Below are 55,981 nucleotides of genomic sequence, written 5' to 3' on the forward strand. Positions count from 1 at the left end.
CCGCGGCTGCACAATCAGCGCGCGGCTCCGCGGAGGCAAGCCCGCTCGAACCTTTCGCGGACGCGTTCGAAGTCGCGAAGATCCGCCCATACCCACCGGAACACCTCGAACCCCGCGTCCCGGATCGCGTCCTCCCGCAGTTTCTCGCGCTCTACCGCCCTACCCGGATTGTCGCCGCGGTACTTGACCATCCCGTCGAACTCGCCCACCACACCGTGCTCTTTCCAGAAGAAGTCGACCCTAGCGATGAACCGTCCGCTGTGACGGATCTCGTGCTGCAGGGTCGGCATCGGCCAACCGTCGTCGCGCATGCGTACCCGGCTGATGGACTCCCCCGGACTCTCGGCACCTGGTTCGATGAACGTCGCCGCCACTCGAGCGCGACTCATTCCCAGCCGTCCGCGCGCATGATCGAGCGAAGCGTCGACGTTCTCACGCCTCATCCCACGTCGCAGGGCGCAATCACCGATCACCACGGCGGTCTCGAACGGCGTCGTCCGTGCGAGGTCGACGAACGTTCGCGCAAGCGACGTGGTTGCGACGCCGTCGATCAGCACGACCTCCTCGGCCGGGACCACTGCCGGATGAAGATGCAAGGTTTGACTCTTCCGCCCACCCGAGCACCGGTTACGCGTCATGTGCACGGTGCCCAATCGCAATCCGCCGCAATCCAATCCGTGCATGACCGCTGCCGAAGCGTGGCTCACGATTGCGCCTGGTCCACAGCTTTCGGTGGCTACCATGACAGCGCAGCGGTGGCGTGCTCTCGCATCGAGTTCGCGGAAGTGATCGGCGCGCATGTAGATCCCCGCTGCGATTCGGTGCAGCTCGCCGCGCCTGACCGCTCGCTGCAACTGCGCGTCGCTGGTGCCGTCGCGGTGAGCCTGTGCCCGCGTGAGAATCTCCATGCAGCGAGCGTGATGCCGCCGCGCCCGCACACCGACAAGCAAGATCCGTCTGGGGATTGTTTGCCGGTTGTGGAGCACCGACCTCGCGCGCTGTGCAAGTAACCGCAAGTTCCACGCAAGGTCCATGCAAGATCGATCTGCCAAGCTTCATCCCATGAACCACACAGCTTCGCCTCTTGCCATCGAGGCCGACGGACTCGTCAAGAAGTTCGGCGAGCACCGCGCGGTCGACGGCGTCAGCCTCACCGTCCCCACCGGCTCGGTGTTCGGCGTCCTCGGGCCGAACGGCGCCGGCAAGACCACCACTGTCCGCATGCTCGCCACCCTCCTTCGCCCCGACGGCGGTGAGGCGCGCATCTTCGGTCACGACGTCAGCCGTGAACCCACCGCGGTCCGCTCCCTGATCGGCGTCACCGGGCAGTACGCCTCCGTCGACGAGGACCTGACCGCGACCGAGAACCTCGTGATCTTCTCCCGGTTGCTCGGCCTGAGCCGCCGCGATGCGCGCACCAAGTCCCTCGAACTCCTCGAGGAGTTCGACCTGGTCGAGGCCGCAACCAAGCCGCTGAAGAACTTCTCCGGCGGTATGCGTCGGCGCCTGGATCTGGCGGCCAGTCTGATCGCTCGCCCGCCGCTCCTGTTCCTCGACGAGCCCACCACCGGCCTCGATCCGCGCACCCGCGCCCAGATGTGGGTGACCATCCGGCGACTCGTCGCCGAGGGCTCGACGGTGTTGCTCACCACGCAGTACCTCGACGAGGCCGATCAGTTGGCCGATCGCATCGCAGTGATCGACCGAGGTCGCGTGATCGCGAACGGCACCGCCGACGAACTCAAGGCTTCGGTCGGGATCTCCTCCCTCCAGCTCAAGTTGGTCGACCGTGACCGAACCGAGGAAGCTCGCTCGCTCATCGCGGCTGCGCTGAGCGTCGAGGTGGGTGTCACCCCCGAAGTCGGGCGGATCACCGCACCACTGAGCGACCCGTCGATCACCGCAGACCTGTTGATCCGCCTGCGTGAGCAAGGAATTGCCGTCGACGAGATCAACGTACAGAAACCCAGCCTGGACGAAGTGTTCCTGACCATTACCGGGCACCAGCCCGAAGACGGTGGACGCAACGACGCCCAGTCCGACAACGACTCCGATCGGAGCGTCGCATGACAACCACCCTCACCAAACCCCGGTCGCCGATAGCCCAGCCGGATGCCGCACCCCGCCGCATCAGCCTGCAGCAGAGCTTCGCGAACACGTTCACGATGGCGTACCGCGGAATTCTCAAGATCAAGCACAACCCCGAGCAACTGTTCGACGTCGTCATCCAGCCGATCATCTTCACGTTGATGTTCACGTACATCTTCGGCGGCGCGATCGCCGGTGACGTGACGGCATATCTGCCGACGATCATCCCCGGCATCCTCGTCCAGACCGTCATCACCGGTTCCATCGTCACGGGCACTCAGCTTCGTGAGGACATGGACAAGGGCGTGTTCGACCGCTTCAAATCCCTTCCCATCGCTCGTATCGCCCCGCTGTCCGGCGCATTGCTCGCCGATGTCGTGCGCTACGGCATCGCAACGACCATCACGTTCATCGTCGGTTTCGCGATGGGATACCGCCCCGCAGGCGGCGTGGTCGGCATTCTGTCTGCCGCGATCCTGGTCATGGTGTGCGCGTTCTCCATCAGCTGGATCTTCGCCCTCATGGGCGTGCTGATGAACAAAGCGTCCACGGTGCAGGGTGTTTCGATGCTCGTGCTGTTCCCGCTGACGTTCCTGTCGAATGCGTTCGTCGATCCTGCCACCATGCCGAGTTGGCTTCAGAAGTTCGTGAACGTCAATCCGGTCTCACACTTGGTGACCGCGGTTCGCGAGCTGGCCAACGACGGTCACTTCGGTATCCACGTCGTGTGGTCGTTGGTCGGCGCCGCGGTGATCGTTGCCGTCATGGCGCCCCTGACCGTCCGGATGTACATGCGCAAGACATAAGTCCCGCAACATCGTCCAGCTCTAATCCAGCACCGGTCCGCGAAGCGCAGCCAACACTGCTTCGCGGACCGCTCTGCGTGAGTAGCCCGACACCTTCTCGGTTTCCACAGACCACCTGTCGACTCCCACCACACCGACAGCGAAGTCGGAGAGACGCGCATGGTGGAGCGAGACGAAGTCCTGTCTCCCCGGCATTTTCAACGACAGAGCCATCAGTTCGACCCCTCGATCGATGTTGCCCGTGACAAGATCGAACGACCCGATCGCCGACGCCAAGGAACCCGCGAGCGGCAGGTCCGCATAACCCTTGGGATCGAACTTGAGAGCACTCGAATCCTTCATCTGCAGAACACGACTTGCCACGAGTTCATGTCGGCCGTGAACGACGTGAGCACACACGGCCGCAGCACCGAGCAGAACGACGAAGGGATCACCGAAGATGTTCTCGATCGCAGAGCCCAACAACTCCAGTGCTTCTCGATACCTGGCCAACCCTTCGTCGATTCGGCCGTCGGCGAGATCCGCCTCGGCGATGCTCGCCATCAGCGCCGCGCGCCGTTGATCGGTTTCGATGGCACCGGTCCCACCCGAGTGCGCCAAGGCCGGGCGTGCCCGATCGAGAAGTGTTCGCCCGCCGGCGGTGTCACCGGATGCGATCATTGCTCCGGCTTGAAAGCAGATGAGCTGCATCGCCTCGTCACGTGCACCGAGGCGTTCCATCGACGCCGCCGCAATCGCGTAGAACTCGATGGCCTCGCCATATCGCGCGGATTGGCTGTGGACCGACCCGACATGCTGGGCCGCCATCGCAAGGCCCCACTCGTCACCGGCATTGGTCGCGTAGTCGAACAACGCTTCCCCGTCCAGCAATGCGCCCCGCAGATCCCCGATGTTCTCGCGCATATTCGAACGCGCGGACAGCGCAGCCATTCGGGTCTCGGGGTCGGAACTGCGAACGCCTTCCGCAACCAAACGCGCAAGTCTGTGGTTGGCGATCCCACTCGTGGTCAGCTTGATCAGAAATGCGAACAACGGACCGAGATCATCGCGATCACGCAACAGCTTTCGAAGACGAACCCGCGCGCGGGCATGGTTTCGATCGGTCTCCGCGAAAAACAGATGCATCGCCACCAGAATGAACGTCGCGCCCACCAATTCTGCATTTACATCGCGTAGATCGTTGTCCGCGGTCGCCCCGACGATCTTCGACGCCCAGTTCGAGACTTCCGAATTCGATCCTCGTACGGCCCACAGAATCGCGAGGACAGGAAAGACGTTGGCTACGGTCACCGCGTCGCCGCGCTCGACAGCCCAGCGAAGAACCGCGAGAAGGTTGTCGTGCTCGGCGTCGAGGTCGGCAATCAGGCGCAACTGATCCGTGCGTGCACGCACGACGGCGTCCTCTGCGATCGCGATTGCCCAGACATCCAGGCGCCGGATCACTTCCGGCCCCTCTCCGGACGCGGCGAGCTGCTCCTCGCCGTATTCGCGGACCGTCTCGAGCATGTAGTACCGAAGCTCACCCTGCCCGTCGCTGACGGAAAGAAGTGACTGATTGACCAGCGCTTCGACAGCGCCGGCCACATCGTTCAACTCTCCCCACCCGGCAACGGCCTGCGCCGAGGAAAGCGTGAAACCTGCCGGGAATCGGCACAATCGACGCAGCGCAATCTGATCCCCGCTGCCCAACAGATTCCAGCTCCAATCGATCACCGCGTGCAGCGTGCGATGCCGATCCGGAGACGTCGGATCATCGGAGCGCAACAACGCGAACCGATCTCGCAGTCTCGAACCGATTTCGTCGACGCTCATCGTGCGGACCCGGGCAGCCGCGAGCTCGATCGCCAACGGGAGTCCGTCGAGCGTCGTACACAGCTTGACGACCGCATCGACGTCCAGATGAACGGACGGCCGCACCGCACGTGCTCTCGCCGAGAAGAGTTCGACTGCCGAGCCGGTTCCGTCGTCGATCGCCAACGGCGGCAACGGGTACACCGCCTCGGCACTGATCATGAGCGGCGAACGACTGGTGGTCAGTACCGTCAGCTGACGACCGGCCGCGATCATCTCGGCCACGATCTCCGAACACGCGCCGATCACGTGCTCGCAATTGTCGAGGATGAGCAACATCGGACCGGCGGACAACGCCTCTTTGAGTCGCTCTCGCGCCGAATGCGTCCGGCCGACGGTCAATTTGCCTGGCGCCAGATCGGATTCGCTGATTCCGAGGGTGCCGCCGATGGCCGCGATGACATCTTCGCTGCTGCGCAACGACGCAAACTCCACGAGTACCACCGCGACGCCAGGCTGGTTCACGGATCCGCGTAGGCCCAATTCGTGTGCGAGACGGGTTTTTCCGGCGCCACCAGGTCCGAGAATGGTGACCACACGTGAGCGAGCCAGCAAGGATTCGATCTGGTCGATGTCGCTGTCGCGACCGAGCAAGGTGTTGGGGGCAGCGCGTAGACCGATCGCCCGCGCAGCTCGCGGTGTTGCCGCAGGTGCCCCGAGAAGTTCCGCGTTCAGAGCCACCAGTGCGGGTGACGGATCAGCGCCCAGGCGATTGGCGAGGTGATTGCGGAACTCCGCGAACACTTCGAGTGCCTCGTTGACTCGGCCGGCTCCGGCGAGCGCACGCATCAATGTTTCGGCCGCTGTGTCGTCGAACGGGCTCGACAGATGGCGTCCGCGCACCAGTGGAATGGCGGCCGCGTACTCCCCCAACGTGAGCAACGCGTCGATCTGCACGGACTCCAGTTCGTCGTACACGCGGCCCGCGTCGAGCGCCAGGCGATCTGCGACGTCGCCGACCACGTCGCTCCCGGGGGTACCGCGCCACAGGCGCAGCGCCGCGGTCGTGACGGCGAGTGCTTCGGACGCGTCGGCGCCGCCAGCGCGCAGACGACGGGCGGCGTCCGCTGCCCGGGCCAGGTCGACACGCTCCCGAGCGAGAGTGAGCCGGTATCCGGCCGCCGTGACTTCGAGCGCCCCGTCCGGAAGTGCAGATCGCAGGCGCGAGACCTGAGTGTGGAGGGCGTTCATCGGTGAGCGCGGCGGCTCCAGCCCCCAGACGTCGTCGATCAGGATCTGCGCGGTACGGGGCTCACCCGGATTGCGAGCCAGCGCAACCAGCAGAGTTCGAGCTCGCGGACCTGGCAACGGAACCAGACGTTCGCCCACTTTGGTCGAAATGGGTCCGAGCAAGGCAATGTCTGCCGGGTCTTCGCCCGACTGCGCGTACCTGGCGCGCTCACTCACGTCTCGAGTCATGTGCTGATCCACCGCGTTCGATCGTATTGCACAGTGCAAAGATCGTTGTATGGCAACAGCTGCTCAATGGATCGAAGGCGCGAGGCCGCGCACACTCCCGAACGCGATTGCGCCCGTGCTGGTCGGCACCGGAGCCGCGGCGTCCCTGGACCTCGCAGTGTGGTGGAAGGCGCTCCTGGCACTGATCGTCTCCTTGGCCTTGATCGTCGGGGTGAATTTCGCGAACGACTACTCCGACGGAATCCGCGGAACGGACGACGACCGCGTCGGGCCACTGCGCTTGGTCGGATCGAAGTTGGTCAGTCCCGGAGCTGTGAAGGCCGCAGCGATCAGCTGCTTCACCGTTGCCGCGGTAGCCGGGTTCGTTCTGGCGGCGACCACAGCCTGGTGGCTGGTTGCGGTCGGCGTGTTCTGCATCATCGGTGCCTGGTTCTACACCGGCGGCAAGAAGCCGTACGGATACAGCGGGTTCGGCGAGATCGCCGTGTTCATCTTCTTCGGGCTGATCGCAGTGCTGGGAACTCAATTCGTACAGGCCGAACGGGTGGATCTGGCCGGGCTGGCCGGCGCGATCGCCATCGGTTCATTCTCGAGCGCGGTGCTCGTTGCCAACAATCTTCGAGACATCCCGACCGACACCGAGTCCGGAAAGATCACTCTCGCAGTCCGGCTCGGCGACGCGAAGACCCGCACGCTGCACGTGATCCTGCTGGCCGTCCCGTTCGTCGCGACCTTGCTGCTGATCCTGCGTACTCCGTGGGCCCTGCTCGGATTGCTGGCGTTGCCACTGGCAATCCGAGCCAACGCCCCGCTGCGTTCAGGGGGCCAGGGAATGGCTCTGATCCCCGCGTTGCGCGACACCGGACTCGCCATGCTCGTCTGGGGTGCCGCGACCGCAGTTGCGCTCAGTCTCGCCTGAACGTCGACGTCCTCAACGGTTGTCGGGGACGAACGCGCTGAGCAGAAAGTTCACGATCGAGATGATCAGCGCGCCCCAGACTGCCGTCCAGAAGCCGTCGACCGTCAAGCCGTAGGACGTACCGGACGAGATCCACGCCGTCAGCATCAGCATCAGGGCGTTGATCACCAGCGTGAACAGTCCGAGGGTCAGGATGAGCAGCGGTAGTGAGAGAAGCTGCACTACCGGCTTGATGAAGGCGTTGACCACCGTGAAGATCAAAGCGATCACCGCGATCACGAGAACCGTGCCCCAGGTGCCGTTGTCGTGGTTGGCGATCGTGATGCCGGTGACCCACGCCGACGCCAGCCAGATGGCTATGCCGTTGATGATGAGACGTGCCAGAAATGTCATGTCTGAATGCTGGCACATCCCGCCCCGTGCATGCGGAGCCGTGCCGAATCTAGGCGGCGCGATTCATCTTCGCTTCCAAGCGCTCACGGATCACCGACATCGTGACCTGCGTTTCGAGGGCCTGACGGGTAGGCCCGTCGGCGACACGCAGGATGCCGAGCAGGATGTGTTCGGCACCGATTCGATTGTCCTTGTGCGCGAGCGCTTCACGAAGCGAGAGTTCCAACACCTTCTTGGAGTCCTTCTCGAATCGTGAACGAGGAAACCCGAATCGGCCTTTCCGCGAAGTATCGACACCGTCCGGCACGGGCGTCTCGTCCAGCACACCTTCGCCGAAGGACTGCTCGAGACTCTCCCGAACCGCATCGAGATCGATGCCGATCGACTTGAGTATCTCGGCGTCGTCGTCGAAATTGTTCGAGCTACCTTCGTTCGATCCGGCGCCGGCGTGGTGGATCACGTCGAGGGAGACACCGGACTCGGTGAGCACCTCGGTGGCGATGCCCCGATCAGAGGTGAGCAGCGCGGTCAGAAGTTCCATCGGCGTGACCGGACCGGATCCGGCGACAGCATCGACAACGACGCCACGAGCCTGTGCGGAGAACCTTTCGAACATGGCAATTACCTGCCCTTCTCGCGCAGTGAACGCAGCATCGATTCCGACTGCGCGGACGCGTATTTCTTGTGGACGGCTTGACGGCTGACCTCGAGAGCTTCCGCGATCGCCTGCCAGGACCATCCGTGGCGGCGCGCATTGGCGACCTGAATGGCCTCGAGTTTTTCGAGTAGACGACGCAGCGCTCGAACAGCACGCAATCCCTCGGTGGGATCCGGGCTACCGGCGGCAGCAGCGAGAGAGGTTGCTTCGGTCATGTTGTCAATTTAGGTTGACAACCGGAATTTGTCAACCAAAATTGACAGGCGCGCCTAGTACCCGGCGACGGCCCCGTCCACTGCCACCTGCAAGTCGGCCTGCACAGTTCGGGCGATATCCATCGGCTTGTCCGGAAGTTCGGTCACCGGCATTCCGACAAAGACACTCGCAGCCTTGACGTCGCCGGCCACCGGACCGTAATTGATGCCGATCGACACCAGGGCCGGTGAGCATCCCAACTTCTCGGCGCGCGCGACGATGTGGCCGATTCCGCTGTTGACGTGCTGCAGCCGCGTCGGATCTTCGGTGTTGCACGTCCCTTCCGGGAAAATCGCCAGACAATCCCCGTTGCCCAGCCGCTCGGCCGCGACGTCCATCATCACTCGGCCGGCATCCGAAACTGCACGGAGGCCGTAGTTCTTGCTGCGAAAAACCGGGATGCTGCCCATCATGTCGACCTTCTTGCGCTGTGAAGGATCAACGAAGAGTTCGTCTTTGGCGAGGACCCGGGTCCGTCCGATCACTCGACGCAACGGAGTACGCCACGCGGTCGCCGCGAGCGTGAACTGGTCGCTCTCGGTCAGATGATTGACTGCCACGACCAACTGCGTCTTTCGTTCCAGCAGAGTCTTCAGCGCCGCTTCCGCACCCGGCGCGTACCTCACTCGCGGGCGGTACTTCAGCGCCAATGCGGCATAAGCGAGCTTCGCCACAAATCGGTTCTGCTGATGACTGCGGTAGTACTCGTACACAGCCTCGTAATTGTCGAGTGAAACTTCAGGATTGCCCATGATCCGCCCTCGCTGGAGAAGTGCCCCTTGACCAAACGATACACAACCTACGGTTGCGTAGGTTTGCGTTACAGAAGGCGTAGCGCTGGGAGAAACTCCGCTCTCGAGGTAAAACGGTTTCTGTGATCCGCTCGGCCATATCCACCGACCTACCCGCACTGCAACAGATCGAGATCGCCGCGGGCGAACCGTTCCGAGACATCGGGATGGACGCCATCGCAGACGATCCACCGCCGACGCTCGACGAGTTGAACGATTTTCTCGCAGCCGAGCACATCTGGGTTCAGACCGACGCAAACGACGTACCCGTTGCGTATGCGCTCGTCGAGATCGTGGACGGCGGTGCACATATCGAACAGGTCTCCGTTCACCCCGATCATGCCCGCAAAGGCCTCGGAGCTCAGCTGATCGACGCCGTCACCGAATGGGCGGCGGACCATCACCACGATCTCGTGACTCTGACGACGTTCGTCGACGTTCCGTGGAACGCGCCGTACTACGAGCGACTCGGGTTCGTGCGCCTGGCCGAGAACACGCTCTCTCCCGGCCTGATACGCATCAGAACGGACGAGCAGTCGTCCGGGCTGGACGCCTGGCCGCGGGTGACGATGAGCCGCCCGTCACACGGTCCGTCGCCGGCGATTCAGGAACTGGCGGTCCACGCACCGGAACGGACGAACTCGTCCAACACTGCCGTCGGACCGAGCAGGTCGATCCCTTCGGACGCCACCCATTCGTCGTTGTAGTACGTGCCCGAGTAACGCTCTCCGCCGTCGCACAGCAGCGTGACGACGCTGCCGCTGCGCCCGGCTGCCATCATCTCGGCAATCAACGCAAAAGCTCCCCACAGGTTCGTCCCCGTCGAGCCACCTACTTTGCGCCCCAGGGCTGCGCTGGCGTGCCGGGCGGCCGCGATCGAGCCTGCGTCCGGCACCTTGATCATTCGGTCGACCACCTGACCGACAAACGACGGTTCGACGCGCGGACGGCCGATGCCCTCGATCCGGGAACCCCGTGTACCGACGATCGACGGATCGCTCGCTCGCCACGCGTCGAAGAACACGGAGTGCTCCGGATCTACCACGCACAGCCCCGTGTCGAATTTCCGATAGCGAAGAAAGCGGCCGATCGTGGCGCCGGTTCCGCCCGTCCCGGCTCCGACGACCACCCAGTCGGGAATCGGATGTTCCTCGTGCTCGAGCTGAGTGAAGATCGATTCGGCGATGTTGTTGTTTCCACGCCAGTCCGTCGCGCGCTCGGCGTGGGTGAACTGGTCCATGTAGTGACCGTTCAACTCACTCGCGAGCCGATGCGATTCCGAGTAGATCGAGGACGGATCGCTCACGAAATGACAACGTCCGCCCTGCGCCTCGATCAGTGCGATCTTGGCGGGACTCGTGCTCGCGGGCATCACCGCGACAAAATCCAGGCCGAGCAACTTCGCGAAATACGCCTCGCTGACAGCCGTCGAACCGGACGACGCTTCGATGACGGTGGTCTCTTCGGTAACCCAGCCGTTGCAGATCGCGTAGAGGAAAAGCGACCGTGCGAGTCGATGCTTGAGACTCCCCGTGATGTGGGTCGACTCGTCCTTCAGATAGAGCTGGACGGTCCAGTTACTCGGCAGCGGATAGCGCAGTAGGTGAGTGTCCGCGCTGCGTTGCGCGTCGGCTTCGATCAGCCGCACCGCGTTGTCGACCCACTGGCGCGAGGTCCGACGGTCGACGTCGAGCGACTCCGTGGTCACCGCCCGTCTCCGCGCAGCTTGGAGCGAAGATCGTCACGATCGGACCGACGCTGGGCGTCGACCGCCGCGATGCCCGCATTGACACGCTTGCGCAGTTTCGCGAAGAGCAGCAGCGACAGCGGCAGCGCGATCAGAACTGCGAACAGTGCCGCGACGATCAGGGGAACGTCGGTGCCGGCGAGCTTTCCGCCACCGATGATGACGGCACCGATCACGACGACAAGCAGCAGCCGAGCGACCGAGTACAGCACCACGTCGCGGGCTAGTTGACCCTTGGTCACCGGCCCGGCAGCCGACTTTGCTTGCCCAGAGTTTGCGGAGGGTTTACTGGCCTTGACCGGCTCAGAAGGAACATTTTCGGGGTTTTCAGACAACTGACTCACCCTCTCAGGTTACCCATTCCGAATACGGGTGGGACTGAGCCCGCTATATCCATTTTGTCCTTTACTTAAACATTACTTTATCTTGAAAGATCGACTACCCGGCTATATCTGTGCAAACATTGCGCTACCACTCAGAAAACGGTCGAATGTGAGCGAAGGACTTCGAAACAAACTCGACGCAGGTTTTTGGCAACTGGTCGACACAACGGTTCGGAACCAAAGTTCGGAATCACTGCTCGGTTCGGAATCACTGTTCGTCAAACGTTCGACATCAACATGGAGGACCTCACAATGAGCGCACCAACCTTCAATACCGCCGCAGACGCACTCATGACGCCCGGACAGGTAGCGGCATTGTTTCATGTCGATCCCAAGACCGTGACCCGCTGGGCACACGCAGGACGACTGGGCTCGCTTCGCACACCAGGAGGACATCGTCGATTCCGTGAGACCGAGGTCATGCAGCTTCTGCGCTCGCTGACCACCGAAGCGGACAACAACTGAGCAACTTTCGCTCACGTCGAAGTACTTGTAGTACCCGACAGATCTTGCAGTACCCGACAGATACAGCACTAGCGCACTGAGCCGAAACGCTTGTCCGCACCACTTCTGGTGAAGCGGGCCGGAGACTGAGTAGGCTCGACTTCAGTTCCCTGAGGAGGTGCGCCGTGTTGTATCTGTTGGCGTTGGTGGGTTTGGTGACATTGATCGTTCTGATGTGGAAGGCGTTCGGGCCCGATCCGTCGACGCGTACCCCGGTGAGCGGCGTACGCGGGCCGGACGACGATCCCGAATTCCTGTGGAATGTGAACCAGCAAACACGACGCAAGCGCACGGAAGGGCCGGACGTACCGCCGACTGACACGTCGACGTAGCGTCCGGGCTCACCCGGCTATCCGATTACCGCCCCGGCAACGCGAACGGGGAGGCCGGAAAGTCCTGCGCAACCACCGCAGCCAATTCCAGCACCGCTTCCCGAGTACCTGGACGCAGCCGGTCCAGATCGATTTCGGCGCCCTCTTCCAAATGCGGATCGAACGGAATCAGTCTCACCGCTCGGCAGCGCTGCTCGAAATGCTCGACGACCCGGGGCAGATCAACCTTGCCCGAGCGAGGCCGTACCGCGTTGATGACCGCTACGGACGTGGCGACCAGCCTGCTGTAACCGTGAGCGTCGAGCCAATCAAGTGTCGCGGAGGCGCTACGTGCACCGTCGACAGATCCGGAACTGACGACGATCAACGAATCTGCACCTTCGAGAATGGCCTGCATCGCCGAGTGCATCAATCCGGTGCCGCAGTCGGTCAGAACTATGCTGTAGAACTTCTCGAGCATGTCGACCGTGCGCGTGTAGTCCCCGCCGCTGAAGGCCTCTGAAACTGCTGGATCGCTGTCGGAGGCAAGCACTTCGAGCCGGTGGCGATTCTGCGATGTGTAGCCACGGACGTCGCTGTACTTCTCGATGCTGTTCTCGTCGCGCAGCAGGTTTCGCACTGTTGCCGGAGTTTCGAGCGGGATCTTCTGGCTCAGCGTTCCCCGGTCGGGGTTTGCATCGACAGCGACGACGCGATCGCCACGGATCGAGCCGAACATCGACCCCAGTGTCGCAGTGGTCGTGGTTTTTCCGACGCCACCTTTGAGACTGAGCACCGCAACCTTGTAGCAGCCCTGCAGCGGCTGGTTGATCTGGCGCGTCAACTCGACGAGGTGCTGCTCCTTTGCACCGTTTCCGAGGTTCACCGATCGGCCGGACAACGTGTACAGCGCCTTGCGCCAGCCACCCACCGGGGCAGGCCGGACAGGCCGCTTGACGAGGAGCGCAGCCGAGAGATCTTGCGCAGTCATCGGGAGAGCTGACTCGAAGCGACTGTCCGGAGCCGCGTTGAATCCGGTCTGCGGCATCGGAGCGCGAGTAGGTGGCGCTGTCGGCGGGGCCATCGGCATGGCCTGACCATTCTGGAGGGCGTGGCCGTTCTGCACCGGCGCAGCGCCGGGGTGCCCGAACTGCCGAATCACGGGATTGGGCGGATGCACGCCGGGCGCAAAAGGCGCCTGCGGGTGCTGGAGCGGTCTCGCGGATCCATGCGCGGTCGGACTGGGCTGCGAATTCTGGACAGGCTGCGGATTCTGGACAGGCAGCGAATTCTGGACAGGCAGCGAATTCTGGACAGGCTGCGGAGCGCCAGTTCGCGAATCCGGAACCGACCCTGCACGATTCGTAGGTTCGTAGGTCTGCATCGGCATCGCGGGCGAGGTCGAGAACTGGCCGTTGATCGGGCCGGGCTGTGCTGCCGGATACTGGATGACCGGAGTCTTGGGACCTGGTACCGGCGCCGCCGGAGCCGCTGAGGTCGTCACCGGCGGCGGAGCGGCGGGTGCACTGGGCGCCTGGCCGGCGACTTGCTGGAGCGGGCCGGAGTCGACCGGGGCCACGAAGAGACTGCGAACATCACTGGGAACCGAGTCGGATGACGGCTCGGGCGCGGATGTGCGTAGCTCGCGCCGCGTCGGCTCGGCAGGACGCACCGGCTCCCACAATCCTGCTCCGGCGTCTTCGATCTTGTCGGCCATCTCGCAGTTCCCCCTCGTCGATCCCGCAGCTACCAGACAGCTAGTAATTCACCAAGCTGCATCGTAGCTGGCGCCGCCCCTGACTTACCCACCGGTAATACCTACAGACCGGTCGGCAGCCACCCACGGTACCTCGAGAGGATCAGTTGAGTCCCGCGTAGGAGTGCAAGCCGGACACGACCATGTTGATGATGAAGAGATTGAACAGCATCGCAACGAATCCGGCGATGTTGATCCAGGCAGCCTTCGTCTCCCGCCACCCGGACGTTGCCCTTGCGTGCAGGTAGGCCGCGTAGATCACCCAGGCGATGAAGGACATCGTCTCTTTGGGGTCCCAACCCCAGAAGCGTCCCCATGCAGCTTCCGCCCAGATCGCACCGAGGATCACACCTGCGCCGAACAGCGGAAATGCAATGATCGTGCTCTTGTATGCCAAGCGGTCGAGCGTCTGGGCGTCCGGCAGTCGCTCCGCGATCCGGCCGCCGATGCTCGTGCCTTCGTCACCGGGCGGGAACTTCAGTCGCAACAGGAACAGGAGGCTGGCGATACCGCCGATCATGAAGATGCCGGAGCCGACACTGACGATCGTCACGTGAATCGGCAGCCAGTACGAGCGCAGCGCCGGAACCACGGGAGCCGCGTCGGCGTAGAGAACCGTGCCGGCGAGGAACATCAAGATCAGAACCGGTACCAGCAGGAAGACCCACATCGGACGGTACGCCGGCTTGATCAGCAGGACGTGCCCGACCAGCAACGACGCCGCACACGCCATCGCCACGAATTCGTACATGTTGCCGAGTGGGAATCGTTCCGTCGCAAATCCGCGGAGCACGATCGACGCGATGATCAGTACCGTTCCGACAACCAAGACAGCTCGGCCCATTCCGCCGAATCGCTCCGAGAGCGACTTGGTCGGAGTCTCCGCGACCCGGCCAGGCACGGACGCGTCGACTCCGCCGGCGGTGACCAGTTCCTTGTCCTGAACCGCCTTTGCTCTGGCCGACGCGTACTGCACGATGAGCAGCACAAACGCCAGCACGAGCACGGTGAAGGCGGACTTGAAGGCCCAGTCGCTGTACTGCGCGAGTGTCTCGTTGGTTGTCATCGGGCGTTCTCCTGCGCGTGCGGTTCGGTCACCGCGGTGGTCGGATTGCTTTTCAGCAAGCGGTCGGCGAGGCGGTCGAACTCGTCGCCCCAGCCTGCGTGGTCGGTGCGGGCAAGCCCACCAAGTTCTACTACAGTACGTCGTTCATCATCTGGATAGATACGTGCCCAGACGCGGCGACGCTTGATCACGAGCGAGACGAGTAGCCCCGCCATCATCGTCAACGCTGAAACCAGTACCCACACCTGAGCGGGATCGTGGGAGACCTGCAGGTTGACGAAGTCGACGGCACCATCGAATCGCACCTGAGTTCCGTCGGCAAGCGTCGCGCTCTCACCCGGGAACAGATTGACTCGGTCCTGCTTGACCAGCCGGCCCTGATTGATCAGTTCGGTGTTGAGCTCGAACAGCGATTGCGGGTTACCGGTATCGAGTCCGGTATCACCCTTGTAGATGTCGATGGCGACTGCCGGATCGTTCATCGCCGGGTAACTCGACGACAGCAGGTTGCCGTGGAACAGCGCTGTGGGCGCGAACAATCCTTCGATGGCAATCTGGTTCTTCCGGCGCTCGTCCGTATCGGGATACATGCCGCCCGGCGGGTCGAAACGCATCGCGCCACTACTCAGGAACGTCGTGGCGTCGTCCGGACGCCACTGGAGCGTCTCGGTGCGGGTCTCACCGTTCGGGAACGTGACGGTGAATGTCGGCGCGTATCCGTGTCCCTGCAGGTACACACGATCGCCGGCGATCCGCAGCGGGTGATTCACCTGGATGGTCGTGTCCCGCCAGGTATCGGACTCGAGGTCGTCGCCTGCCTGGTACGAGATGTCCGAGGTGAACATCTCGGCCTGACCGGTCTCGAGGTAGTCGGCCTGGAAATTCTTCACACGGACACACAGCGGGGTCATGCCGGTGCCGTCGAGGCTCAGGCCCGCGACGAAGGAATCGAACACTGCCGGCGAGGTCGTGCAGAATCCGGGGCCGTCGTTAGCGATGACGATGCGGTTGCCCTCGTAGCCGAACAACTTGCCCGCGGCGATCGCGATCAGCAATCCGACCAGCGACAGGTGGAACACGAGGTTGCCGAATTCGCGGAGGTATCCCTTCTCCGCCGAGATGGTGATCTCGCCTTCGCGTCGTGATTTCGTATCGCCGCGACGCGTTTCGACGCGCCACCCACGCAGTTCTTTCGACACCCGGGCAGCAAGTTCGTCGGGAGTCTCGCCGTCGACGACGCTCTTGGTGTGGTGCGGCAGGCGAGCAAGATTGCGCGGCGCATTCACCGGACGGGTGCGCAGCGCCTTCGCGTGCTCCACGCAACGCGGCAGGATGCAGCCGACCAGCGAGATGAAGAGCAAAGCGTAGATCGCGGTGAACCAGAAGCTGCTGAACACGTCGAACAGTTCGAGGCGGTCCATCCACGGACCGAGCGTCGGACGCGCGGCGATGTAGTCGGCGACCTTGCCCTCGTTGAGGGTTCGCTGTGGCAGCAGGGCGCCGGGGATCGCAGCGAGTGCGAGGAGGAACAGCAGAACCAGCGCGGTCCGCATCGAGGTGAGCCCGCGCCAGGTGTTGCGCCCGAGTGCAACGACTCGACCGATCACCGACTGCTTCGGCAGCACGGGTGTCGGGTTGTCGTTATTGTCGTCAGCTGTCATATCGGCAGCGTCACCTCCGAGATAAATGCGTCGCGAACCCAGCCGACGAACTGGTCCCACGCGCCTGTGACGAGGGCGATTCCCACTGCCACCAACATGATTCCGCCGAAAATTTGAATGGTGCGTGCATTACGACGCAACCAGCCGACGCCGGTCAGCGCACGCGCCGACCCCAGCGCCAAGATGATGAACGGCAGGCCGAGTCCGATGCAGTACGCGACGATCAAGGTGACACCGCGCGCGGCGGTCATCCCGTCGGTTCCCGCGGCTACGGACATCACGCCTGCCAACGTCGGCCCGAGGCATGGCGTCCACCCCAGCGCGAACACTCCCCCGAGCAGCGGCGCCCCCACCAGCGACGACACACGACGCGGTTCGAAACGGACGTCTTTCTGCAGCGCCGGGATGAGTCCGATGAACACCAGACCCATCGCGATCGTGACCACACCGCCCACGCGCATCAGGACCTCGCGGTTGACGAGCAGAGTCGAGATCACGCCGAACACCGACGCGGTCGCGAGAACGAAGACGACGGTGAAGCCGGCGACGAACAATCCGGCCGCACCGGCGACCCTCAGGCGACTGCTCCGGGTGATCGTCCGGGTCCTCGCCTCGTCGGCGGTGATCGCGGGGGCGTCGGCGCCGACGACGCCGGCCAGGTAGGACAGGTAGCCGGGGACGAGCGGCACGACGCACGGTGAAGCGAACGACACCAGACCGGCGAGCACACAGGCGCCGAGGGCCAGCAGAAGCGGACCGGACGACGCCGCGTTCTGAAACGCTTCGCCCACACCGGCACTCAGTGTGTCGCTGCCTGCCAGCAGCGTGGTGGTCGTGGTTGTCATCTTTACTGCGCGTCTTCCTGAGCTACTCGCTGGACGACGGTTAGCAAATCCTCGGCGAGAAGTTCTTGGAGGAACACCGCGGCAACGCGATGCTGGCGGTCCAGGACGATCGTCGTCGGAATGACCGACGTGGGGTAGCCGTCACCGAGGGCGATCAGCGAACGCATCGACGGGTCGTAGATCGACGGGTACGAGACCTTGTTGTCGACCACGAAGTCTTGCGCTTTGTTCTTGGTGTCGTCGCGGACGTTGATGCCGAGGAACTGCACGCCCGAATCCTTGGTCTGCTCGTAGACCTGTTCCAGGTCGTCGGCTTCGGCGCGGCACGGCCCGCACCACTGACCCCAGACGTTGAGGACGACGACCTTGCCCTCGAAGTCGTCGACGCCGACCTTCTTACCTTCGTTCATAAGATCGGGCCCGGAGAGCTTGCCGATGGTGCCTCGGTCGGACGGTGGATCGTAGAAGATCTTGGTCTGCCCGCCCGGTGAGACGAAGTCGAAAGTTCCGCCCTGTGCGACGGCGTCGTCGCCGGTCGCGCAGGACGAGAGAAGAAGCATCGCCGACGCAGCGGCTGCGAATGCTGCGGCGATGCGGCGCGAAATCATGCTCCTGTCACTCTCGGGTCGGAGGCACCGGCAGGTTCGGAGTAGACGATGTCGACCAGGGTGTCGCCTTCGTAGACCAGTGAGGTCAACGAGGCCAGTCCACACTGACGGTGACGGGGATCGTGCCAGAGACGCTCGCCCTGCAGGAATCGACGCAGTGTCCAGACCGGAAGCTGATGGCTGACGACGACGGCTTCGTGTCCGACTGCCGCGACGCGTGCGGCGTTGACGGCTGCGAGCATGCGATGAGCGATCTGCAGGTAGGGCTCGCCCCAGGACGGGGTGAACGGGTCACGCAATTTCCACCAGTGACGCGGACGTGAGAGCGCACCGTCCCCGACGGCAACCTTGAGACCCTCGAACTCGTTGCCTGCCTCGATGAGGTTTTCGTCGGTGACGATGTCGAGCTTGTGTGCCTCGGCGATCGGCGTCGCGGTCTCTTGTGCGCGCTGCAGCGGCGACGCGACCACGTGGGTGATGTCGTGATCGGCGAGCACCGACGCGACCGCACGAGCCTGGGCTTCGCCCGCCACCGACAACCGGAAGCCCGGGAGCCGTCCGTAGAGGATCCCGCGCGGGTTGTGAACTTCGCCGTGGCGAAGGACGTGGACGATGGTGCGGGTGGACGTGTGGTCGGGGTGATCGGCGTCGGTCACAGTCGAGGGTCCTCGCTGAAGAAGATGGATGTCGGAAGCGTGCGGTTGTTGCTCGAGCTTGAACGTGTCAGGGCTTGACGGCAGCAGCTGCGGCCTTGGCGGCGTGCGGCATGGCGTCGGCGATGATCGAGAATGCTCGATCGTCGAGTGCAGCGGAGACGAACCACGCTTCGAACGCGCTCGGCGGCGGGTACACGCCGCGGGAGAGCAACGCGTGGAAGAAGGCGGGGAATCGCCAGGTCTGCGCGGCTTTGGCTTCGTCGTAGTTGGTCACCGTGTTCTCGGTGAAGAACACGCTCACCAAGGTTCCGGCGTACTGCACACGGTGTTCGACGCCTTCGGCGGTGAGGGCTTGGGTCATGAGGTCGCCGAGGGCGGTCGCGTTCCGGCCGAGCTTGGCGTACACCTCGGCGTCGGCGGCGCGCAGACTCGCGAGTCCGGCGGCGACGGCCACGGGGTTACCCGAGAGGGTGCCGGCCTGGTAGACGGGACCGTCCGGCGCGAGGTGACCCATGATGTCGGCGCGGCCGCCGAAGGCTGCGGCAGGAAGGCCGCCGCTCATGACCTTGCCGAAGGTGTAGAGGTCGCCTGCGACGTTGTCGATGCCGTACCAACCCGAGGCGCTGACGCGGAATCCCGTCATCACCTCGTCCATGATCAGGAGTGCGCCGTGCTCACGGGTGAGACGACGCAGACCCTCGTTGAAACCGGGAAGCGGTGCGACGGCGCCCATGTTTCCGGCGGCAGCTTCGGTGATGACGCACGCGATGGCGCCGGGGTTGGCGGCGAACGCCGCGGCGACTGCATCGAGATCGTTGTAGCGGACGACGATGGTGTCTTCGGCTTGAGCGCCGGTCACGCCGGGCGAGGTCGGCAGCCCGAACGTCGCGAGGCCCGATCCGGCGTCAGCGAGAAGGGCGTCGACGTGGCCGTGGTAGCAACCGGAGAACTTGATGATCTTGGTGCGGCCGGTGAATCCGCGGGCGAGGCGGACTGCGCTCATCGTGGCTTCGGTTCCGGAGTTGACCAGGCGAACCTTTTCCACGGGCGCGACGCGGGCGACGATTTCCTCGGCGAGGGCAACTTCGCCTTCGGTCGGCGCACCGAAGGAGAGACCGCCGAGCGCTGCTTCGCGAACGGCTTCGACGACTGCCGGGTGAGCGTGCCCGAGAATCATCGGACCCCAGGACGACACCAGGTCGACGTAATTGTTCCCGTCGACGTCGGTGAGGGTGTAGCCGGATGCTTCGCGAATGAATCGCGGTGTTCCACCGACCGAACCGAACGCGCGGACGGGCGAGTTGACGCCACCCGGAATCACGTTGCCGGCACGTTCGAAGAGCCGAGCGGAGTTCGTTGCATGCACGTCGGGATCACCGGAAGACACAGTCACGGCTTCCAGTGTCCCAGTTCTGTCGAATCTGACAACGACAGGGTGTAGGACTTCGGTGCTCGAGGCGAGTTTTCCGGTCGAACCGGGCCCCACGTGAGACGATTCCGGTCATGAAGCGACTGTTGACGACGCTGATGGTCTCGGCTGCGATTCTTCTCACATCGTGTGGTTCGGACGCTTCGAACGACGACAAGGCGACAGTTTCGTCGCCGCCGAGCGCCACAGACTCGGCTCGAACCACCGCGGCAACGAGCACCGACCCGGCGTTTCTCGGCGGGTGTTCGGCAATGTCCGTCTACGTTCAGCAGCGTGTTCAGAGCGGCGACACGTCGACACAGACAGCGGGCGCCGACTTCCTGAAGATCGTCGAGAACGACCCTTCGTACCAGGCTATGTCCGAGAGCGAGAAGGAACTCTTCCGCCAAGGAATCGAAGCGGGTGCCGCGGGCTCCTGCTGAATGTGAGGTTGGGATCGAACCGGGTTGCCCGCGGTGCGCTACGCGCTATCGTCGGTTCCATGGCCACCACAGCGGACCACCTCAGGACAACACTCGACGGACGCTGGCGGGAGGTGCGTGAGCGCGTTCGCGGCGAATTGAACGACGAACGTTTTGCTCCGCACTACACACCCAACACCGCCATTGCGCGCTCCAAGGCTCTCGAACAGATGCGGGTCCTCGCCGATCTCGGCTACGCCGCAAACGGTTTCGCGGTCTCTCACGGCGGAACGGGCGACGCGGGTGGCGCCGTCACCAGCATCGAGATGCTCGCGATGTCCGACCTCTCACTGATGGTCAAGGCCGGCGTGCAGTGGGGACTGTTCGGCGGCGCCATCGAAAACCTCGGCACCGAGCGTCACCACCAGGCGTACGTCAAGCCGCTGATCGACCTGGACCTGCTCGGTTGCTTTGCGATGACCGAGACCGGTCACGGCAGCGACGTCCAGGAACTCGAAACCACGGCAACCTACGACGTCGAGACGGGCGAGTTCGTCGTCAACTCCCCCACCCCGTCTTCTCGCAAGGACTACATCGGCGGCGCTGCCCAGCACGCCACTGTCGCGGCAGTGTTCGCACAGCTGATCACCGGAGGCGAAAGCCAGGGCGTCCACTGCTTTGTCGTGCCGATTCGTGACGACGCCGGCAACGACCTCCCCGGAGTGACGACGTCCGACTGCGGGCTCAAGGGTGGACTGCCCGGAGTCGACAACGGCCGCATCGTCTTCGACCAGGTCCGCATCCCGCGTGAGAACCTGCTCAACCGTTACGCCGACGTCGCCGAGGACGGCACGTACACTTCGGCGATCGAGAACCCGAACCGTCGGTTCTTCACGATGGTCGGCACATTGGTTCGTGGACGTGTCACCGTCGGCGGTTCGGCGGCAGCGGCCGCCCGCGTGGGATTGGCCATTGCCGGTCGATATGCCCTGCAGCGCAGGCAGTTCAGTGCTCCGAAGAGTGACGACGAGGTCCTGATCATGGACTACCTCGTCCATCAGAAGCGTCTGCTGCCGTTGATCGCCCGCTCGTACGCTCTGCAGTTCGCACAGAACGAACTGGTCGCCGCGATGCACGACATTCAGAGCAGCGACGACCCGGACCCGCAGGAGCAGCGTGAACTCGAGGGTCGTGCCGCCGGACTCAAGGCCGCCAACACGTGGCATGCCACTCGGGCAATCCAGGAAGCACGCGAAGCCTGTGGTGGCGCAGGCTATCTCGCCGAGAACCGCCTCACCGCGCTCAAGGCTGACACTGACGTCTTCACCACGTTCGAGGGTGACAACCACGTTCTGACGCAGTTGGTCGCAAAAGAACTCCTCACCTCGTACGCCGACGAAGTCCGCGGCATGAGCCCGGTCGACTGGATGCGCTTCGCGGCTACGACGGTCTCCGACGTGGTCAAGAAGCGCACGGCAGCGCAGCAGATCCTGCAGACGATCGTCGACACTCGCCAGGACAACGAAGAGGACGGCAGCCTCTTCAACCGCGGCACCCAGATGAAGATGTTCGAAGACCGCGAGGAGTACCTACTCGCCACTGCGGCAAGGCGATTGCAGGCAGCGCAGAAACGCGAGGAGAACCCGTTCGACGCGTTCAACTTCGTGCAGGACCACGTGCTCAAAGCCGCTCAGGCGCACATCGAGCGCGTCATCCTGGAAGCATTCGTCGCCGGCATCGACTCGTGTGAGGACGAGACCGCAAAGGAACTCTTCGGCGAGGTGTGCGACCTCTACGCACTGTCCGTGATCGAAGAGGACAAGGCCTGGTTCATGGAGCACCGGCATCTGTCGGTGGAGCGTTCGAAGGCCGTGACGCGCGGGATCAACGAGCGGTGCCGCACCCTGCGTCCCCACGTCGAGACACTGATCGACGGGTTCGGCATTCCGGACATCCTGCTAGGGTCCGCGATGCTCGACGGACCGGGCACGGACGCCGTACGGCTGAAGTAGACAGTTCGGGTGGGGTCGGCAATCGCCGGCCCCACCACATTTATTGCGCTGCCGTCTTTTTCGACTGCCGAGAGGCAAGCAGTCCGGTCAGGCCGAGTGCCGCGACCAGCCAGATCCCCAGAACGAGCAGGTGCGGTCCGGCGCCGTTCCCCTCGAAGTAGATGACGGAGCGGATGGGCTCCATGGCCGCTGATCCGAGCCAGAACGAATGGATGTGCTGCCAGAATCCGGGCAGGAACGACACCGGGATCGCACCGCCCGAACTCGGGAAGTTGATGAAGACGAGCACCGTCAGCACCGCGAAGATCGCGGCTTGGCCGAGCAGTCGATTGAGCAAGATGCTCACCGCACCGACGGTGAACGTGTAGACCATCGAGATTCCCAGCAATTGCAGGATCTGACCGACCGACGCCCCGAAGGCGTGCATGAAGATGCTGGTGATTCCGAAGGCTATGAGCGGGGTGAGTATCGCCGCACCGGCCAGGATCGAATACTGCTCTCGCAGCCGCATTCTCGGCGCAACCTGACTGAGCACCGTGATGGTCAGGTAGCCACCGAGGGTGCAGACGATCAGGAAGTAGAAGAGCCCGACGGTCGAGGAGTCGCGCGCCGTGACGGGCGCCGAGTCGATCACCGTGACCTGCTGCCCCGTCTGCTCCGCGACGGAATGCGCCAAGCTGCTCACCACGGAAACCGTCGAGGCGCCCGCACCGGTGGCGATATGTGCGGTCACGGTGTCACCGATCTCGACGGCGCCGATAGCGTCACGGTTGTCGATGCGCGAGATCGCGTCAGCCGAGTTCTCTGTGGCGACGAGGTCGAATTTGTCGCCAGACGTGGCTTCGATTCCCTCGATCAACGACGCCGTCACAGATGCTGGACCAACCACCACGATCGGTGCCTGGTTCGGCATCGGCGAGTGGAACGCGCTGACGTAACACAGGCAGAACATGATGACGAAGAACAGCGGAAACGCGAGTCCACTGCCCACCATCTTCCAGTTGGTCGGCGGATCGACGACCTCTTCACTGGGAACGCGGACATCGGTATCTGTCATATTTCACACTCTCTTCACTAACCGCATCTAGCTGTCAACACCGTTGACAGACTCAACAGTCAACACTGTTGACACGTTAGAGTCAACGCCGTTGACAACGAGGTCGGCGAGCGAGCACAGAGGTCGATGTCGTGACATCCACGAAGCACACACCAGAGCAGGAACAGCCCTCGACGTCCGAGGCGATTCGCGCCGCAGCGTTCCAACTATTCGGTGAGCACGGGTTCGGCGGCACGTCAGTTCGCGCCATCGCTAAAGTTGCCGGAATCGATCCGGCCCTGGTCATCCGGCATTTCGGGTCGAAGGAAGCGCTGTTCCTGGAAACCACTCCGGTTGCGGACTACTTCGAAGGTCAGTTCGACGGCCCACTCGACACCCTCGGTGAGCGGATCGCAGTCTTCGTCCTGGGCAAGGCCGACGCCCGGATGCTGTCGGTGTACACAGCGCTCATGCGAGCGTCGGACAGTCCACGCATCCGGGAGCGACTGCGCGAGATGACAGGCACGTTTGCCACCAATCTCGCCGCTCGCCTCGACGGTGAAGACGCGTACACCCGCGCACTCCTGGTCTCCGCCCAGGTGTCCGGCCTGTTGAGCGTCCTCAGCGACGAGAGCATCCCCCAGTCCGCAGATCGCGACGAGTTGGCAAAACTCTACGGCCGGGCGATGCAGACGCTGATCGATCAGTACTGAGTGATGACCTCCTCGGCAAACCGCCGAATGGAGTCGAGTCGCCCCTGACGATCACCGGCGTCAACTCCGTAGCGATACCAGGGCAACACTCTGATTTCCGTGACTCCGAGAGTCTCGAGTTCGCGATATCCGTCCAGATCACGAACATCCGTCGGCGAGACGTTGACGCCGAAAGGAACATCGGCACGACCGTACTCGACCCGCAATTCCGTGAGGCGATCGATAGCGCAGGCTAATTCGGCTTTGGTCGTGTTCACCGACATCCAACCGTCAGCCAGCCTGGCTGCACGACGCAACCCCGGTTCGCTGTGCCCACCGATGTAGATCGGAACCGGAATCTCCGGAGCCGGACTGATCATCAGAGCGTCGAAATCGTAGTGCTTGCCGTGGTACTCGACCCATTCCGGTCCACGCCCCGCACACACCGCCTTGATGATCTCGATGGCTTCGTCGGTACGCGCACCGCGGGTGCGCATCTCGGTCCCGGTGAAGGTGAATTCCTCGGGAATCCAGGACAAACCGACGCCGAGAGCGACGCGGTTTCGCGACATCACGGCCATGGTCGATACCTGCTTGGCCGTCAACAGCGGATCGCGCAGTGGAAGTTTGAACACATTGGTGTAGAACCGAATTCGCGACGTGACGACTGCCATTGCCGTCATCGCAATGAACGGATCGGGCATCGGCGTCTCGGGTGCCCACATCCGCTTGCCGTCAGCGGTGTACGGATACGGAGCCGACACCTGCTCGGGATAGAACACGGAATCCGGCATCGCGATTCCGTCGAACCCCACCTCTTCGGCGACCTGCGCCAACTCGCACAGTTCCAGGGCGTCGATCATCGCACCCGCCAAGGACCACTTCATCGTTCCACCGTTTCGCCGTTAGGCGAGATCCAAGCGCCGCCCAAGAACATGATGTCGGTGATGTTGCGTACGACGCCGTGAACATTGCCGGCCCATGCGGTCAACACCGACGCCGGCCCCCAGATCACGTAAGGCACAGTCGCGTTGGCGTACTCCTGCACCTTGCTGATCGCCTCACGGACAGCATCGTCCGTCGATGCCGTCTGCACAGCTGTGATCATCGCGTCCATCTCCGGGTCCGCGAAGCCGGACGGGTTGTTCTTCGAATCACTGGCCATACTGTTGTACAAATTGAGGTACGGCGCTTCTTCTCCGACCGGAGCGCCACCTCTGGTCATGTCGAAATCGTGGTCCTTGTATACCCGTCGAACCAGATCGGTCACATCGGTCGCGTAGTCGATGGTGACGTCGAAACCGATCGCGTTCAGCGACGCCTGAACCGTCAGTGCCGTCGCCTGTTGGCTCGGCTCCGAGGTGGTGAGGTAGCGGAGTTTCCCGTCGTACCCGTCGGACTTCGCTTGATCCAGCAGCGCCTTTGCCTTCACCTGATCGAACGGAATGCCTGCTGTGTTGTTGTACCAACGTGACGTCTGCGGGACCAGTTCGGAACTGGCGGTGCCCAATCCGTTGTTCGCCCGGGTATTGACCGCCGCCGGATCCACCCCGTAGGCGATCGCCTGACGGACGCGAACATCGGCCCCGGGCTTGCCCTCACGGTTGTTGATCGTGCCGATCCCGTTCTGTCCGGTCGGACTGAGGTAACCCGAGTATCCGTCGTCGAGAGCTTGTTCGATCACGGCCTCGTCGCGGAGGATGTACGTCATGTCGATCTGGCCGCTCTTCAACGATTCGTACTGAGACTGCGCACCCGACGTGGGAACAAACCGCACTGTGTCCAGTGGCGGTTTACCGCCCTGATAATCCGTGCGTGCGGCGAGTACCAGTTCTTCGTGCGGGGCGAACTTGGCCAAGGTGAACGGACCCGCCCCGATCGGTGTGAACGCTCCCTCCCCGGTTCCTGAAACCGAACCTGCCTTTCCCCCTGAACTTCGCGCAACGATCATTCCGGGGCCGAGCGACAACAGCGCCGGGAATTGACGCCAGGGCCGCTCGAGCACGAATTCGACTGTGGTGGCGTCGGGCGTCTCTATCCGGTCCACGATGTTGAGCCAGGTCTGCGATACATCACCCTTGCCTGCCACGAATCGATCGATACTCCACTTGACTGCTTCCGCGTCGAGCGGACTTCCGTCGCTGAAGGTGAGGCCATCAGCCAAAGTGACGGTGTACGAAGTGAAGTCGCTGTTGTTCGACAGTGTCTTCGCGAGTTGTGGCACGAAGCTCCCGTTTGTGGAGTCGCTGCGTACCAACGTGTCGTAAATCGCGGCCATTTCGGTTCCGCCGGTCGAACCGGAGGCTTGCGTTCTCGTGGGGTCCAACGAGGAAGGGAACGAATAGGACCCGAAGGTGAGAACACCGCCGTCGATCCGCTCCCCCACATCTGGGGCGCCCACAAAACCAGCTGCGCCACTACTGCTCGGTGAAGCCGATCCCGAGTTGTCCCCACTGCTCGACGCGCAGCCGGCCAACATCAATGCACCGGCGAGCCCGAGCGCGACAAAGCGAGGGCCGAACCTAATCTTCTTGGTGTACATACGTTCCCAATCTCCGTCAGCGTGTCAGATCTTGACTACCTTGGACGTCGGGATCGGGTGCGAGTCCGCCTTGATCCAGCGCAGCGCCCATGTCCCCTCGGCATGCGAATCGGTGTCGATCCAGTTGCCATAACCCGGATCCTTCGCCGCCACGACGATTGTCATGGTGCCGTCGTCGTTGAGCTTCGCGGTGTGATTGTTGATGTAGATGTTCGTGCGGTTGTAGTCGAGGGACTCGACCCAGAAGTTCTGCAGCACGAAGTTGAAGTACTCGCAGTTCGGAACCTCGGTCTCGATGACCCACGCCTCGTCCTCGGCGAGCTTCCAGTAACCGTGGAAGTAGAAGATCGTCGGATCGCCGCCGGCATCCTGGAAGTAGTCCTGTCCCCAGTCGAAGATCTCGTTGGTGTGCGGCTGGAATTTGCGCGACCATTCCAGGAAGGTCTCCGCCATCCCCTTCACGATCCCGACGGACTTGGTGAGACGCTCGCCGATCTCTTCCGGAGTCAGCGGGACGAACTCGCCGTCCGGGTTCAGGCATTCGATGGTCAGATCACCGACAACCTCGTTGCGTCGATCCTGGTGAGTTTGCCGAACGGAGATGAGGTTGCTGTCGGGCGCCAAAGGCAGCCAAGCGCCCTCATCGGGCTTGTCGACGCTCGCGATGAACTCGAAACGGCCGTTCTCGTCGACCTCGAGGTCGTGGATATGCAGATCGCCGGTCTGCAGCATGGTGCCGTCGATGTGGTACCGATTTACGCGCGAGCCGAAGGTGATCAGCGGGACGGTGCCTCGGGTGCCGATGATCCGGTAGTTGTACTTACCGGAAATGTTGGCGCGCATGTAGACGTTGTCCGGGTTGTCGGCACCGATCTTCGTCATCATGTTCGGGTTCGGAGCCGACGAGAACTGCGGCCACCGCGGATCGGTGTACTCGACACAGTTGATCGTGCCGTACCGAAGCAACCGACTCAGGTAGCGGACGCCCTCGGCTTGAGTCAGCGGATCCTGAGGGACGATCTCGTCTTCCAGGACCTTTCCGACCTCGAGCAGATCTGCGCAGAACTTTTCCCAAACAGCATTCATGTGAATCTCCTTGTTTCGGTTGGGGCTTCGCCCTGTGCGCCTTTTTGGTAGTCGGCACTACCAAAAAGGCGCACAGGGCCGGAGGGCTTCAGGGTGTGGTGGCGAACTTCGCTTCGACGTCGGCAGCGCTCACGCCGAAATCCTCGAGCGAATAGTGATGCGACGGACGACGGTGCTCGGCAAGGCTGGCCTGATGCGACGCCTCCACCGCGGCGCGGGCGTCGTCTGTGAAGGGCAGGCCGAACTGCGCGTAGATCTTCTCGACGGTGCCGACCGCATCGGCGATGAAGTCCTTGTAGTCGACGTCGATGAACTGATCGGGGTTGTAACGGCTACGGGCATTGTTGAAGTTCGCATTCCCTCGCGCCCACAACTCCAGTTGCGTGCGCCCGATGGCCGGACGATCGAAGGCCCTCGACATGTCGTGTCCGCCCTGCTCGACGAGGCTGAAGGTGGACGCCATCGATGTCAACGGGTCCCGGAAGGTCCGAACGAACAGTGCATCCGGATAGACCGACATGATCTCGTCGATCGCGAAGACATGGCTCGGGCTTTTGAGCACCCACCGTCTGTCCTGGTCGTGCAGCCCGATCAACTGCAGGTTCTTCTTGTGCCGCGCATATGTTTCGGTCCAGTCCTGCTCCGCCAGCCACCGGGTGTAACTCGGCACGTACGCCACCGTCTCGAACGCGGTCGAGAGCATCGTCTGCTGCAGCAGCCGCCAGCATTCCTCGACCTCCTCCGCCCCCATGAAATGAACCTTCATCAGGTCTGCCTCGTTACGCTGGCGAGCACGGTAGAAGGCGTCGGAGCGAACGTAATCTTCGTTCTCCGACCACTTGTCGCGCTCGGGGCGCGGCTGCGGCGTCTCGGCGAGCCACATCTCGGCGCCCTGATGCGCTGGGTCGGCACCGAGCAAGCGGTGCAGCGCGGTGCTGCCGGTGCGGGTCAACCCGACCACGAAGATCGGGCGTTCGATCGGAACGTCGATGTGCTCGGGGTATTTCGCGAATCCGGCCTCACTGGTCAGGCGTCCCGCGAGCGCTCCGACGATCATCTTGCGAGCGATCACCTTGCCGTGCGGAGTGAGGTCGGCTTCCTGCTGGAACGACTCGAGCAGAACTCGAAGCCCTTCGAGATAGCTGTCGCTGCCGAAGTTTTTGTACCCGGTCTCCTCACGCGCGACCTGGTGCAAGTCGTCGATGGAACCGATGCCGTCGTAATCCTGTGTCATCTGTAATTCCTTGTGGGGTTGTTCAGTGGTGGGTGTGACCGCAGTTGACGTCGAGACATTGCCCGGCGATGGCTCTGGCCGAATCGGACAAGAGGAAGACGACGGCATTGGCGATGTCGTCAGGTTCGGGTAGCCGGCGCAGATCGGCGCCCGCTGCAACCTCGTCGTAAATGACCTTGGGGTCGACCCCAGCTGCCGCCGCCTTTTTCTCGAACATGTTCTTGACCGAGTCCGCCCAGATATAGCCGGGAGCAACCGAATTGACTCGAACGCCCTTGGGACCGAGATCGATCGACAAACTGCGTGCCATTGCCAGGAGCCCGGATTTCATGATGCGGTAGGCCCCGAACCCGGGAAGCTGATTACGCAGCACCATGGACGTCACCATCACGACGGAGCCCTCCGCCTCGGTCAATGCCGGCACAAACGCGCGTGTCACGTTCAACGCCGCAAGCAGGTTGATGTCGATACCCGACTGGATGGACGCCATGTCGGCGTCCAGGAGCGAGACCTGCGCCGGTTGGACAAAGGCGTTGTTCACGAGGCAGTCCACGCCGCCGAACTCTGCGAGCGCAGTCTCAGCCAACGAGGAGATCGAATCGACGTCGGTGAGATCGGTCGGAATGGCCAGTGCAATTCCGCCGCGATCACGGATCTCGGTTGCCACCGATTCCAAACGCTCGGACGTGCGGGCGGCCAGAACAACCTTCGCACCGGCCGCCGCACTCTGCACTGCGATCGAACGACCAAGCGCCGGGCCGACTCCCGAGACCACGACTACTTTGCCGGCCAGCAGGCCCTGAGCGCTCAACACAGTGCCTGCGGATCGAGAACCACACTCAACGAGACGATCTTGCAGTTGTCGTCGAACTCGAACAGGTCGGAGGCAGCGAAGTCGGCCATCCCGACGCGCTGCACCCGAAGCTGCATTGCTGCGTACTTTCCCGTCACCGAAATCGGACCGAGCAGGCTGACTGTGAAGTCGACCTGCGCGTTTGCCGTGTCGAATGCGCGAATCTCGTCGACCCCGCGATAGGTCTTGACACCCAACGGTTCGTGTTGAACGGCGTCGGCGGCAAACAGCGCAACCAGATTGTCAACATCGTGACTTCCGAGATACTTGACGTAATCTTCTACGACAGAAATGATTTCAGCCCTGTCAGGCATGAAGGCTCCTCATGTTCAGGCGGGTCAAGAAATGGTTCCGCGGGCGCGGAGATAGTCGACAATGACGCTCGCAGCATCCTCGGTCGTCGTGACACTGGTGTCGATGTGAATATCGGGACTCTGCGGCGCTTCGTACGGTGAGTCGATGCCGGTGAAGTTCACCAACTCCCCACGTCGAGCCTTCTTGTACAGCCCCTTGGGATCTCGCTCCTCTGCGACGGCAAGAGCGGTATCGATGAAGATCTCGACGAACTGGCTGTCCCCGATCAATTCACGGGCCGCATGACGCTCGGCCTCGAACGGCGAAATGAACGACGCGAGAACGATCAGGCCGGCGTCCGCCATCAGGCGGGTCACTTCGGTGACGCGGCGGATGTTCTCGACGCGGTCGGCTTCGGTGAACCCGAGGTCTCGATTCAAACCGTGACGGACATTGTCTCCGTCGAGGAGATAGGTGTGTGCGCCGAGAGCGTGCAGTTGGCGCTCGACGTCGTTCGCGATGGTCGACTTCCCCGAACCGGAGAGCCCGGTGAACCACAGAACGGCGGGTTTATGTCCCTTGAGCCTGGTGTGCGCGGCCTCGTCCACGTCGACGGATTGCCAGTGAATGTTGTCGGATCGGCGCAGCGAGTGCGTGATCATGCCGGCACCGACCGTGCCGTTGGTGAGGCGATCGATGAGGATGAAACTGCCGGTGTCACGGTTTCCCGTGTACGGGTCGAACGGGACCGCGCGATCGAAACTGATGTTGCACACACCGATTTCGTTGAGCTCGAGGGTTGTCGTTGCGGTCTTTTCGAGTGTGTTGACGTTGATCTTGTGTTTCGGTTTCGTGATGCGCGCAGTGACCGTGACGGTACCGATCTGGCACAGGAACGGCCGTTCGGGCAGCATGGGCGCCTCGCCCATCCACACGATGTGGGCCTCGAACTGGTCTGCGACGGCCGGCGGATTGTCGCCGATGGACAGCACGTCGCCGCGACTGATGTCGATCTCGTCGGTGAGTGTGATGGTGACCGAGCGGCCCGCACCGGCCACATCGAGATCGCCGCCCATAGTCACGATGCGCTCGACAGTTGACGTCTTTCCACTGGGGAGCACGCGGATCGGATCACCGGGAGAGACTGTCCCGGAGACGATCTGGCCCGAGAATCCCCGGAAGTCGAGGTCCGGCCGGTTGACCCACTGCACCGGCATCCGGAACGGAGCCGAGGCGGCGGCATCGTCGATGTCCACGGATTCGAGATGTTCGATCAGGCTGGGCCCGGAATACCACGGGGTATTCGCGCTGCGCTCGGTGAGATTGTCGCCCTTGTATGCCGACATCGGAATGGCGACAAACCCGTCGAGACCGATCTCGTGAGCGAAGCTCGTGTAGTCCGCAATGATGGCGTCGAAGACCTCCTGCGAGTAGTCGACGAGGTCGAGTTTGTTGACCGCGAGCACCACGTGCTTGATCCCGAGTAACGACACAAGATACGAGTGCCGACGCGTCTGCGTCAGGATGCCTTTGCGTGAGTCGACAAGGATCACCGCGAGATCGGCTGTCGATGCGCCGGTCACCATGTTTCGGGTGTACTGCTCGTGCCCGGGGGTATCGGCAACAACGAACTTGCGACGTTCTGTCGTGAAGTAGCGATAGGCGACGTCGATCGTGATGCCCTGCTCACGTTCGGCTGCGAGACCGTCGACGAGGAGCGCAAAATCGAGCCCTTCACCCTGGGTGCCGCTCTTGCGCGAATCCGCTTCGAGTGCCGTCAGCTGATCGTCGAAGACGAGTTTCGATTCGTAGAGCAGACGGCCGATCAAGGTGCTCTTGCCGTCGTCGACGCTGCCGCACGTGATGAATCGCAGCATGCTCTTGTTCGCGTGGCGCTCGAGGTATGCCTCGATGTCGTCGGCGATCAGATCCGAGGAAACAGTCATCAGAAGTACCCTTCTTGCTTCTTCTTTTCCATCGACGCACTCGAGTCGTGGTCGATGACCCGCCCCTGGCGTTCGGAGGTGGTGGTGAGCAACATTTCCGAGATGATCTCGGTCAAGCTGGTGGCGGTCGATTCGACGGCACCGGTCAGCGGGTAGCAGCCGAGGGTGCGGAACCGAACACTCTTGAGTTCCGGAGTTTCTCCCGGCAACAAGGGCATCCGGTCGTCGTCGACCATGATCAGTGCGCCGTCACGTTCGACGACGGGACGCTTGTCGGCAAAATACAGCGGAACGATCGGAATCTCTTCCTGGCGTATGTATTCCCACACATCGAGCTCGGTCCAGTTCGAGAGCGGGAAGACGCGCAGGCTTTCACCCGGCGCCTTGCGGACGTTGTACATCCGCCACAGCTCCGGTCGCTGCTGCTTCGGATCCCAGCGGTGCGCTGCCGATCGGATCGAGAAGATCCGTTCCTTGGCCCGAGATTTTTCTTCGTCACGGCGGGCGCCGCCGAATGCCGCGTCGAACTTGTAGTGATCGAGGGCTTGTTTGAGGCCTTCGGTTTTCCACATGTCGGTATGTACGGCCGAGCCGTGAGTGAACGGGTTGATCCCCTGCTTCACGCAGTCCGGATTGGTGTAGACGATCAGATCGAGATCGCCTGCAGCAGCGGTACTGTCACGAAGTTTGTACATTTCGCGGAACTTCCACGTGGTGTCGACGTGCAGCAGCGGAAACGGCAGCTTCGACGGGTAGAAGGCCTTGCGTGCCAGATGCAGCATCACGGCGGAGTCCTTGCCCACCGAGTACAGCATCACCGGGTTCTCGCTCTGCGAGGCGGCTTCACGCATGATGTGGATGCTCTCGGCTTCGAGCCGTTCGAGGTGCGTCAGTGTCGTGGTCATCGGCCCAGTTCCTCCAGTGCTTTCGGGGCGAGTTCAGGTCGGCAGATCAGCAGATCCGGCAGCCACGGGTTTTCCTGGTTGTAGCGAAGTTCGCTGCCGTCGATACGCGAAACATGCAGTCCCGCAGCGCGTGCGACGGCAACAGGGGCCGCCGAATCCCACTCGTACTGCCCACCCGCATGTGCATAGATATCTGCTTCTCCGGATACAACCGCCATCGCTTTGGCGCCGGCAGAGCCCATCTCGATCAGCTCCGCGCCCATCGAGTCAGCCATTCGCATGACCGGTTCCGGACGCCGCGTCCGCGACACGACGACGCGTACCGGCGTCGTAGCGCCGCGATCGGTTCGATCATCACTACTTGCATAGGTGACGCCGAGGGCAGGCATCGCGACCGCACCTGTTGTGAGGACACCGTTTTCGGTCAGTGCGACATGCACGGCCCAATCCGATCGGCCGGCTTCTCCGTATTCACGGGTGCCGTCGAGCGGGTCGACGATCCACACCCGATCCGCATTCAACCTCGCGAGGTCGTCAGCGCCTTCCTCCGACAGCACCGCATCCGCAGGGAAGCGTCGGGCAAGTTCGGCGACGATGAAGTCGTGACTGAGCCGATCGGCAGCGTCCTTGAAAGTCGCGGCATCGACGTCGTTCGCACCGAGGGATTTCCGGTGTTCGAGCAGAAGTTCTCCCGCCGCAGCGGCGATGTCGATCGCCGCGCGTTCATCGTTAGTGCGTGTCATAGGTACTCCACAACTGTGTAGACCTCCCGATCGATACGGGAAGAAAGGTCAGGCCGACCGCAGAGTGTCCAGCGCTTTGCACTGGCCTCGATGTGGTCTGCGCCATACCGTAACACCAGAATGAACAATGTTCATTCTATTTCGAACAATGTTCATTCTATGATCTACATCACTTTGGATTTTAGGTGGCGTTCAACAACGAACAGCGTTCGATGTAAATTGAGGATGCCGAGCCGCCCGACTACGGTGGTCAAATGAGCAGTGCCAGCAGCAAGTCGATCTACGGTGACGCCGAAGTGCGTCGGCGCCGAACACTCGACGCGGCGATCTCGCTTCTGGACGAGGGAGGCTACTCCGCGCTCACCATCCGCGCGGTCGCTAAACGAGCCGGCACCAGCACCGGACTGATCTACCAGTACTTCGTCGACAAGCAGGACATCTTCGCCGCACTCCTCAGCGAAAGTCAGCTGGAAATGGCGGACTTCGTGAACTCGCTCCCCCGCGAGCAGGGACTGAGCGCCTTACTCGAGTCCATGATTTCCGAGTTTGCTCGGCACTGGGCACGGGTGGGTCGACTCACCACCACTTGGCGCGACATCGAAGGCATGGCCGGGTCCGACCGAGAAAGCATGCGGGAACTTCACGCATCCGTAGCGGTCTACAACTCGGCATTGATTCGAGCGCTCACCGAATCTGCTGCAGCCGAAGGGAGCCGGTTGATCGACGACCCCGCGTTGATCCATCTCGTGCTCTCCGGACTCAAAGGCCTGTCGGACACCATCGTCATCAACATCGCCAAAGAAGTCACACCCGAGTACTTCGTGAGCTTCTCCGCCCGGGCGCTCGCGCGGTCCATCACGGAGTGACGGACCGACACCTTACGAACGAACGAGGCGAGCGATGGCCGCCTGAGCTTCCTTGATCTTGACGTCTGCTTCCGGACCACCCTGCTTGGCAGCTTCGACGACGCAGCCCGCAAGGTGGGCGTCGAGAAGCTTCAGGGATACGGACTGCAACGCGCTCGTCGCGGCGGACACCTGGGTGAGCACGTCGATGCAGTACCGGTCGTCTGCGACCATGCGCGAGATTCCGGCTACCTGACCTTCGATACGACGAAGGCGTTTGAGCAGATCGTCCTGCTCGGGGCTGTAACTACTCATACCGCAACTATACCCCCTACCCGTATGAGGGCTACTGCGATGCGACGAAGCCCACCCGGACGCGGCGCACGACATCGATGGCCATCAGCCCCGCAACCAGAATCGACAACCCGGCGCCCGAGATCCAGAGACCGTCGTAGTGCGTGCTCTCGAACGGCGGAGCGCCCTCCAATATCGGTCCGAAGTCGGACGTCGTCGTACCCGCTCGCCAGCACACGACCGCCAGAATCGTGGCGGCGACGATACCGAGTACACCGATCCACGTCTTCACGTCGACGAGCGGAGTTGGCTGCGCCTCAATCATCGGCAGACCCGTCCGGTTCCACACCGACCGTGACAACCTGGCTCAACGCCTCGCGAAGTGCCCGATCGTCTTTCGCCCACGCTCGCACCAATCCCCCGGTGGTCAGACGCAAGCCGATACCGTGCCGACGCCGGGGCACTCCGGACAGCTCACCCAGCGCGCGTGCCGTTTCCCACGGCTCCATTTCGTCTTCGTAGGCGTCGTCGTCGGACTCCGGGAACACCTCGGCGATCTCGGTGATCGGCACCTCTTCGGTTCCCTGACGCAACGTGGTCGCGGTCAGAAGCACGCTCGCATGCCGGCGCGCGGCAATCACCTGCACGTACACCAAGCCGGTGAGGATCACGGCGAACATCGCCAGACCGAACCAATGCACCACCGGGCCGGTGAACAGCTCGATGACCAAGGCGATCAGGCAGAAGATCGGCCCGAACGCGATGGCCCACCACCGAGATCCCGGTTCGTAGTACAGAACCTCCGGGCCGATTTCAGGAGCACGGTCAGCCACGGGCGAACCAACTTCGGGTGGTGTCGCGGTAGATCGCGACGCAGGCACAGATCAGCATGACGGGGACGACGAGCGCGAGCACGGTACTGATCCCGGCGACGACCAGCGCGATCTGCAGCACCGCGAACACCCCGGACACGATCACCAGGATCCGTCGGCAGAGAGGTTTTCCGGCGCGAGTGGGACCGGCGAGGCCGCCGATCGCAAGGCCGGTCAACAGCAGAACCAGCCCGGACACCCGCACGAAGGTGACGTAGATGTCGATGTTTCCGGCCGATACGCCTTGATCGGTGAATTGCTCACGCAGCGAATACGAGGCGCTGGTGACATTGATCAGGCCGAAGAGTATGAGTAGGAACGCGCTGGCGATCCACAGCCAGAATGCTGCCTCGACGGCCGTCGGGCGCCGGACCTTCGTAGAGATACTCACGGGTTCAAGTGTGCGCTATCCGCTGACGATGCCCGGAATCATGAGCACCAGGAGTGTCACCAGAACAGAGGCTCCAAGGATCGCGAACAAGATCACTTCGGTCCGTGAACCACGTTGGCGCAGTGGAGCGTCGTGGGTGCTTTCCGTGCGCAGGGCTTCCTGAGAACTCATTGTCTACGACCTCTCCCCTACTACTGCAGTGACCCGTTTCACAGTACCCCGAGCTACCTATCGGTTCCCCGCCGGGGGGAAACGAAGAAAGTACGGATTGGACTCTTTTCGGTGCATCATCACGATGGCCCCGACAGCAGCAACTGCCTGCAGGATTTCCGCTCCGCCGAACAGCAGAGTGGCCGCGCCGCCGTCGCCGCCGAGCCCGAAGATCACGGGGATCGCAGAGACCAACATGAAGACTCCACAGAACGTCAGCAACATTCGAGCCCAGTTCTTGCCACGACTCATCGAGCGCACGAACAAAAGGAACACCGCGGTGACGATCACCACCAGGACAGCGGAGAACACGATGACCAGTGGGAACATGCCCTCCACGTCGGAGCGTGTCAGACCGGCATCGACAGCCGCCTGGTTCCTGAGCATCTCGTCGACGAACATCGACTTCTGCCCGAGCAGCATCCAGATCATCGCGCCGCCCTGGACCAATCCCAGCGCCGTCACAGCCCACCACAACTGAATCGCAGTCACGACGTCCGTCGGCGGCTCGGGTTTCGGCTGGGGGCCCGGGTATCCGTTGTAACCGGGGCCGTATCCCGGGATCTGACCCGTCGGCATCGGTCCGAGTTCGCGGTACGGCTGATTCTCGAACGGCTGGTTCTCGTAGGGAGGTTCCCGGCGGGGCGGTTCCTGGCGCGACGGCGGCCACTGCTCGGTCATGACACCAGCGTATCGGTCGATACCGGTGCAGCCACCATGCGTGACTCCGTCACAGCCATCCGGCAACTTCCGACGCCCAGTACGTGAGGACCACATCGGCACCGGCGCGGCGAATGCTGGTGAGCGATTCGAGAATCGCCGCGTCCCGATCGATCCACCCGTTCTGCGCGGCGGCCGTGATCATCGAGTACTCACCCGAGATCTGGTACGCCGCGACCGGAACCGGAGACCGGTCGGCGGTCTCACGCAGAATGTCGAGGTAGGACATTGCAGGCTTGACCATCACCATGTCAGCGCCCTCGGCGATGTCGAGGTCTACCTCGCGCATCGACTCGCGGCGGTTGGCGCCGTCCTGCTGATACGTACGACGGTCGCCTTGCAGTGAGGATCCGACGGCTTCACGGAACGGCCCGTAGAACGCTGACGCATATTTCGCGGCATAGGCGAGCTGACCGACCTCGACATACCCGGATGCATCGAGCGCGCCGCGGATCGCAGCCACCTGACCGTCCATCATGCCGCTGGGGCCGAGCAGGTGCGCACCCGATTCAGCTTGCGCGAGAGCCATTTCGACGTATCGGATCAAGGTCGCGTCGTTGTCGACAGCGCCGCCGGCAGTCAACACGCCGCAGTGGCCGTGATCGGTGAACTCGTCGAGGCAGGTATCGGCCATGATGACCGTCGAATCGCCGAGTTCTTCTGCCAGAGCGCGCAATCCGACGTTGAGGATTCCGTCGGGATCGGAGGCACCGGAGCCCTGGGGGTCCTTGTCCTCCGCCTTGGGGACACCGAAGAGCATCAGACCACCGACGCCGGCTTCCACTGCTTCCACCGCGGCGGACCGCAGCGAATCGAGCGTGTGCTGGAAAACGCCTGGCATGGAACTGATCTCACGCGGCGCATCGATGCCGTCTGCAACGAACATCGGCAACACGAGGTGCCGGGGTTCGAGCGAGGTCTCTGCCACGAGTCGCCGGAGCGCTGGGGTGCGCCGGAGCCGGCGAGGGCGATGAGTGGGAAACACGAGAAGTAGCCCTCCTTCGTCGGAACCTGTGAGTGGTTGAGGAGTCCACAGACTCCTCAACCGCTCACGGGTGCGCTAGCGCCTGCGGGACTTCTTACGCGGGGGCGGCAAAGCACCTTCGGCGCGCAGCCGAGCAGCATGCTCGGCGAGAGCCTCCACCAGCGGTCCCACCTGCGAGGTCTCGGGCTGCACGTCGACGCGCAGACCGAACTCGATAGCGGTTTCGGCCGTCTTCGGGCCGATGCACGCGACCAACGTGCGGGCGTGCGGCTTGCCGGCGATGCCGACGAGGTTGCGCACGGTCGAGGACGAGGTGAAGCAGACGGCGTCGAATCCACCGGTCTTGATCATCTCGCGGGTCTCGGCCGGCGGCGGCGCTGCCCGGACGGTGCGGTAGGCGGTGACGTCGTCGATCTCCCAACCGCGTTCGCGCAGGCCCTCTGCGAGGGTTTCGGTCGCAATGTCCGCCCGCGGCAACAGAACCCGGTTGACCGGATCGAAAACGTCGTCGTACGGGGCGAATTCGGCCAACAGGCCTTCGCTGGACTGCTCACCGGTCGGGATCAGCTCGGGGTTGATGCCGAACGAGCGCACCTTGGCTGCGGTTGCTTCACCGATGCAGGCGATCTTCACGCCGGAGAAGGCGCGAGCGTCGAGGCCGAACTCTTCGAACTTCTCCCACACTGCGCGAACAGCATTGGTGGAAGTGAAGACGACCCACTGGTAACGACCGTCGACGAGGCCCTTGACCGAACGCTCCATCTGAGCCGGGCTGCGAGGCGGCTCGACGGCGATGGTCGGAACCTCGATCGGGATCGCTCCGTGAGTGACCAGACGGTCGCTCATCTCGCCGGCCTGATCCTTGGTGCGCGGCACGAGGACGGTCCAGCCGTACAGTGCGCGCGATTCCCACCACGACATCTTGTTGCGCTGCGCGACAACCTTGCCGACGGTGACGATGAGCGAACCCACCAGTTCCGATCCGGCTTCGTTGAGCGTCGCGAGAGTTGCCTCGACGGTTCGCTGCTGACGAGTGGTGCCGCGGACGGTGATGGCAGCAGGCGTCTGCGGAGCCAAGCCGTTCTCGACCAGCGCGCTGGCGGTCTCGGCGAGATGTCCCGACGTCGCGTGCAGGACAAGTGGTCCCGGTGCAGCGGCCAGAGCAGCCCAGTCGACTTCACCGCGAACGTCGGCCTCGGTGTGACCCGAGCCGAGAGCCATACCGGCGTAGCTCGGCACTGCCGAACCGGACGGAAGACCGGGGAGAACCTCGAACTGAACCTGCGTGCGGGCGACTGCGGTGACCTCTGCGATCACGGAATCCGTGGTCAGCGGATCACCGGAGACCAGACGCACGACGTCGTGGCCGTTCTTGGCCTCGTGCACCAATGTCTTTGCAACCTCGGCAGGCTCACCGAGTGCCGGACGCACGTCCGCGATCAGCTCGCCGGTCTCCTCGTCGCGGCCCATGTCGATGCCGACGAGCGCGACGACGCCCTTGTCGACGTCCGGATCGGTGAATGCCATTGCGGCGCCGGTGAGGACGTCACGTGCGCGAACGGTGAGCAGGGCGGGGTCGCCCGGTCCCGATCCCACGAACAGGATCCGTCCGGGAGTGTTCTTTCGGACTCGGGTCATCGGTGATTCTCCAGTGCGCTGTATCGAAATGGGAACTTGGTGCAAGTGCAAAGTGGGGCGTCAAACATCGGCTGCCTCGCCTGTAGTCACGTTCATCAACTCTCGGGCGCCGAGTTCGAGTAACTCGCGCGCTACCGCTCGGCCGAGTTCCTCGGCCTTGTCCGGCGCACCCACTGCGCCGGTACGGATGACGTCCGAACCGTCGATGGCGGCTGCGCAGCCGCGTACCGACAGTTCGTCGAAGATTCTGCCGTCGTCGTCGAGGGATTCGACGATCTCCGCGATCGCTCCGACCGGAGCGGTGCAGCCCGCTTCCAGCTCGGCGAGAAGTGCACGCTCGGCAGTGACTGCCGCCCTGGTACCGGCGTCATCGTGCTCAGCCAGGATCGCCGCCAATTCCGCATTGGCAGAAAGGCATTCGACGGCCAGAGCGCCCTGCGCCGGAGCGGGGAGCATCTGCACGGGCTCGATGTTCTCGGTGATGAGATCGAGCAGACCGATACGGGACAAGCCGGCGCGAGCGAGGATCACGGCGTCGAGTTCACCGGATTCGACCTTGCCGAGACGGCGTTGCAGGTTGCCCCGCAACGGCACGATGTCGAGGCCGAGCCCGAGTGCCTTGAGCTGCGAAACACGGCGGGGCGCCGAGGTTCCCACCTTGGAACCGGCCGGAAGCTCCCCGAGGACCAGACCGTCGCGGGCGACGAGCGCGTCACGCGGATCCTCACGAGGCGGAATCGCCGCGATGACGAATCGCGGATCCTGCGCGGTCGGTAAGTCCTTGTAGGAATGCACAGCAACGTCGACGCGGTTGTCCAGCAAAGCTTCTCGAAGCTCTGCGGTGAACACTCCGACGCCGATCTTCTGGACGGGATCGGTGGACTGGTCGCCCTTGGTCTTGATGATGACCAACTCGGCGGGATGTCCCGCTGCAATGAGGGCATCGCGCACGGTACCGGCCTGCGTGGTCGCGAGAAGACTTCCGCGAGTGCCGATCCGCAGCGGGCTCCCCGATCGAGGGGTGGTGACGCTCATGCCTGCAGGTCCCTTCCAGTGCGGTCGCCGTCCACCAGGTCGGTGGGTGTGGCCACGGCCGCGGGAGATCCGGGGCTGAGTTCGAAGAGTTCGCGCAGCGCTGCTGCGTAGGAGTCGCCGCCGGGGGCCGACGCCAGTTGCTTGACGCGCACGGTCGGGGCGTGGAGAAGCTTGTCCACGACGCGCCGCACGGTGCGTGCAACCTCGTCGCGCTGCGGATCGTCCAGGCCGGGCAGACGCGAATCGAGCCGCATCAGTTCGGCTTCGACGACGTCGGCGGCGCGCTGACGCAAAGCCGTCACGGTCGGAGTGACCTCGGCGAGGCGCTGTCCGGCAAGGTAGGTCGCAAGTTCGCCGGCGACGATGGTGCGTGCGGCATCTGCGTCGGAAGCGGCTGCGCCTGCCGCCGGATCACGCTGCAGCGTCTCCATGTCGAGAACGGTGACACCCGGCAGGCCGGCGACGGCGGGATCGATGTCGCGCGGCAGTCCGAGGTCGCAGATGACCAGGTGCTTGGTGTTGTCGCGATCGGGCTCGGCGAGTGCGCGGTGCACATCCGCCAGGGTGACCACTGCCCCGACCGCGCCGGTACAGGTGACCATGACATCTGCCTGCGCCATCGCGGCCGAAAGCTGGTCGAAGGCAACACCGTCGGCGTCGACGCCCTTGGAACGTGCCGTCTCGGCGAGGTGCTCGGCGCGTTCCTGTGTCCGGTTGACGACGACGATGCGTGCGATTCCGGCGCGGGTGAGATGCGCAACCGACAGACCGCCCATCGAGCCTGCACCGACAACCACGGCAGTGCGGCCGACCAGGCCGCCCTCACCGATGATGCCCGCTGCACGATCGAGAGCCACGGACACGACTGATGCTCCGGCGGAGTCGATTCCGGTTTCGGAATGCACTCGCTTGCCGACGCGCAGTGCCTGCTGAGCCAGTTCGTGGACGACGCGTCCGGCGGCCTGCTGCGCATCCGAAGATGCGTAGGCCGAACGGATCTGGCCGAGAATCTGCTGTTCGCCGATCACCATCGAATCGAGGCCACTGGCCACGGCGAAGAGATGTTCGACCGCTGCTTCGCTGTAGCGGACGTAGGCGTGAGCGTGCAGCGCTGTCAGGTCGAGACCCGAATGGTCGGCGAGGATTTCACCGACCTCGGTGAGTGCACCGTGGAACGCGTCCACCACCGCGTAGACCTCCACCCGGTTACAGGTGGAGACGATCATCGCTTCGGAGATGTGCGAAGACGCCAGAAGCTTGTCGATCAGCTTCGGACGATCGGTGTCGGTGACAGCTACTCGCTCGAGCACCGGGACGGGCGCGGTTCGATGCGAGACCCCGACAAGCAGAACACTCACGGCGCGATCACTGATCCGTTTCTTGTCGAACCTGCTCCGACCGGAGCGGGTGAACTGGTGGATGGGACTGACGAAGCGGATGCGGCGTGAGCCACTCGTACTCGCGGCGCGCTGGATGCCTGATCGGCATTGCGCGCACTGTTGAAGGAGAGAACCTGCATCTCGACGGCGAGATCGACGCGTCGCAGTTCCACGTGATCGGGAACGTCTAGGGCGATCGGCGAAAAACTCATGATGCAGCGCAGTCCGGCGCTGACGAACTGGTCGCACACGCCCTGAGCTGCCTCGTCCGGTGTGGAGATGACGCCGATGGTCGCATTCAGTTCACGGCAGGCGACGGTCAGTTCCTCGGTGCTGCGCACGACGAGATCCCCGACTCTGCTTCCGATTCGATCTGCGTCACTGTCGAAGAGTCCGACCATCTCGAAACCGCGGCGGCTGAATCCGCCGTAGCCGACCAGCGCCTTGCCGAGGTTTCCGACTCCGACGAGAACGACCTTGTGCCCACGATCGAGTCCGAGTGCACGCTCGATGCGGATGCGGAGCCTGTTGACGTCGTACCCGACGCCGCGGACACCGTTGGGTCCGAGGAACGACAGATCCTTACGCAACTTCGCCGATCCGACACCGGACGCCTGCGCAAGTTCCTCGCTCGAGACGATGGAGGTACCCCGGTCGGACATCACTCCGAGGACCCGCAGGTATGCGGCCAAGCGCGTCACCGTAGCCTGGGGGATGACGCGATCCTGAGCGATCGGGTCGGTGACAGAAGAGCCCGCAGCGCCGGTGACGCGCTGAGCCACAGGCTCATGCGTCTGGTGCGGTTCGGTCACGTCGCTGGCTCCTCGTCCGGTCGACACGACTGTCGACCTCCACGATGCTCCGGGGGAATGTTCACACCACGGTAACCGCTTGTGAACCCATGCACAAAGTTGCTCGAGACGGGTTCGATGTGCCGTTCACCTGCAAAGCGGCTCCGCGGACAACTTTGAGGGTTGCCTTACTTGCGTAAATCGTCACGAAGGCGCTCTTCGTCAACTTCCCAGTAACCGTGCTCGCGTCCGTCGAGCAGAATGACCGGCAATCTGTCTCCGTACTCCGCTCTCAGCTCTGGATCCGTCGCGGCAGCTTCGTCTACGTCGATGCACGTCAATTCCAGCTCGAACTCGGAACAGACCCGTCGTAGTACCTCCGCCGCGCCGACGCAGGACGCGCATCCTGCGCGTGTCAACAGGGTCACTTCATGCGTAGCTGCAGTCATCGACGCATACCTTTCTTCTACTGGGACGCCATCTACTTGATCGGTCGAGTGTGCCTCCGGAGCCCCACTCGGTACCAAATCGGCGGAGAGGAACGTCACACACCACAGGGAAGGTCACCATCCAACCCATCGGGCCTCATCGCGGAGGATAGGCTGACTCGAAGAGTTCTCTGCTCGAGAATGCAACACGGGAGGTGCGGGTGCCTGCGCGATCACTACCGAACGGCTCCGGATTCGGATCAGGGCTTGCCGGGGTCATTCTCCCCGGACGTCGCCATGTAAAGAATCCGCTGGGCCCGAGTGAGTCGGAAGTTCGAGCCAATCTCGCCGGCGAGGCGAGCGCTGATGCAGCTCTGGCATTGCACGAAGCTGCCAACCCCACAGAACCGGAAACCGGCGAAGAGCCCCCGGCCGTTCCGCGCGACCTCACGGCCGCCGCATTCTTCGACGTCGACAACACCATGGTGCAGGGTGCATCGATCATCCACTTCGCCCGTGGTCTCGCTGCACGCAAGTATCTCAAGACCTCGGATCTGGTGGATTTCGCGTGGAAGCAGATCAAATTCCGAGTCACCGGCCGAGAAAGTAGTGACGACGTCGCCGAAGGCCGCGAGAAAGCACTGTCCTTCGTGGCCGGTCGATCCACCGCCGAACTCGCCCGCCTCGGCGAGGAGATCTACGACGAGGTCATCGCCGACAAGATCTGGCCAGGCACGAGGGCGTTGGCCCAGATGCACCTCGACGCCGGACAACAGGTGTGGTTGGTGACGGCAACTCCGGTCGAACTGGCTCAGGTCATCGCCGAGAAACTGGGACTGACCGGCGCGTTGGGCACCGTCGCCGAAAGTGAGGACGGAGTCTTCACCGGCCGACTCGTCGGCGACATCCTGCACGGAATGGGCAAGGCTCACGCAGTGCGGACGTTGGCGGTGCGTGAAGGACTCAATCTCAAGCGCTGTTCCGCCTACTCCGACAGCCACAACGACGTACCGATGCTCTCGTTGGTGGGGACACCGGTGGCGATCAATCCCGACGCAGACCTTCGTGAACTCGCGAAGAACCGCGGTTGGGAAGTTCGTGATTTCCGCACCGGACGAAAGGCCGCCAAGATCGGCGTTCCCACAGCGCTGGTGCTCGGAGCGGTCGGCGGTGCGCTCGCGGCGATTCTCGCCAGGCGCAAAGAACAAAACGCCTGAGCGGGTTCGGTCCGGATCGAGAAGCGATCCGGACCGAACTCAGCCGAGAAAGATGTTGCGCCGCTTGGCCAACAACCGATAAAGCGTCTGCTGAATCGTTTCTCGGACGTGGTCCGTGACCTCGAACAGGACCATCGGATCGTCGGCTGCACCGCTCTCGAAGGTGTCGGTGACGATCGGCTTTCCGAACTCGATGTACCACTTCGACGGCAATGGAACCAGGCCGAGTGGCCCGAGGTGCGGAAACAAAGGTGTGACCGGGAAATACGGCAAACCGAGAACGCGTGCGAGTGTGGTGAGATCACCGATCTTCGGATAGATCTCCTCCGAGCCCACGATCGAGCACGGAATGATCGGAACACCGGTTCGCATTGCGGCCGACACGAAGCCACCGCGCCCGAACCGCTGCAACTTGTACCGCTCACTGAACGGTTTCCCGATGCCCTTGAATCCTTCCGGGAACACGGCCGCGACTTCACCGTCGTTGAGCAGACGCTCGGCGTCGGGGTTGCACGCCAACGTATGGCCGGCTTTGCGCGCCAGTCCGCCCACCACCGGCATTTCGAAAGCCATGTCCGCAGCCAACATTCGCAGTGGACGATGCGCCGGATGATGATCGTGCACGGCAACCGACGTCATCAGCCCGTCGAGTGGGATGACACCGGCGTGATTGGCAACCACCAACGCTCCCCCGGTGAGGGGAATGTTCTCGATCCCGCTGACCTCGACGCGGAACCATTTCTCGAACAACGGCCGCAGCACGGGCATGACGACGTTGTCCGCAAAATGCGGGTCGAATCCGAACTCGTCGACCTCGTAGTCGCCGGACACCCGACGTCGGAAAAATTCTGCTGCCGAGGCGATCTGGTCGACGATCGCCGACCTGGCCGCATCGACGAACGTGCTCTCACCACCATGGTCGGCCGCCGACGGCACTCCGGACGGATGCCGACGCTGACTTTGTTCACGGATGTCACGCTCCGCGCCGGTGACGGACTCACGCGAACGAGAAGCCTCCGACTTTCCGGTGTGAGTTGCGCTGGGCCGCAGGGGAATTACCTTCGCCACGTCAGTCACCCCTTCACCGCACTTCGTCCCGACAACGGCATGTGCATCACGTCTGCACTTGCGCTCGCCTCGGCGGTGTCACCGCCGAGGATGGTGGTCAACGCATTCTCTGCCCGATCGATCCACTCGGACTTGATGATCCGGCGCGTCTGCATCGCGCGCATGAAATCGTCGAGTGCCTGCATGGTGGTCCATCGCGGCTCGAACCCCAACTCGCTGCGCATGCGAGTGGTGTCGAGTCCGCAGCCGAACCGGAAGTACTCGAGTTGCTCGTCGGTGTAGAGCCTCATGGACGACCCCACCAACGCGCTCCCGACGCTGCGGAACAGAGCGAGCGGCATCGGAACTTCCACCCTGCCTGCCCGGCGGATCGCCTGCGACATCATGACCACTCCGTCGCCGGCGATGTTGTACGTACCCGAGGCGTGGCCGATGGTCGCCTTCTCCAACGCTGCGAGCGCATCCTCGACGTGGAGCAATTGCAGACGCGCGTTGCGCCCGACGATGGTCGGCACGAGCGGGGCGGTGACGTAGTGCCCGACAGTTGCAGTCAGCTGAGGTCCGATCAACGGCGCCAACCGCAGGATCCCGACCGAGATGTCGGGACGTCGACGCCCCATCCCGCGAAGATATCCCTCGATCTCGAGGCTGTCGCGGGCATATCCGCCCGGCGGCCGGCGGCGCGCACTCATTTCTTCGGTGAACTGAGCGGGATCCTTCGCACTGCACCCGTAGACGACCGAAGCCGAGCGCAGGACCACCTTGCGAACCGTCGGAGCTTTCTGGCAGACCGCGAACAGTTGCATGGCGCCGATGACGTTCATGTCCTTCATCGCGGCGCGACTGCCGGCTTTGGGGGCTTTCTGAAGCGTCGACGCGTGCACGACGGTGTCGACCTCGGCGTTTCGGATCACTTTGCCGATCAGCGGATTGCGGATGTCTGCTCGCACGAATTCCGCGCGGCCCATTCTGCGCATCATGTCCTTGCTCGGACTGACGGCGTCGACGGCGATGACACGCTCGATCGACGGATTCTGCGCAAGCCTGGTCACCAGGTAGCCGCCGAGGAATCTGCTCGCCCCGGTCACCAGTACGACGCGAGGCGCCGTGCCCCCTGAAGTGTTGTCACCTTCAACCACCAAGTACCCCCATATCCAGTAGAAACGCGCTCTGCCGAAGCGTTCCTCCCGCGATTTTCCCCCACTTTACGGGCAGAGGGGGTCCCGCGCTGACTACCCAAAATTCGGCCATTCAAGACAAACCGCCCAGACAATGAGACGGCCGACACATCTCTCCCCTGAGATACGTCGCCCCTCCCCTGAAATACATCGATGCCCGCCACCCCGGAAGGGGCGGCGGGCATCAACAGGTACTGCTTATTTACCGAGTTTCCTGCGCTGTACTCGGGTACGACGAAGCAGCTTGCGGTGCTTCTTCTTCGACATGCGCTTGCGACGCTTCTTGATCACTGAACCCATAGCGGGTGTCCCTCACGTTCTTCTCTAGCGTTCCTGCGCACGCCGGTCACGTACGCCTGCGCCAAGCAATTGGCGCCTGGCCCTCGTTTTAACTAGCTCAGCGCCTTACGACACCAGCTTGCTGGTACGACAGTGACTCATCGTACCGGTGTGGACTCACTCGGCATAAACCGAGCCTCCGGCACAGCAACCGCTGTGCCCGCGACTCGGCTCACGCCGAGGTCATCCTCTTCGAACCGGCTGGTCAGCCGGCATCGAAGTACGAGGTTTCGAGGTAATCGTGTACCGCCTTCGCGTGTACACGGAACGAACGGCCCACTCGTACAGCGGGCAATTCGCCACTGTGTACCAACCGGTACACAGTCATTTTCGACACCCTCATCAAAGTTGCTACCTCAGCAACAGTGAGGAATTGCGTGCCGGCCACTGCCGGCTTTCCGTCGTGGGACGAACCCATGGACGGCTTGTTTGCAGACACCATTAATCCACATACCTCCAGCACGACTCGCGCCGCCGGCTTCCCCTCCGGCGGAACAGACACGTACGTACTAAGTCGAGCTTAGCTGTACTGGTGGGGTTAAAGCGACGGGTGTGGCTAAACGGACGACTATTCCGCAGCTGAACCCATCGCGGCCGAGCGCGACTTGGCGGCATCCAAGGCATCGAAGAACGCCGTCCGCAGGCCGCCCGCTTCGAGCTGACGCAGTGCCGCAGCCGTCGTTCCACCCGGTGACGTCACCGCGGCGCGAAGATCCGTCGCACTGTCGCCGGTGCGATCGAGCATCGCTGCGGAACCGACCATCGTCTGCACCACCAATTCGGTAGCGACCGGGCGCGTCAGGCCGAGACCGACTCCCGCATCGATCATCGCTTCGGCAACCAAGAAGAAGTAGGCCGGGCCGGAACCGGAGACAGCAGTGACCGCGTCGATCTGCGATTCGGGAACCGTGACCACCTTGCCGACGCTGCCGAGGATGCCGCGTACGAGCTCGAGATGCTCGGCCTTGACGTGCCGTCCGGGCGAGAGGACGCTCACGCCCTCCCCGACCAACATGGGGGTGTTCGGCATGACGCGGATGACCGGGAACCCTGCGGGCAGACGCGTTTCGAAGAACCCGGTCGGGATACCCGCCGCAAGGGAAACGATCAATTGCTCGAGGTCGCCGTCCAGATCGACCTTCGTCAACGCGGTGAGCGCTGATTCGACGTCGCCGGGCTTGACCGCGATGACGATGACGTCGGCGCCCTCGGCGGCGTCGGCGATCGTGCTGACGCGGATGGAGTATTCGGCGATCAATTCGTCTGCGCGAGGTTGATACTGCTCGGCGACAACCAGATCCTTGATGGCGTGGCCGGCCTGCAACAGCCCGGAGATCAGCGCCTCGCCGATCTTGCCGCCACCGATAATCGCAATTCTTGTCATGGCGAACAGCCTGCCACGACCGCAGCGATCGACCCTAGCGGGGCATCATCGCCAATTGACGGCTCTGTACGACGACTGCGCCCGTCGAATCGAGAACAGCATGATCCTCTTCGAACCACGTGCTGCCCAGAACATCCGAGCTTGCCCGCACGCGAAGCCATCCCGGCGTCGGCAGTCGGCGCAGGTACGTCGTCAACTGCACGGTCGGCGCCCACCCGAACAGGCCGCGGTTCATCGTCACGGGCGCGCTGATGTCGCCCGCCATGATCGCGAACAGCACAGCGGTGTCGATGTCGTTCTCGTCCTCGGGTCGAGGACGAACCCACATCCTGACCTCGGCCTCGCCTTGGCTGCCGGTCAGGAAGTGCGCCGAGGTGGTGTCGATTCGCATGTCGCAGCCCTGCCCGACGTGCACGACCTGCGCCATCGGGTGATCGCCGATGACGGCCACCGCACTCTCCGGCGGTTCCGGTGACATGTCGTCGATCGACGAGGCAGTGACGAAGGTGGGGTCGCCGTCATCGGGGAATCCGAGCGTGACCGCCGCACGAACAGCGCTGCGTCCCGCCTGGCTCAACTCGACGTCGAACAACGCGACCTGGCGTCCCTGCTTTCGGACGATCACCTCCAATTCGACTTCACCGGGGTCGGGGGCGGACAGATAGTTGGCGCTCACCGCGAGTGGCTGCATCTTCAGAAGCGAGTCGTTCTCACCTGCGCCGTCTCGCAGACATTGACGCGCGGCAGCGGCGCACACAGCCATCATGGAGCCGCCGTGCACTTTCGGCCCGATGGTCCAGATCGGATCGATCGTTGCGGTGTATCGCCCGTCGCCGAGCGAGGTGAGGCGATTGAGATCTTGAAAGGGGCTGGTGCTCATCGATTTTCCTGTTCGGTGCTTTCTCGGTGTTGCGGGAAATGTCGTGCGGCCAAGTCCTGGTGCGCCAGGCGTCGCAATGCTGTCAGGACGGGTTCGTACATGGCGGTTCCGAGGACCGCATAGCGAATGCCGTCCTCGGTCGAACTGGTAGGCATCAGCTCGATTTCCACTTCGGCAATTCCTCGGATGTGGTCGCCGTAGGCGCGCAATCGCTCGTCCGAGAGGCTCAGTCCGGCATCCTCGAGACCGATCAGTGCACGCTCGAGGTGAGCAACCGCCACGTACCTCGGCTCGTAGACCTGACCGAGAAACTCCAGAACCTTGCGAGCTCTGGGGAACTGTTGATCCGGCACCGGATCGACGTAGGGCGGTAGTTGCGCGATCGCGCGACCGAAAGTCTCGAATTCGGATCGCTCGTCACTGTCCACCAATTCGAGCACCGCACGAATCCGTGGAATCGCGAGTCCCGCCCCGGCCAGCGCCCTGATCAACGCGAGTCGCCGGACGTGCTGTTCGCCGTACCTCGCTCCCGTCGCGCTGGTCGGTTCACCAGGCATCAGCAGACCTTCGCGGAGGTAGTACTTGATCGTGGCCAACGCAACGCCGGACTGTGCGGCCAATTCGGAAACCTTCACCGCTCCTCCGTCCAACTCGCTCGGGCCACCACTGGATAGTGATGCTATCCAATGGTGGCCGAGCATCGGTACGCAGGACACGCCTTGCGCTAGGGTTGAACCTTCTCTGCGCACACCACCAGAAATTTCCGAACGGAGCGAACAGGCGGAATGACGGATTTGCAGTCGGGGGCTCAACCCGACGAACAGTGGCGCATCGTCGAACCACTGACGCTGACTCCCCTGCTCACCGCCGCACTCGAGGTGTTCCACGAACTCGGTTACCACGGAGCGTCGGTTCGTGACATCGCAAAACGTGCCGGTGTCACCGTGCCGACGCTGTACTACCACCACGGCAACAAACAAGGAATCCTCGTCGCGCTGATGGAACCGGGCATCGAGAACGTCACCGCACGCGCGAGCGCTGCGGTCGACGCTGCCGGACCGTCGCCGACGGCACAGTTCGGCAATCTCGTCGAGGCGTGTGTTCTGCACATGACCAGTCGCTCCGACATCGCGTTCCTCGATTCCGAACTGCGGTACCTCGAGGACGCCGAACGAAAGAGCTACGCCGCCAAACGAAAGAAGCTCGAGAATCTACTCGTCGACGTTTTGACGGCAGGCGTCGACAGTGGTGAGTTCACGGTCCCGGACATCACCGGAACGGGCCGCGCACTGCTGGGCATGTGTCAGTCCGTCGTCCTCTGGTATCGACTCGACGGACCGCAGACTCCGCGCGAAGTCAGTGTTCTCTACCGCGAGATAGCTCTGAAAGCCGTCGGCGTCACTTCGTGAACGCTGGTCGAATTTCCAGGCATGTCCGATTAGCCCTTAACTGACGAACGTCACACCTGTCGGCTGACACCGAAACCGGGACGCGCCCACTGTCACGGGTCCACACTTAGAAGCAGAGATGCGCGGGGTGGATCCGCAGACCGAGGGAGTTCTTGACGTATGGCCAACAGCAATCCATTTGTTCCTCCGAGCGCGGTCGACGTCGACCTTTCCGCGGTTGCCTGGGGGGCGAACCGCACGATGTCCGACTTCGAGACGGGCATGTGGCGGATGGAAGAGGCGCAGCCGCAACTGCGCTCACCGATCGTTGCGGTAGAGGTTCTCGATCGAGCTCCGGATTGGGATCGACTTCTCGACGCAGTCGAGTGGGCATCACACGTGGTTCCGCGTATTCGTATGCGCGCGGTGGAACCGGCAATGCAACTGGGCAATCCGGTGTGGTCGGTTGATCCCGAGTTCGACATCGGCTATCACCTACGACGCGTCCGCTTGCCTGCACCGGCGGACTTCGATCACGCGCTGCGCATGTGCCGTCACCTTGCGACCGAACCTTTCGACAAGGCTCGGCCGCCGTGGAGCGCGCTGCTCATCGAAGGTCTCGACGACGGTCGTGCCGTGTTCGTGGTCAAGACTCACCACTCCATCACCGACGGCATGGGCGGCATCCAGATGATGACGCTGCTGCACAGCAGGCGCCCGGATCCCACTCCGAACAAGCCCGACCGCACACCGCCGGCTCCGGAGCACCTGTCGTCGGTAGGTGCATTCGGCGAGGAGGTCGTCAGCGAGATCCGGCGTGCGCCATCCCGTATCGCCAAGCTGGTTCGCGGCGCCACCAATGTTGCGACCACGGCGATCTCGAGTCCGTTCAGCACGGCTTCCGAGGTCCTCGGGTACGCCAATTCACTCCGCAAGATCGTCACTCCCCCAGCTCGTTCCGGTTCCCCCCTGCTCCATGATCGTGGTCTCGGACGGTGGTTCGGAACTCTCGAAGTGGGTGTTCCCGAGCTCAAGGCCGGAGCAAAAGCTGCCGGCGGCTCACTCAACGACGCTTACGTCGCCGCTTTGCTCGGCGGCTTCCATCGCTACCACGAAGCCTTCGGACAATCTGTCGAGAGCATCCCGATGGGTATGCCGATCAGCATGCGCACCGGCGCGGATGCCAACGGCGGCAACCGGTTTGCAGCCGTTCGCTTCAACGGCCCGGTCGCCGAAACAGATCCGGCCAAACGCATCAGGCAGGTGCGAGAAATCGTACTGGGTCTGCGTGAGGAACCCGCGTTGGACGCTCTCGACGTCGCCGCCCCGATCCTCGCTCGCCTGCCGAATTATCTACTCGCGAACTGGTATCTGTCCCAGTCGACAGGACTGGACCTGCAGGCTAGCAACGTCGCCGGCGTACCGGTACCGGTCTATCTCGCCGGAGCGAAGATCGAGCGGATGTTCCCATTCGGCCCGGCGCCCGGTTGCGCGGCGATGGCGACACTGGTCTCCCACGTCGGGGTGTGCTGCATCGGAATCAATCTCGACACCGCCGCGATCACGAAGCCCGCGCTGCTGATGCAGTGCTTGCAGGAGAGCCTGGACGAGATCGTGGCTCTCGGAGTCCCAACGGAAGGTGCGTGAGTCATGAGCGAGAACACGACCAACCCGCGCGTGTACCTCACCGAAACCATGACAGAGGCCGAAGCCGGCGTGCTGCGAAAGTGGCTTGCCGACAAGGCAACCTCATCCGAAACTCGGCCGGTCACCGTGAACATCACCGACAAGACCCTTGCAGAACTGGCGGCACGGACCGACGACCCGATGCTCGCACCGCTTCGAGTGGTGTGGATTCCGGACACCCATACCAAACACAACGTCGCGGTGCGACTGCGTGATGCACTGGCACCGCGCGATCCCCTCCACCCCGGACGCGGTGCGCAACGCAGAACCCTGCGCACCGACCCTTCACGGTGCCAGGTCATCGAAGGTGAACCAGCACCACTGAGCGATCTCGAGCGTCGCCTCGAAAAGAGCGGTGGCGGTTCACTACCCGAGTTCATCCGACGGCAGGCCGCCCTCGCACTCGAGCGCGCCGAATTGGGCCTTCTGGGTGGCCAGTACAAGGTGTCGCGGTTCGTCGTCGACGAGATCACCGACACCCGCCGGTTCACCACCGAGGTGATGGCTTTGGCCGACCGGTTGAACATCGCCGTCGCCGAAGTCGACCGCCGCGCCCGTGAGGCTCTCGATGAAATGGTTGCCACCCAGAGTCGCCAAGCCATCGCGGTGTGGGATCGCCTGGGCCGCTACTTCGCTCGCGCCTACAAGCTGGACGTGGACACGAGCCGCTTCGAGGAACTCCGTGAGCTGAACAAGGAACACTCACTGGTCTTCCTCCCCAGTCACCGTTCGTACCTCGATCCCCTCGTCCTGCGTCCGGCGTTGATCGCGAACGGCTTGCCGCTCAATCACGTCATGGGCGGCCTCAACATCAGCTTCTGGCCCATGGGCTCGATCCTCAAGCGCAGCGGCACCGTCTTCATTCGTCGAAGCATCGGCAACGACGAGGTCTACAAGTGGTCGATGCACGAGTACATGCGCTACCTGCTCACCAAACGCTTCAATCTGGAGTGGTACATCGAAGGTGGACGCGGGCGTACCGGGAAACTACGCCCACCGCGCTTCGGTCTCCTGACCTACCTGACCAAGGCCTTTCAGGTCAGCGGCGCATCCGACGTGTACCTCGTCCCCGTCGCGCTGAGCTACGACCAGCTCTACGAGGTCGGGGCAATGGCTGCCGAGGCACTCGGCGCCGAGAAGACACCGGAAGGCCTGCGCTGGATGGTGGGTTACGTACGCGCACAGGGAAAACGCAACGGCGTCGCGCACGTGACCATCGGCCGGCCGCTCTCACTCGCGGACGCACTCAGCCAGGAAACCGATCAGCGCCTCGCCATTCAAAAGGCCGGCATCGAGGTGTGTCACCGCATCAACGAGGTCACACCGGTGACCGTGTCTTCACTGGCGATGTTGGCGTTCCTCGGAATCGAAGACCGGGCGTTGACAGTTCGTGAACTCACCGCGATTCTCACGCCGCTGTTCGGATACATCACCGCGCGAAATCTTCCGATCGCCGGCGACGTCGAACTGTCCGATCCGCGTGTCATCGAGAAGGCGTTGCAGACACACGTCGATTCCGGTGTGCTCGAGCGCTTCGATCGCGGCGGCGAGCAGGTCTTCTACCTCGGCAAGGACCAGCATCTTGTTGCTGCCTTCTACCGCAACAACACAATTCACTTTCTCGTCGTGCGCGCCATCACCGAACTCGTGCTCCAGGCAGCCGTCGAAGAGCGGTTCGAGGATCCCGTCGGAGACGGTTGGGCCGAGGCCAAGCGCATCCGCGACCTGATGAAGTTCGAGTTCTTCTTCAGCGACCGGGACACGTTCGAGCAGGAGATGCGAACCGAGCTGACCCTGATCGATCCCGAGTGGGAAACCGGCATGGCCGCCGACAAACGAACCGAGCACATGATCGAGACGGTGCGGCCGTACCTCGCGCACCGAGTGCTGCAACCGTTCCTCGAGGCGTACCAGGTTGTCGCCGATCAGCTTGTGCTCGCGCCGATTTCGACGTCGTTCGACGAAAAGTCCTTCATCAGCAACTGCATCGACGTCGCACATCAGCGTCGCCTGCGGCAGCAGATCGCCAGCAACGAATCGGTTTCCGGTGAGTTGTTCGCCACTGCACTGAATTTGGCGCGCAACCGCAACTTGATCGAAGTCGACGACGACGGAGTCCGGGCCAGGCGCCTGGCGTTTGCCGCGGAGATCAAGGTCCAGGTCGAACGTCTGCGCCATATCCGAGCACTCGCGCACGCACGGCTCGATCAGGTGGCCATGCCCGTGCCCGACGCCGCAGCAGTAGTGACCATTCCAGAAGCAAACCGAGCGCCCGCCGAGAACGAGGAAGTAGGACTGTGACCGGACTCGAGCGTCTGCACTCCGCCATCGAAGCCGCGCCTCCCGGGCCCGGAACGATCGCCGCCTTCGACCTCGACGGCACGTTGATCAGCGGGTACTCGGCGAGCGTTGTGTACCGAGACCGCCTGCGACGCTTGGATATCAGCGTCGGCGAATTGTTGCGCACCACCGGCGCCGCGATCGACACCCAGTTCCGTGGCGCTGATGTCGGAGCGCTGATGGACATCGGCGTTCGCGCCCTGGGCGGCCGTACCGTCGAGGAACTCAACGACTGGGGGCGGCGGCTGTTCAAGCAGGAGATCGCCGCGATGATCTACCCGGAAGCCCGTGGGCTACTGGCGGCGCACCGGCGAGCCGGCCACACGATCGTGATGGCCACGTCGGCGACTCCGTTCCAGGCCAAGTACGTCGCCGAAGATCTCGACATCGAAGACGTGCTGTGCACCGAACCCGAAGTCGTCGACGGCATGCTCACCGGCGAACTGTCCTCCCCCGCTCTGTGGGGGCCGGCCAAGGCCAATGCCCTTGCGGGCTATGCCGAGAAGATGGGCGCCGACTTGAAGAACGCGTTTGCGTACTCCAACGGTGTCGAAGACGTCTTCATGCTCGAGGCCGTCGGGCGACCTGTCGCGTTGAATCCCGATCGTGGTCTGGCCAGGATCGCGTTGCGCAATCACTGGCCTTCGGTCAGCCTGCGTAAACCGCAACGCGGCGCAACGCCGATCTCGACGATCCGAACGGCAACCGCCATGGGCGCGCTTGCTGCCACCGCCGCCCTCGGCGCGTCGGCGGGCATCGTCACCGGCAACCGTCAACTGGGTGCGAACCTGGTCGGCACCTACGGCCCCGACATCTCGCTCTCACTGCTCGGCATCGACGTCGAGATCGACGGCGAGCACAACGTGTGGGATCACCGCCCGGCGGTGTTCATGTTCAACCATCAGAGTTCCCTGGACATGTTGGTCCTGGGAACCGTGATCAAGCGTGACGTGACCGGGGTCGCGAAGAAGGAAGCGGCAAGCGATCCGCGGTTCATGCCTGTCGGCGCACTGCTCGACGTCG

At 63.1% G+C, this 55,981-nt stretch carries 59 protein-coding genes (1 of these 59 running past the window's edge); 15 read left to right on the forward strand and 44 right to left on the reverse strand.

Features of this window, described 5'->3' with window-relative positions:
• Positions 1-14: 14 nt before the first annotated feature.
• Positions 15-908 (reverse strand): hypothetical protein, encoded by an 894-nt coding sequence (locus tag QMA15_RS10485; RefSeq protein WP_279164388.1) that lies wholly within the window; start codon positions 906-908, stop codon positions 15-17.
• A gap of 154 nt (positions 909-1,062) precedes the next feature.
• Here QMA15_RS10485 and QMA15_RS10490 point away from each other — a divergent pair, with 154 nt between their 5' ends.
• Positions 1,063-2,070: a daunorubicin resistance protein DrrA family ABC transporter ATP-binding protein gene (locus QMA15_RS10490; protein ID WP_003941960.1), complete on the forward strand. Its 1,008-nt coding sequence runs from the start codon at positions 1,063-1,065 to the stop codon at positions 2,068-2,070.
• Complete coding sequence (locus QMA15_RS10495) at positions 2,067-2,894, forward strand: ABC transporter permease (RefSeq protein WP_003941848.1); 828 nt, start codon at positions 2,067-2,069, stop codon at positions 2,892-2,894. Before QMA15_RS10490 ends, QMA15_RS10495 begins: the two co-directional genes overlap by 4 nt.
• Positions 2,895-2,915: 21 nt before the next feature.
• Here QMA15_RS10495 and QMA15_RS10500 read toward each other — a convergent pair whose 3' ends face one another.
• Entirely contained in the window at positions 2,916-6,164 is a 3,249-nt protein-coding gene (locus tag QMA15_RS10500; protein ID WP_279164389.1) for a BTAD domain-containing putative transcriptional regulator, read from the reverse strand.
• 49 nt (positions 6,165-6,213) lie between these two features.
• Between QMA15_RS10500 and QMA15_RS10505 the strand changes: the two genes are divergently transcribed.
• Positions 6,214-7,083, forward strand: coding sequence for a 1,4-dihydroxy-2-naphthoate polyprenyltransferase (locus tag QMA15_RS10505; RefSeq protein ID WP_019744341.1), 870 nt, complete (start codon positions 6,214-6,216; stop codon positions 7,081-7,083).
• 12 nt (positions 7,084-7,095) lie between these two features.
• Here QMA15_RS10505 and QMA15_RS10510 read toward each other — a convergent pair whose 3' ends face one another.
• The 4 genes from QMA15_RS10510 to QMA15_RS10525 are packed head-to-tail and all read right to left on the reverse strand — an operon-like array spanning position 7,096 to position 9,141.
• Positions 7,096-7,476 (reverse strand): phage holin family protein, encoded by a 381-nt coding sequence (locus tag QMA15_RS10510; protein WP_003941998.1) that lies wholly within the window; start codon positions 7,474-7,476, stop codon positions 7,096-7,098.
• 49 nt (positions 7,477-7,525) lie between these two features.
• On the reverse strand, positions 7,526-8,092 hold the full coding sequence (locus QMA15_RS10515; protein ID WP_031333051.1) for a Clp protease N-terminal domain-containing protein: 567 nt from the start codon (positions 8,090-8,092) through the stop codon (positions 7,526-7,528).
• Between the two features lie 5 nt (positions 8,093-8,097).
• A complete protein-coding gene (locus tag QMA15_RS10520; protein WP_003941869.1) occupies positions 8,098-8,349 on the reverse strand; it encodes an HTH domain-containing protein in 252 nt (83 codons plus the stop codon).
• A 54-nt stretch (positions 8,350-8,403) separates the two neighbouring features.
• The gene (locus QMA15_RS10525) at positions 8,404-9,141 is read right to left on the reverse strand and encodes a 1-acyl-sn-glycerol-3-phosphate acyltransferase (protein ID WP_007728504.1); all 738 of its coding nucleotides are present in this window, start codon (positions 9,139-9,141) and stop codon (positions 8,404-8,406) included.
• 122 nt (positions 9,142-9,263) lie between these two features.
• Between QMA15_RS10525 and QMA15_RS10530 the strand changes: the two genes are divergently transcribed.
• Positions 9,264-9,887, forward strand: coding sequence for a GNAT family N-acetyltransferase (locus QMA15_RS10530; RefSeq protein ID WP_283384610.1), 624 nt, complete (start codon positions 9,264-9,266; stop codon positions 9,885-9,887).
• Here QMA15_RS10530 and QMA15_RS10535 read toward each other — a convergent pair.
• Both QMA15_RS10535 and QMA15_RS10540 read right to left on the reverse strand, forming a co-directional pair.
• Entirely contained in the window at positions 9,785-10,888 is a 1,104-nt protein-coding gene (locus QMA15_RS10535; protein WP_047889756.1) for a PLP-dependent cysteine synthase family protein, read from the reverse strand. The genes QMA15_RS10530 and QMA15_RS10535 overlap by 103 nt on opposite strands.
• Positions 10,885-11,169, reverse strand: coding sequence for a DUF4229 domain-containing protein (locus QMA15_RS10540; RefSeq protein WP_007728513.1), 285 nt, complete (start codon positions 11,167-11,169; stop codon positions 10,885-10,887). Before QMA15_RS10540 ends, QMA15_RS10535 begins: the two co-directional genes overlap by 4 nt.
• A gap of 393 nt (positions 11,170-11,562) precedes the next feature.
• Here QMA15_RS10540 and QMA15_RS10545 point away from each other — a divergent pair, with 393 nt between their 5' ends.
• Positions 11,563-11,775 (forward strand): BldC family transcriptional regulator, encoded by a 213-nt coding sequence (locus QMA15_RS10545; protein ID WP_003942029.1) that lies wholly within the window; start codon positions 11,563-11,565, stop codon positions 11,773-11,775.
• A 164-nt stretch (positions 11,776-11,939) separates the two neighbouring features.
• On the forward strand, positions 11,940-12,146 hold the full coding sequence (locus tag QMA15_RS10550; protein ID WP_019744349.1) for a hypothetical protein: 207 nt from the start codon (positions 11,940-11,942) through the stop codon (positions 12,144-12,146).
• A gap of 25 nt (positions 12,147-12,171) precedes the next feature.
• Here the strand turns inward: QMA15_RS10550 and QMA15_RS10555 are convergent, their stop codons facing one another.
• From QMA15_RS10555 to hemL, 7 genes are all read right to left on the reverse strand, one after another.
• Positions 12,172-13,842: a MinD/ParA family protein gene (locus QMA15_RS10555; protein WP_290284339.1), complete on the reverse strand. Its 1,671-nt coding sequence runs from the start codon at positions 13,840-13,842 to the stop codon at positions 12,172-12,174.
• A gap of 142 nt (positions 13,843-13,984) precedes the next feature.
• Positions 13,985-14,947, reverse strand: coding sequence for a c-type cytochrome biogenesis protein CcsB (ccsB, locus tag QMA15_RS10560; protein ID WP_195791849.1), 963 nt, complete (start codon positions 14,945-14,947; stop codon positions 13,985-13,987).
• Positions 14,944-16,608 carry a cytochrome c biogenesis protein ResB gene (locus tag QMA15_RS10565; protein WP_290284344.1) on the reverse strand — a complete coding sequence of 555 codons (1,665 nt, stop codon included), beginning with the start codon at positions 16,606-16,608 and terminating at the stop codon, positions 14,944-14,946. Before QMA15_RS10565 ends, ccsB begins: the two co-directional genes overlap by 4 nt.
• Positions 16,605-17,453, reverse strand: coding sequence for a cytochrome c biogenesis CcdA family protein (locus QMA15_RS10570; RefSeq protein ID WP_003941906.1), 849 nt, complete (start codon positions 17,451-17,453; stop codon positions 16,605-16,607). The genes QMA15_RS10565 and QMA15_RS10570 overlap by 4 nt, the downstream gene beginning before the upstream one ends.
• A 2-nt stretch (positions 17,454-17,455) precedes the next feature.
• Positions 17,456-18,061 carry a TlpA disulfide reductase family protein gene (locus QMA15_RS10575; protein ID WP_290284347.1) on the reverse strand — a complete coding sequence of 202 codons (606 nt, stop codon included), beginning with the start codon at positions 18,059-18,061 and terminating at the stop codon, positions 17,456-17,458.
• A complete protein-coding gene (locus tag QMA15_RS10580) occupies positions 18,058-18,717 on the reverse strand; it encodes a histidine phosphatase family protein (RefSeq protein ID WP_003941868.1) in 660 nt (219 codons plus the stop codon). Before QMA15_RS10580 ends, QMA15_RS10575 begins: the two co-directional genes overlap by 4 nt.
• Positions 18,718-18,784: 67 nt before the next feature.
• On the reverse strand, positions 18,785-20,110 hold the full coding sequence (gene hemL / locus QMA15_RS10585; RefSeq protein WP_019744354.1) for a glutamate-1-semialdehyde 2,1-aminomutase: 1,326 nt from the start codon (positions 20,108-20,110) through the stop codon (positions 18,785-18,787).
• A gap of 110 nt (positions 20,111-20,220) precedes the next feature.
• On the opposite strand from hemL, the gene QMA15_RS10590 reads away from it, so the two are divergent.
• Together QMA15_RS10590 and QMA15_RS10595 are read left to right on the forward strand one after the other, a co-directional pair.
• Positions 20,221-20,568 carry a hypothetical protein gene (locus tag QMA15_RS10590; protein ID WP_195791850.1) on the forward strand — a complete coding sequence of 116 codons (348 nt, stop codon included), beginning with the start codon at positions 20,221-20,223 and terminating at the stop codon, positions 20,566-20,568.
• Between the two features lie 59 nt (positions 20,569-20,627).
• Positions 20,628-22,559: an acyl-CoA dehydrogenase gene (locus QMA15_RS10595; RefSeq protein WP_046379830.1), complete on the forward strand. Its 1,932-nt coding sequence runs from the start codon at positions 20,628-20,630 to the stop codon at positions 22,557-22,559.
• Between the two features lie 40 nt (positions 22,560-22,599).
• Here the strand turns inward: QMA15_RS10595 and QMA15_RS10600 are convergent, their stop codons facing one another.
• Positions 22,600-23,616 carry a hypothetical protein gene (locus QMA15_RS10600; protein ID WP_279163263.1) on the reverse strand — a complete coding sequence of 339 codons (1,017 nt, stop codon included), beginning with the start codon at positions 23,614-23,616 and terminating at the stop codon, positions 22,600-22,602.
• 131 nt (positions 23,617-23,747) lie between these two features.
• Between QMA15_RS10600 and QMA15_RS10605 the strand changes: the two genes are divergently transcribed.
• Positions 23,748-24,308, forward strand: a complete 561-nt coding sequence (locus QMA15_RS10605; RefSeq protein WP_020968944.1) for a TetR family transcriptional regulator — start codon at positions 23,748-23,750, stop codon at positions 24,306-24,308.
• On the opposite strand, the gene QMA15_RS10610 is transcribed toward QMA15_RS10605, so the two are convergent.
• The 9 genes from QMA15_RS10610 to QMA15_RS10650 all read right to left on the reverse strand — a co-directional run bounded on the left by QMA15_RS10610 (position 24,299) and on the right by QMA15_RS10650 (position 33,890).
• Positions 24,299-25,174, reverse strand: coding sequence for a TIGR03619 family F420-dependent LLM class oxidoreductase (locus tag QMA15_RS10610; RefSeq protein ID WP_030535495.1), 876 nt, complete (start codon positions 25,172-25,174; stop codon positions 24,299-24,301). The two genes, QMA15_RS10605 and QMA15_RS10610, sit on opposite strands and share 10 nt — an antisense overlap.
• Complete coding sequence (locus QMA15_RS10615) at positions 25,171-26,829, reverse strand: ABC transporter substrate-binding protein (RefSeq protein WP_030535496.1); 1,659 nt, start codon at positions 26,827-26,829, stop codon at positions 25,171-25,173. The genes QMA15_RS10610 and QMA15_RS10615 overlap by 4 nt, the downstream gene beginning before the upstream one ends.
• Positions 26,830-26,853: 24 nt before the next feature.
• Positions 26,854-27,915, reverse strand: coding sequence for a DUF1214 domain-containing protein (locus tag QMA15_RS10620; RefSeq protein WP_007735293.1), 1,062 nt, complete (start codon positions 27,913-27,915; stop codon positions 26,854-26,856).
• An 88-nt stretch (positions 27,916-28,003) separates the two neighbouring features.
• Entirely contained in the window at positions 28,004-29,149 is a 1,146-nt protein-coding gene (locus QMA15_RS10625) for a sulfotransferase (RefSeq protein ID WP_279163262.1), read from the reverse strand.
• A gap of 22 nt (positions 29,150-29,171) precedes the next feature.
• Positions 29,172-29,963, reverse strand: coding sequence for an SDR family oxidoreductase (locus QMA15_RS10630; RefSeq protein ID WP_279163261.1), 792 nt, complete (start codon positions 29,961-29,963; stop codon positions 29,172-29,174).
• Entirely contained in the window at positions 29,957-30,316 is a 360-nt protein-coding gene (locus QMA15_RS10635; RefSeq protein WP_033235479.1) for a nuclear transport factor 2 family protein, read from the reverse strand. Before QMA15_RS10635 ends, QMA15_RS10630 begins: the two co-directional genes overlap by 7 nt.
• A gap of 24 nt (positions 30,317-30,340) precedes the next feature.
• A complete protein-coding gene (gene cysN, locus QMA15_RS10640) occupies positions 30,341-32,242 on the reverse strand; it encodes a sulfate adenylyltransferase subunit CysN (protein WP_045063835.1) in 1,902 nt (633 codons plus the stop codon).
• The gene (gene cysD / locus QMA15_RS10645) at positions 32,242-33,147 is read right to left on the reverse strand and encodes a sulfate adenylyltransferase subunit CysD (RefSeq protein WP_045063838.1); all 906 of its coding nucleotides are present in this window, start codon (positions 33,145-33,147) and stop codon (positions 32,242-32,244) included. The genes cysN and cysD overlap by 1 nt, the downstream gene beginning before the upstream one ends.
• Positions 33,144-33,890: a 3'(2'),5'-bisphosphate nucleotidase CysQ gene (locus QMA15_RS10650; RefSeq protein ID WP_279163260.1), complete on the reverse strand. Its 747-nt coding sequence runs from the start codon at positions 33,888-33,890 to the stop codon at positions 33,144-33,146. The genes cysD and QMA15_RS10650 overlap by 4 nt, the downstream gene beginning before the upstream one ends.
• A 254-nt stretch (positions 33,891-34,144) precedes the next feature.
• Between QMA15_RS10650 and QMA15_RS10655 the strand changes: the two genes are divergently transcribed.
• A complete protein-coding gene (locus tag QMA15_RS10655) occupies positions 34,145-34,756 on the forward strand; it encodes a TetR/AcrR family transcriptional regulator (RefSeq protein WP_030535503.1) in 612 nt (203 codons plus the stop codon).
• 12 nt (positions 34,757-34,768) lie between these two features.
• On the opposite strand, the gene QMA15_RS10660 is transcribed toward QMA15_RS10655, so the two are convergent.
• The 12 genes from QMA15_RS10660 to QMA15_RS10715 all read right to left on the reverse strand — a co-directional run bounded on the left by QMA15_RS10660 (position 34,769) and on the right by QMA15_RS10715 (position 43,499).
• Positions 34,769-35,050: a metal-sensitive transcriptional regulator gene (locus tag QMA15_RS10660; RefSeq protein WP_003942012.1), complete on the reverse strand. Its 282-nt coding sequence runs from the start codon at positions 35,048-35,050 to the stop codon at positions 34,769-34,771.
• 31 nt (positions 35,051-35,081) lie between these two features.
• Positions 35,082-35,354, reverse strand: a complete 273-nt coding sequence (locus QMA15_RS10665) for a hypothetical protein (RefSeq protein WP_021333927.1) — start codon at positions 35,352-35,354, stop codon at positions 35,082-35,084.
• Positions 35,347-35,862, reverse strand: coding sequence for a hypothetical protein (locus QMA15_RS10670; RefSeq protein ID WP_279163259.1), 516 nt, complete (start codon positions 35,860-35,862; stop codon positions 35,347-35,349). The genes QMA15_RS10665 and QMA15_RS10670 overlap by 8 nt, the downstream gene beginning before the upstream one ends.
• Positions 35,855-36,292, reverse strand: coding sequence for a hypothetical protein (locus QMA15_RS10675; RefSeq protein WP_019744370.1), 438 nt, complete (start codon positions 36,290-36,292; stop codon positions 35,855-35,857). The genes QMA15_RS10670 and QMA15_RS10675 overlap by 8 nt, the downstream gene beginning before the upstream one ends.
• A gap of 15 nt (positions 36,293-36,307) precedes the next feature.
• The gene (locus tag QMA15_RS10680; RefSeq protein ID WP_019744371.1) at positions 36,308-36,463 is read right to left on the reverse strand and encodes a hypothetical protein; all 156 of its coding nucleotides are present in this window, start codon (positions 36,461-36,463) and stop codon (positions 36,308-36,310) included.
• A 57-nt stretch (positions 36,464-36,520) separates the two neighbouring features.
• Positions 36,521-37,183 carry a hypothetical protein gene (locus QMA15_RS10685; protein WP_019744372.1) on the reverse strand — a complete coding sequence of 221 codons (663 nt, stop codon included), beginning with the start codon at positions 37,181-37,183 and terminating at the stop codon, positions 36,521-36,523.
• Positions 37,184-37,232: 49 nt separating this feature from the next.
• Complete coding sequence (hemB, locus tag QMA15_RS10690) at positions 37,233-38,207, reverse strand: porphobilinogen synthase (protein WP_030535505.1); 975 nt, start codon at positions 38,205-38,207, stop codon at positions 37,233-37,235.
• A 75-nt stretch (positions 38,208-38,282) separates the two neighbouring features.
• Positions 38,283-39,845, reverse strand: coding sequence for a bifunctional uroporphyrinogen-III C-methyltransferase/uroporphyrinogen-III synthase (locus tag QMA15_RS10695; protein ID WP_003941969.1), 1,563 nt, complete (start codon positions 39,843-39,845; stop codon positions 38,283-38,285).
• A 60-nt stretch (positions 39,846-39,905) separates the two neighbouring features.
• Positions 39,906-40,880 carry a hydroxymethylbilane synthase gene (gene hemC, locus QMA15_RS10700; RefSeq protein WP_019744374.1) on the reverse strand — a complete coding sequence of 325 codons (975 nt, stop codon included), beginning with the start codon at positions 40,878-40,880 and terminating at the stop codon, positions 39,906-39,908.
• Positions 40,877-42,238: a glutamyl-tRNA reductase gene (locus QMA15_RS10705; protein ID WP_279163258.1), complete on the reverse strand. Its 1,362-nt coding sequence runs from the start codon at positions 42,236-42,238 to the stop codon at positions 40,877-40,879. Before QMA15_RS10705 ends, hemC begins: the two co-directional genes overlap by 4 nt.
• Positions 42,235-43,098, reverse strand: coding sequence for a redox-sensing transcriptional repressor Rex (locus QMA15_RS10710; RefSeq protein WP_069146221.1), 864 nt, complete (start codon positions 43,096-43,098; stop codon positions 42,235-42,237). Before QMA15_RS10710 ends, QMA15_RS10705 begins: the two co-directional genes overlap by 4 nt.
• A gap of 140 nt (positions 43,099-43,238) precedes the next feature.
• Positions 43,239-43,499 carry a glutaredoxin family protein gene (locus QMA15_RS10715; RefSeq protein ID WP_003941953.1) on the reverse strand — a complete coding sequence of 87 codons (261 nt, stop codon included), beginning with the start codon at positions 43,497-43,499 and terminating at the stop codon, positions 43,239-43,241.
• 200 nt (positions 43,500-43,699) lie between these two features.
• On the opposite strand from QMA15_RS10715, the gene QMA15_RS10720 reads away from it, so the two are divergent.
• Positions 43,700-44,695 carry an HAD-IB family hydrolase gene (locus QMA15_RS10720; protein WP_020968932.1) on the forward strand — a complete coding sequence of 332 codons (996 nt, stop codon included), beginning with the start codon at positions 43,700-43,702 and terminating at the stop codon, positions 44,693-44,695.
• 39 nt (positions 44,696-44,734) lie between these two features.
• Here QMA15_RS10720 and QMA15_RS10725 read toward each other — a convergent pair whose 3' ends face one another.
• From QMA15_RS10725 to QMA15_RS10755, 7 genes are all read right to left on the reverse strand, one after another.
• Positions 44,735-45,772, reverse strand: coding sequence for a lysophospholipid acyltransferase family protein (locus tag QMA15_RS10725; RefSeq protein ID WP_279163257.1), 1,038 nt, complete (start codon positions 45,770-45,772; stop codon positions 44,735-44,737).
• Positions 45,769-46,902, reverse strand: coding sequence for an NAD-dependent epimerase/dehydratase family protein (locus QMA15_RS10730; RefSeq protein ID WP_020906773.1), 1,134 nt, complete (start codon positions 46,900-46,902; stop codon positions 45,769-45,771). Before QMA15_RS10730 ends, QMA15_RS10725 begins: the two co-directional genes overlap by 4 nt.
• Positions 46,903-47,139: 237 nt before the next feature.
• Positions 47,140-47,241 (reverse strand): AURKAIP1/COX24 domain-containing protein, encoded by a 102-nt coding sequence (locus QMA15_RS10735; protein WP_003402602.1) that lies wholly within the window; start codon positions 47,239-47,241, stop codon positions 47,140-47,142.
• A 244-nt stretch (positions 47,242-47,485) separates the two neighbouring features.
• Positions 47,486-47,698 carry a helix-turn-helix domain-containing protein gene (locus tag QMA15_RS10740; protein WP_263284141.1) on the reverse strand — a complete coding sequence of 71 codons (213 nt, stop codon included), beginning with the start codon at positions 47,696-47,698 and terminating at the stop codon, positions 47,486-47,488.
• 150 nt (positions 47,699-47,848) lie between these two features.
• Positions 47,849-48,664, reverse strand: coding sequence for a pyrroline-5-carboxylate reductase (gene proC / locus QMA15_RS10745; protein WP_019744381.1), 816 nt, complete (start codon positions 48,662-48,664; stop codon positions 47,849-47,851).
• A 34-nt stretch (positions 48,665-48,698) separates the two neighbouring features.
• Positions 48,699-49,544, reverse strand: a complete 846-nt coding sequence (locus tag QMA15_RS10750) for a thioesterase family protein (protein WP_020906772.1) — start codon at positions 49,542-49,544, stop codon at positions 48,699-48,701.
• Complete coding sequence (locus QMA15_RS10755) at positions 49,541-50,179, reverse strand: MerR family transcriptional regulator (RefSeq protein ID WP_020968930.1); 639 nt, start codon at positions 50,177-50,179, stop codon at positions 49,541-49,543. The genes QMA15_RS10750 and QMA15_RS10755 overlap by 4 nt, the downstream gene beginning before the upstream one ends.
• 150 nt (positions 50,180-50,329) lie before the next feature.
• On the opposite strand from QMA15_RS10755, the gene QMA15_RS10760 reads away from it, so the two are divergent.
• The 4 genes from QMA15_RS10760 to QMA15_RS10775 all read left to right on the forward strand — a co-directional run.
• The gene (locus tag QMA15_RS10760) at positions 50,330-50,953 is read left to right on the forward strand and encodes a TetR/AcrR family transcriptional regulator (RefSeq protein ID WP_019744384.1); all 624 of its coding nucleotides are present in this window, start codon (positions 50,330-50,332) and stop codon (positions 50,951-50,953) included.
• A 159-nt stretch (positions 50,954-51,112) separates the two neighbouring features.
• Positions 51,113-52,579: a wax ester/triacylglycerol synthase domain-containing protein gene (locus QMA15_RS10765; protein ID WP_041814780.1), complete on the forward strand. Its 1,467-nt coding sequence runs from the start codon at positions 51,113-51,115 to the stop codon at positions 52,577-52,579.
• A 3-nt stretch (positions 52,580-52,582) separates the two neighbouring features.
• Positions 52,583-54,919, forward strand: coding sequence for a glycerol-3-phosphate 1-O-acyltransferase (locus QMA15_RS10770; protein WP_279163256.1), 2,337 nt, complete (start codon positions 52,583-52,585; stop codon positions 54,917-54,919).
• Positions 54,916-55,981: the 5' portion of an HAD-IB family hydrolase gene (locus tag QMA15_RS10775; protein WP_019744387.1), read on the forward strand. The gene runs 368 nt beyond the window's last position; only the first 1,066 of its 1,434 coding nucleotides appear in the window; its start codon is at positions 54,916-54,918; its stop codon lies off the right edge, out of view. Before QMA15_RS10770 ends, QMA15_RS10775 begins: the two co-directional genes overlap by 4 nt.

Origin of the sequence: Rhodococcus sp. APC 3903 (genome assembly GCF_030407755.1) — a bacterium.
GTDB classification, from domain to species: Bacteria; Actinomycetota; Actinomycetes; order Mycobacteriales; family Mycobacteriaceae; genus Rhodococcus_F; species Rhodococcus_F erythropolis.

Excerpts from the sequence above, each read along its gene's own strand:
- QMA15_RS10520 (WP_003941869.1), bottom strand. The coding sequence starts at position 8,349 with ATGACCGAAGCAACCTCTCTCGCTGCTGCCGCCGGTAGCCCGGATCCC.
- QMA15_RS10715 (WP_003941953.1), bottom strand. The coding sequence starts at position 43,499 with ATGACTGCAGCTACGCATGAAGTGACCCTGTTGACACGCGCAGGATGC.
- QMA15_RS10545 (WP_003942029.1), top strand. The coding sequence starts at position 11,563 with ATGAGCGCACCAACCTTCAATACCGCCGCAGACGCACTCATGACGCCC.
- proC (WP_019744381.1), bottom strand. The coding sequence starts at position 48,664 with ATGACAAGAATTGCGATTATCGGTGGCGGCAAGATCGGCGAGGCGCTG.
- QMA15_RS10750 (WP_020906772.1), bottom strand. The coding sequence starts at position 49,544 with ATGAGCACCAGCCCCTTTCAAGATCTCAATCGCCTCACCTCGCTCGGC.
- QMA15_RS10760 (WP_019744384.1), top strand. The coding sequence starts at position 50,330 with ATGACGGATTTGCAGTCGGGGGCTCAACCCGACGAACAGTGGCGCATC.
- QMA15_RS10740 (WP_263284141.1), bottom strand. The coding sequence starts at position 47,698 with ATGGGTTCGTCCCACGACGGAAAGCCGGCAGTGGCCGGCACGCAATTC.
- QMA15_RS10650 (WP_279163260.1), bottom strand. The coding sequence starts at position 33,890 with ATGACACGCACTAACGATGAACGCGCGGCGATCGACATCGCCGCTGCG.
- QMA15_RS10600 (WP_279163263.1), bottom strand. The coding sequence starts at position 23,616 with ATGACAGATACCGATGTCCGCGTTCCCAGTGAAGAGGTCGTCGATCCG.
- cysD (WP_045063838.1), bottom strand. The coding sequence starts at position 33,147 with ATGACCACGACACTGACGCACCTCGAACGGCTCGAAGCCGAGAGCATC.
- QMA15_RS10765 (WP_041814780.1), top strand. The coding sequence starts at position 51,113 with ATGGCCAACAGCAATCCATTTGTTCCTCCGAGCGCGGTCGACGTCGAC.
- hemC (WP_019744374.1), bottom strand. The coding sequence starts at position 40,880 with ATGAGCGTCACCACCCCTCGATCGGGGAGCCCGCTGCGGATCGGCACT.
- QMA15_RS10685 (WP_019744372.1), bottom strand. The coding sequence starts at position 37,183 with ATGACCGAGCAGTGGCCGCCGTCGCGCCAGGAACCGCCCCGCCGGGAA.
- QMA15_RS10595 (WP_046379830.1), top strand. The coding sequence starts at position 20,628 with ATGGCCACCACAGCGGACCACCTCAGGACAACACTCGACGGACGCTGG.
- QMA15_RS10570 (WP_003941906.1), bottom strand. The coding sequence starts at position 17,453 with ATGACAACCACGACCACCACGCTGCTGGCAGGCAGCGACACACTGAGT.
- QMA15_RS10615 (WP_030535496.1), bottom strand. The coding sequence starts at position 26,829 with ATGTACACCAAGAAGATTAGGTTCGGCCCTCGCTTTGTCGCGCTCGGG.
- QMA15_RS10610 (WP_030535495.1), bottom strand. The coding sequence starts at position 25,174 with ATGAAGTGGTCCTTGGCGGGTGCGATGATCGACGCCCTGGAACTGTGC.
- QMA15_RS10635 (WP_033235479.1), bottom strand. The coding sequence starts at position 30,316 with ATGCCTGACAGGGCTGAAATCATTTCTGTCGTAGAAGATTACGTCAAG.
- QMA15_RS10620 (WP_007735293.1), bottom strand. The coding sequence starts at position 27,915 with ATGAATGCTGTTTGGGAAAAGTTCTGCGCAGATCTGCTCGAGGTCGGA.
- QMA15_RS10735 (WP_003402602.1), bottom strand. The coding sequence starts at position 47,241 with ATGGGTTCAGTGATCAAGAAGCGTCGCAAGCGCATGTCGAAGAAGAAG.
- QMA15_RS10625 (WP_279163262.1), bottom strand. The coding sequence starts at position 29,149 with ATGACACAGGATTACGACGGCATCGGTTCCATCGACGACTTGCACCAG.
- QMA15_RS10590 (WP_195791850.1), top strand. The coding sequence starts at position 20,221 with ATGAAGCGACTGTTGACGACGCTGATGGTCTCGGCTGCGATTCTTCTC.
- QMA15_RS10490 (WP_003941960.1), top strand. The coding sequence starts at position 1,063 with ATGAACCACACAGCTTCGCCTCTTGCCATCGAGGCCGACGGACTCGTC.
- QMA15_RS10495 (WP_003941848.1), top strand. The coding sequence starts at position 2,067 with ATGACAACCACCCTCACCAAACCCCGGTCGCCGATAGCCCAGCCGGAT.
- QMA15_RS10665 (WP_021333927.1), bottom strand. The coding sequence starts at position 35,354 with ATGATTGAGGCGCAGCCAACTCCGCTCGTCGACGTGAAGACGTGGATC.
- QMA15_RS10505 (WP_019744341.1), top strand. The coding sequence starts at position 6,214 with ATGGCAACAGCTGCTCAATGGATCGAAGGCGCGAGGCCGCGCACACTC.
- QMA15_RS10655 (WP_030535503.1), top strand. The coding sequence starts at position 34,145 with ATGAGCAGTGCCAGCAGCAAGTCGATCTACGGTGACGCCGAAGTGCGT.
- QMA15_RS10500 (WP_279164389.1), bottom strand. The coding sequence starts at position 6,164 with ATGACTCGAGACGTGAGTGAGCGCGCCAGGTACGCGCAGTCGGGCGAA.
- QMA15_RS10555 (WP_290284339.1), bottom strand. The coding sequence starts at position 13,842 with ATGGCCGACAAGATCGAAGACGCCGGAGCAGGATTGTGGGAGCCGGTG.
- QMA15_RS10515 (WP_031333051.1), bottom strand. The coding sequence starts at position 8,092 with ATGTTCGAAAGGTTCTCCGCACAGGCTCGTGGCGTCGTTGTCGATGCT.
- QMA15_RS10510 (WP_003941998.1), bottom strand. The coding sequence starts at position 7,476 with ATGACATTTCTGGCACGTCTCATCATCAACGGCATAGCCATCTGGCTG.
- QMA15_RS10660 (WP_003942012.1), bottom strand. The coding sequence starts at position 35,050 with ATGAGTAGTTACAGCCCCGAGCAGGACGATCTGCTCAAACGCCTTCGT.
- QMA15_RS10525 (WP_007728504.1), bottom strand. The coding sequence starts at position 9,141 with ATGGGCAATCCTGAAGTTTCACTCGACAATTACGAGGCTGTGTACGAG.
- QMA15_RS10770 (WP_279163256.1), top strand. The coding sequence starts at position 52,583 with ATGAGCGAGAACACGACCAACCCGCGCGTGTACCTCACCGAAACCATG.
- QMA15_RS10575 (WP_290284347.1), bottom strand. The coding sequence starts at position 18,061 with ATGATTTCGCGCCGCATCGCCGCAGCATTCGCAGCCGCTGCGTCGGCG.
- ccsB (WP_195791849.1), bottom strand. The coding sequence starts at position 14,947 with ATGACAACCAACGAGACACTCGCGCAGTACAGCGACTGGGCCTTCAAG.
- QMA15_RS10485 (WP_279164388.1), bottom strand. The coding sequence starts at position 908 with ATGGAGATTCTCACGCGGGCACAGGCTCACCGCGACGGCACCAGCGAC.
- QMA15_RS10565 (WP_290284344.1), bottom strand. The coding sequence starts at position 16,608 with ATGACAGCTGACGACAATAACGACAACCCGACACCCGTGCTGCCGAAG.
- QMA15_RS10695 (WP_003941969.1), bottom strand. The coding sequence starts at position 39,845 with ATGACCCGAGTCCGAAAGAACACTCCCGGACGGATCCTGTTCGTGGGA.
- QMA15_RS10680 (WP_019744371.1), bottom strand. The coding sequence starts at position 36,463 with ATGAGTTCTCAGGAAGCCCTGCGCACGGAAAGCACCCACGACGCTCCA.
- cysN (WP_045063835.1), bottom strand. The coding sequence starts at position 32,242 with ATGACTGTTTCCTCGGATCTGATCGCCGACGACATCGAGGCATACCTC.